Origin of the sequence: Pseudomonas sp. R28(2017) (assembly GCF_002112505.1) — a bacterium.
In the GTDB taxonomy this organism is placed as follows: Bacteria; Pseudomonadota; Gammaproteobacteria; order Pseudomonadales; family Pseudomonadaceae; genus Aquipseudomonas.
On the sequence record NZ_NEHW01000005.1, the window covers coordinates 287,123 to 343,908 of the forward strand.

At 64.2% G+C, this 56,786-nt stretch carries 48 protein-coding genes, 4 tRNA genes and 1 pseudogene (2 of these 53 running past the window's edge); 18 read left to right on the top strand and 35 right to left on the bottom strand.

Annotated elements, in window-relative coordinates; translation table 11 throughout:
• Positions 1–443 carry the 5' end (the start) of an NAD(P)H-quinone oxidoreductase gene (locus tag CAF78_RS11435; RefSeq protein ID WP_085675396.1) on the bottom strand. It extends 520 nt beyond the left edge of the window, so 443 of the gene's 963 nt are visible here — the first part of the coding sequence; it begins with the start codon at positions 441–443; its stop codon lies beyond the left edge, outside the window.
• Positions 444–586: 143 nt separating this feature from the next.
• Between CAF78_RS11435 and CAF78_RS11440 the strand changes: the two genes are divergently transcribed.
• The gene (locus CAF78_RS11440; RefSeq protein WP_177408524.1) at positions 587–2,668 is read left to right on the top strand and encodes a carboxy terminal-processing peptidase; all 2,082 of its coding nucleotides are present in this window, start codon (positions 587–589) and stop codon (positions 2,666–2,668) included.
• A gap of 65 nt (positions 2,669–2,733) precedes the next feature.
• Here the strand turns inward: CAF78_RS11440 and CAF78_RS11445 are convergent, their stop codons facing one another.
• Genes CAF78_RS11445 through CAF78_RS11455 form a run of 3 tightly spaced genes read right to left on the bottom strand, consistent with a single transcriptional unit; the run spans position 2,734 to position 6,605 of the window.
• Positions 2,734–3,564 carry a hypothetical protein gene (locus CAF78_RS11445; protein WP_085675394.1) on the bottom strand — a complete coding sequence of 277 codons (831 nt, stop codon included), beginning with the start codon at positions 3,562–3,564 and terminating at the stop codon, positions 2,734–2,736.
• A complete protein-coding gene (locus tag CAF78_RS11450) occupies positions 3,565–5,118 on the bottom strand; it encodes a hypothetical protein (RefSeq protein WP_085675393.1) in 1,554 nt (517 codons plus the stop codon).
• Between the two features lie 14 nt (positions 5,119–5,132).
• The gene (locus CAF78_RS11455) at positions 5,133–6,605 is read right to left on the bottom strand and encodes an OmpA family protein (RefSeq protein WP_143515041.1); all 1,473 of its coding nucleotides are present in this window, start codon (positions 6,603–6,605) and stop codon (positions 5,133–5,135) included.
• A 264-nt stretch (positions 6,606–6,869) separates the two neighbouring features.
• Here CAF78_RS11455 and CAF78_RS11460 point away from each other — a divergent pair, with 264 nt between their 5' ends.
• Entirely contained in the window at positions 6,870–7,925 is a 1,056-nt protein-coding gene (locus tag CAF78_RS11460) for an EAL domain-containing protein (protein WP_085675391.1), read from the top strand.
• On the opposite strand, the gene CAF78_RS11465 is transcribed toward CAF78_RS11460, so the two are convergent.
• The 6 genes from CAF78_RS11465 to CAF78_RS11490 form a co-directional block, all read right to left on the bottom strand.
• On the bottom strand, positions 7,907–8,275 hold the full coding sequence (locus CAF78_RS11465; RefSeq protein WP_027918137.1) for a hypothetical protein: 369 nt from the start codon (positions 8,273–8,275) through the stop codon (positions 7,907–7,909). The genes CAF78_RS11460 and CAF78_RS11465 overlap by 19 nt on opposite strands.
• A complete protein-coding gene (locus tag CAF78_RS11470) occupies positions 8,272–8,610 on the bottom strand; it encodes a helix-turn-helix transcriptional regulator (protein ID WP_085675390.1) in 339 nt (112 codons plus the stop codon). Before CAF78_RS11470 ends, CAF78_RS11465 begins: the two co-directional genes overlap by 4 nt.
• Positions 8,611–8,711: 101 nt before the next feature.
• Positions 8,712–9,152, bottom strand: a complete 441-nt coding sequence (locus CAF78_RS11475; RefSeq protein WP_085675389.1) for a YkvA family protein — start codon at positions 9,150–9,152, stop codon at positions 8,712–8,714.
• A 276-nt stretch (positions 9,153–9,428) separates the two neighbouring features.
• Positions 9,429–10,187, bottom strand: coding sequence for an FKBP-type peptidyl-prolyl cis-trans isomerase (locus tag CAF78_RS11480; protein WP_085675388.1), 759 nt, complete (start codon positions 10,185–10,187; stop codon positions 9,429–9,431).
• A gap of 217 nt (positions 10,188–10,404) precedes the next feature.
• Positions 10,405–11,337, bottom strand: a complete 933-nt coding sequence (pcaQ, locus tag CAF78_RS11485; protein ID WP_085675387.1) for a pca operon transcription factor PcaQ — start codon at positions 11,335–11,337, stop codon at positions 10,405–10,407.
• A 10-nt stretch (positions 11,338–11,347) separates the two neighbouring features.
• Positions 11,348–12,277 (bottom strand): AraC family transcriptional regulator, encoded by a 930-nt coding sequence (locus CAF78_RS11490; RefSeq protein ID WP_085675386.1) that lies wholly within the window; start codon positions 12,275–12,277, stop codon positions 11,348–11,350.
• A gap of 295 nt (positions 12,278–12,572) precedes the next feature.
• Here CAF78_RS11490 and CAF78_RS11495 point away from each other — a divergent pair, with 295 nt between their 5' ends.
• From CAF78_RS11495 to CAF78_RS11510, 4 genes are all read left to right on the top strand, one after another.
• Positions 12,573–13,913: an MFS transporter gene (locus CAF78_RS11495; RefSeq protein ID WP_085675385.1), complete on the top strand. Its 1,341-nt coding sequence runs from the start codon at positions 12,573–12,575 to the stop codon at positions 13,911–13,913.
• A gap of 92 nt (positions 13,914–14,005) precedes the next feature.
• On the top strand, positions 14,006–14,716 hold the full coding sequence (locus tag CAF78_RS11500) for a fumarylacetoacetate hydrolase family protein (RefSeq protein WP_085675384.1): 711 nt from the start codon (positions 14,006–14,008) through the stop codon (positions 14,714–14,716).
• A 17-nt stretch (positions 14,717–14,733) separates the two neighbouring features.
• Positions 14,734–15,492 (top strand): SDR family oxidoreductase, encoded by a 759-nt coding sequence (locus CAF78_RS11505; protein WP_085675383.1) that lies wholly within the window; start codon positions 14,734–14,736, stop codon positions 15,490–15,492.
• 24 nt (positions 15,493–15,516) lie between these two features.
• A complete protein-coding gene (locus CAF78_RS11510; protein WP_085675382.1) occupies positions 15,517–16,467 on the top strand; it encodes a 2-hydroxyacid dehydrogenase in 951 nt (316 codons plus the stop codon).
• A 118-nt stretch (positions 16,468–16,585) separates the two neighbouring features.
• Here the strand turns inward: CAF78_RS11510 and nirD are convergent, their stop codons facing one another.
• From nirD to CAF78_RS11525, 3 genes are all read right to left on the bottom strand, one after another.
• Positions 16,586–16,948 carry a nitrite reductase small subunit NirD gene (nirD, locus tag CAF78_RS11515; RefSeq protein ID WP_085675381.1) on the bottom strand — a complete coding sequence of 121 codons (363 nt, stop codon included), beginning with the start codon at positions 16,946–16,948 and terminating at the stop codon, positions 16,586–16,588.
• Entirely contained in the window at positions 16,948–19,497 is a 2,550-nt protein-coding gene (nirB, locus tag CAF78_RS11520; RefSeq protein WP_085675380.1) for a nitrite reductase large subunit NirB, read from the bottom strand. The genes nirD and nirB overlap by 1 nt, the downstream gene beginning before the upstream one ends.
• A 302-nt stretch (positions 19,498–19,799) precedes the next feature.
• Entirely contained in the window at positions 19,800–23,810 is a 4,011-nt protein-coding gene (locus tag CAF78_RS11525) for a bifunctional nitrate reductase/sulfite reductase flavoprotein subunit alpha (RefSeq protein WP_085675379.1), read from the bottom strand.
• Positions 23,811–24,148: 338 nt separating this feature from the next.
• Between CAF78_RS11525 and map the strand changes: the two genes are divergently transcribed.
• Positions 24,149–24,925: a type I methionyl aminopeptidase gene (gene map, locus CAF78_RS11530; RefSeq protein ID WP_085675378.1), complete on the top strand. Its 777-nt coding sequence runs from the start codon at positions 24,149–24,151 to the stop codon at positions 24,923–24,925.
• A gap of 80 nt (positions 24,926–25,005) precedes the next feature.
• On the opposite strand, the gene CAF78_RS11535 is transcribed toward map, so the two are convergent.
• The 4 genes from CAF78_RS11535 to CAF78_RS11550 all read right to left on the bottom strand — a co-directional run bounded on the left by CAF78_RS11535 (position 25,006) and on the right by CAF78_RS11550 (position 25,506).
• Positions 25,006–25,082: transfer RNA gene (locus CAF78_RS11535), tRNA-Asp, on the bottom strand.
• 13 nt (positions 25,083–25,095) lie between these two features.
• Positions 25,096–25,171: transfer RNA gene (locus CAF78_RS11540), tRNA-Val, on the bottom strand.
• A 169-nt stretch (positions 25,172–25,340) separates the two neighbouring features.
• Positions 25,341–25,417 (bottom strand) — tRNA-Asp (locus CAF78_RS11545).
• Between the two features lie 13 nt (positions 25,418–25,430).
• Positions 25,431–25,506 (bottom strand) — tRNA-Val (locus tag CAF78_RS11550).
• 216 nt (positions 25,507–25,722) lie between these two features.
• Between CAF78_RS11550 and rdgC the strand changes: the two genes are divergently transcribed.
• From rdgC to sugE, 3 genes are all read left to right on the top strand, one after another.
• Entirely contained in the window at positions 25,723–26,643 is a 921-nt protein-coding gene (gene rdgC / locus CAF78_RS11555) for a recombination-associated protein RdgC (RefSeq protein WP_085675377.1), read from the top strand.
• 200 nt (positions 26,644–26,843) lie between these two features.
• Complete coding sequence (locus CAF78_RS11560) at positions 26,844–27,809, top strand: bile acid:sodium symporter family protein (protein WP_085675376.1); 966 nt, start codon at positions 26,844–26,846, stop codon at positions 27,807–27,809.
• Between the two features lie 95 nt (positions 27,810–27,904).
• Complete coding sequence (gene sugE, locus CAF78_RS11565; RefSeq protein WP_085675375.1) at positions 27,905–28,222, top strand: quaternary ammonium compound efflux SMR transporter SugE; 318 nt, start codon at positions 27,905–27,907, stop codon at positions 28,220–28,222.
• Between the two features lie 10 nt (positions 28,223–28,232).
• On the opposite strand, the gene CAF78_RS11570 is transcribed toward sugE, so the two are convergent.
• Positions 28,233–30,110, bottom strand: a complete 1,878-nt coding sequence (locus CAF78_RS11570; protein WP_085675374.1) for a 1-acyl-sn-glycerol-3-phosphate acyltransferase — start codon at positions 30,108–30,110, stop codon at positions 28,233–28,235.
• Between the two features lie 266 nt (positions 30,111–30,376).
• Here CAF78_RS11570 and CAF78_RS29030 point away from each other — a divergent pair.
• Both CAF78_RS29030 and CAF78_RS29035 read left to right on the top strand, forming a co-directional pair.
• A pseudogene (locus CAF78_RS29030) lies at positions 30,377–31,441 on the top strand (methyl-accepting chemotaxis protein); the annotation flags it as partial.
• Positions 31,433–32,296, top strand: coding sequence for a methyl-accepting chemotaxis protein (locus CAF78_RS29035; protein WP_371263078.1), 864 nt, complete (start codon positions 31,433–31,435; stop codon positions 32,294–32,296). The pseudogene CAF78_RS29030 and the gene CAF78_RS29035, both read left to right, overlap by 9 nt.
• Positions 32,297–32,440: 144 nt before the next feature.
• Here CAF78_RS29035 and CAF78_RS11585 read toward each other — a convergent pair whose 3' ends face one another.
• From CAF78_RS11585 to CAF78_RS11595, 3 genes are all read right to left on the bottom strand, one after another.
• Positions 32,441–33,274: an amidohydrolase gene (locus CAF78_RS11585; RefSeq protein WP_085675371.1), complete on the bottom strand. Its 834-nt coding sequence runs from the start codon at positions 33,272–33,274 to the stop codon at positions 32,441–32,443.
• Positions 33,275–33,295: 21 nt separating this feature from the next.
• The gene (locus CAF78_RS11590; RefSeq protein ID WP_085675370.1) at positions 33,296–34,570 is read right to left on the bottom strand and encodes an MFS transporter; all 1,275 of its coding nucleotides are present in this window, start codon (positions 34,568–34,570) and stop codon (positions 33,296–33,298) included.
• A 140-nt stretch (positions 34,571–34,710) separates the two neighbouring features.
• Positions 34,711–35,442, bottom strand: coding sequence for a GntR family transcriptional regulator (locus CAF78_RS11595; protein ID WP_085675369.1), 732 nt, complete (start codon positions 35,440–35,442; stop codon positions 34,711–34,713).
• A 151-nt stretch (positions 35,443–35,593) separates the two neighbouring features.
• Here CAF78_RS11595 and CAF78_RS11600 point away from each other — a divergent pair, with 151 nt between their 5' ends.
• Both CAF78_RS11600 and CAF78_RS11605 read left to right on the top strand, forming a co-directional pair.
• Positions 35,594–36,772, top strand: coding sequence for an MFS transporter (locus CAF78_RS11600; protein ID WP_085675368.1), 1,179 nt, complete (start codon positions 35,594–35,596; stop codon positions 36,770–36,772).
• 205 nt (positions 36,773–36,977) lie between these two features.
• Positions 36,978–40,454, top strand: a complete 3,477-nt coding sequence (locus tag CAF78_RS11605; RefSeq protein WP_085675367.1) for a hybrid sensor histidine kinase/response regulator — start codon at positions 36,978–36,980, stop codon at positions 40,452–40,454.
• On the opposite strand, the gene rmuC is transcribed toward CAF78_RS11605, so the two are convergent.
• Both rmuC and CAF78_RS11615 read right to left on the bottom strand, forming a co-directional pair.
• The gene (gene rmuC / locus CAF78_RS11610; RefSeq protein ID WP_177408528.1) at positions 40,426–41,799 is read right to left on the bottom strand and encodes a DNA recombination protein RmuC; all 1,374 of its coding nucleotides are present in this window, start codon (positions 41,797–41,799) and stop codon (positions 40,426–40,428) included. The genes CAF78_RS11605 and rmuC overlap by 29 nt on opposite strands.
• A gap of 154 nt (positions 41,800–41,953) precedes the next feature.
• Positions 41,954–42,313 carry a sel1 repeat family protein gene (locus CAF78_RS11615; protein ID WP_085675365.1) on the bottom strand — a complete coding sequence of 120 codons (360 nt, stop codon included), beginning with the start codon at positions 42,311–42,313 and terminating at the stop codon, positions 41,954–41,956.
• A gap of 957 nt (positions 42,314–43,270) precedes the next feature.
• On the opposite strand from CAF78_RS11615, the gene CAF78_RS11620 reads away from it, so the two are divergent.
• The 3 genes from CAF78_RS11620 (at position 43,271) to CAF78_RS11630 (ending at position 45,638) form a co-directional block, all read left to right on the top strand.
• The gene (locus CAF78_RS11620; protein ID WP_012313162.1) at positions 43,271–43,495 is read left to right on the top strand and encodes a hypothetical protein; all 225 of its coding nucleotides are present in this window, start codon (positions 43,271–43,273) and stop codon (positions 43,493–43,495) included.
• A 248-nt stretch (positions 43,496–43,743) separates the two neighbouring features.
• On the top strand, positions 43,744–44,226 hold the full coding sequence (locus CAF78_RS11625) for a hypothetical protein (RefSeq protein WP_085675364.1): 483 nt from the start codon (positions 43,744–43,746) through the stop codon (positions 44,224–44,226).
• A gap of 146 nt (positions 44,227–44,372) precedes the next feature.
• On the top strand, positions 44,373–45,638 hold the full coding sequence (locus CAF78_RS11630) for an OmpP1/FadL family transporter (protein WP_085675363.1): 1,266 nt from the start codon (positions 44,373–44,375) through the stop codon (positions 45,636–45,638).
• Positions 45,639–45,680: 42 nt separating this feature from the next.
• Here CAF78_RS11630 and CAF78_RS11635 read toward each other — a convergent pair whose 3' ends face one another.
• The gene (locus CAF78_RS11635) at positions 45,681–46,610 is read right to left on the bottom strand and encodes a LysR family transcriptional regulator (protein ID WP_085675362.1); all 930 of its coding nucleotides are present in this window, start codon (positions 46,608–46,610) and stop codon (positions 45,681–45,683) included.
• 113 nt (positions 46,611–46,723) lie between these two features.
• Here CAF78_RS11635 and CAF78_RS11640 point away from each other — a divergent pair, with 113 nt between their 5' ends.
• Positions 46,724–46,984, top strand: a complete 261-nt coding sequence (locus CAF78_RS11640; RefSeq protein ID WP_085675361.1) for a DUF2798 domain-containing protein — start codon at positions 46,724–46,726, stop codon at positions 46,982–46,984.
• A gap of 845 nt (positions 46,985–47,829) precedes the next feature.
• On the opposite strand, the gene CAF78_RS11645 is transcribed toward CAF78_RS11640, so the two are convergent.
• The 11 genes from CAF78_RS11645 to cobD form a co-directional block, all read right to left on the bottom strand.
• Entirely contained in the window at positions 47,830–48,381 is a 552-nt protein-coding gene (locus CAF78_RS11645) for a glutathione peroxidase (protein WP_085675360.1), read from the bottom strand.
• Between the two features lie 46 nt (positions 48,382–48,427).
• On the bottom strand, positions 48,428–48,550 hold the full coding sequence (locus CAF78_RS28735) for a hypothetical protein (RefSeq protein ID WP_256573870.1): 123 nt from the start codon (positions 48,548–48,550) through the stop codon (positions 48,428–48,430).
• Positions 48,547–49,749 carry an MFS transporter gene (locus CAF78_RS11650; RefSeq protein WP_085675359.1) on the bottom strand — a complete coding sequence of 401 codons (1,203 nt, stop codon included), beginning with the start codon at positions 49,747–49,749 and terminating at the stop codon, positions 48,547–48,549. The genes CAF78_RS28735 and CAF78_RS11650 overlap by 4 nt, the downstream gene beginning before the upstream one ends.
• A 63-nt stretch (positions 49,750–49,812) precedes the next feature.
• Positions 49,813–50,217: a MarR family winged helix-turn-helix transcriptional regulator gene (locus CAF78_RS11655; protein ID WP_085675358.1), complete on the bottom strand. Its 405-nt coding sequence runs from the start codon at positions 50,215–50,217 to the stop codon at positions 49,813–49,815.
• Between the two features lie 42 nt (positions 50,218–50,259).
• Complete coding sequence (locus CAF78_RS11660) at positions 50,260–51,372, bottom strand: glycoside hydrolase family 5 protein (protein ID WP_371856894.1); 1,113 nt, start codon at positions 51,370–51,372, stop codon at positions 50,260–50,262.
• Positions 51,373–51,581: 209 nt separating this feature from the next.
• On the bottom strand, positions 51,582–52,310 hold the full coding sequence (locus CAF78_RS11665; RefSeq protein ID WP_085675356.1) for an adenosylcobinamide-GDP ribazoletransferase: 729 nt from the start codon (positions 52,308–52,310) through the stop codon (positions 51,582–51,584).
• 1 nt (position 52,311) lies between these two features.
• Positions 52,312–52,869 carry an alpha-ribazole phosphatase family protein gene (gene cobC, locus CAF78_RS11670; protein WP_085675355.1) on the bottom strand — a complete coding sequence of 186 codons (558 nt, stop codon included), beginning with the start codon at positions 52,867–52,869 and terminating at the stop codon, positions 52,312–52,314.
• Positions 52,866–53,921, bottom strand: a complete 1,056-nt coding sequence (gene cobT / locus CAF78_RS11675; protein WP_085675354.1) for a nicotinate-nucleotide--dimethylbenzimidazole phosphoribosyltransferase — start codon at positions 53,919–53,921, stop codon at positions 52,866–52,868. Before cobT ends, cobC begins: the two co-directional genes overlap by 4 nt.
• Positions 53,918–54,439, bottom strand: a complete 522-nt coding sequence (gene cobU, locus CAF78_RS11680; RefSeq protein ID WP_085675353.1) for a bifunctional adenosylcobinamide kinase/adenosylcobinamide-phosphate guanylyltransferase — start codon at positions 54,437–54,439, stop codon at positions 53,918–53,920. Before cobU ends, cobT begins: the two co-directional genes overlap by 4 nt.
• 1 nt (position 54,440) lies before the next feature.
• Entirely contained in the window at positions 54,441–55,895 is a 1,455-nt protein-coding gene (locus CAF78_RS11685) for a cobyric acid synthase (RefSeq protein WP_085675352.1), read from the bottom strand.
• A protein-coding gene (gene cobD / locus CAF78_RS11690) for a threonine-phosphate decarboxylase CobD (protein ID WP_085675351.1) crosses the window boundary here: on the bottom strand, positions 55,892–56,786 show its 3' portion. 98 nt of this gene lie beyond the right edge of the window; 895 of the gene's 993 nt are visible here — the last part of the coding sequence; its start codon lies off the right edge, out of view; it ends in the stop codon at positions 55,892–55,894. The genes CAF78_RS11685 and cobD overlap by 4 nt, the downstream gene beginning before the upstream one ends.

Genomic DNA, 56,786 nt, shown 5'->3' on the forward strand with positions numbered 1-56,786 from the left:
CCCACCCCACTGGCGCCGGCATGCACCAACACCTTTTCACCGGCCTTCACCTTGCCCAGCTGGAAGATGTTCAACCACGCCGTGGCATACACCTCCGGCAGCGCCGCCGCTTCGTGCAGGCTCAAGCCCTCGGGTACCGGCAACACATGGCGGGCATCGACCACCACTTCTTCGGCCATGGCACCACTGGCCAGCAGCGCGCAGACGCGGTCGCCCACGCGCCAGTCCGCGCCGGCACCGACCTCCTCGATCACCCCCGCGCACTCCAGGCCCATGTACGGGCTGGCGCCTGGCGGTGGTGGATACAGGCCCTTCATCTGCAGCAGATCGGCACGGTTCAGCCCCGCTGCGGCCACTCGAATGCGCACTTGGCCCGCGTCACAGGCCGGGCGTTCGGCCTCGACCCAGGCCACATGTCCGTCAACGCCTTGCAATGCCTTCACAGTGCCTCCATAGTTGAATCACAGACTGAGCCTGAGGAGCGCGCTCCCCAGGCTTTTTGCAGTATTTGCCCGGCTCCGATGGAACCGGCGAACGGAAAAGACGGCCTACTATGCGTGATCAATTGCCTCCACGTCGAATCAGCATGAAGCATTTCCTCCCAAGCACCGCCCTGGCCCTCGTGATCGGCCTGGGCAGCCTCACGCTCGGCGGCAATGCGGCGGCCGCCAACAAGTGGGACAGCCTGCAGCCGGACCGTGACGAAATCGTCGCCAGCCTCAACGTGGTGGAGTTGCTCAAACGTCACCACTACAGCAAGCCGCCGCTCGATGATGCCCGCTCGGTGATCATCTACGACAGCTACATCAAGCTGCTCGACCCGGCCCGCAGCTACTTCACCGCAGCCGACATCGCCGAATTCGACAAGTGGAAGACGCAGTTCGACGACTTCCTCAAAAGCGGCAACCTCGACCCCGGCTTCACCATCTACAAACGCTACCTCGACCGCGTCAAGCAGCGCCTGGACTTCGCCCTGGGCGAACTGGCCAAGGGCGTCGACAAGATGGACTTCACCACCAAGGAAACCTTGCTGATCGACCGCAAGGATGCACCGTGGGAGAAGGACCAGGCCGCACTCGACGACCTGTGGCGCAAACGCGTCAAGGATGAGGTGCTGCGCCAGAAGATCGCCGGCAAAGAGCCCAAGCAGATCCAGGAAACCCTGACCAAGCGCTACAAGAACCAGCTGGCGCGCCTGGACCAGACCCGTGCCGAAGACATCTTCCAGGCCTACATCAACACCTTCGCCCAGTCCTACGACCCGCACACCAACTACCTGTCGCCGGACAACGCCGAGAACTTCGACATCAACATGAGCCTGTCGCTCGAAGGCATCGGCGCGGTGCTGCAGAGCGACAACGACCAGGTCAAGATCGTGCGCCTGGTGCCGGCTGGCCCGGCCGCCAAGACCAAGCAGGTGGCACCGGCCGACAAGATCATCGGCGTTGCCCAGGGCAACAAGGAAATGGTCGACGTGGTCGGCTGGCGCCTGGACGAAGTGGTCAAGCTGATCCGTGGCCCGAAAGGCTCGGTGGTACGCCTGGAAGTCATCCCGGCCAGCAATGCACCAAGCGACCAGACCAGCAAGATCGTCTCGATCACCCGCGAAGCCGTGAAGCTTGAAGAGCAGGCAGCGAAGAAGTCGGTGCTCAAGCTCAAGCAGGACGGGCGTGACTACAAGCTCGGCATCATCGAGATCCCGGCCTTCTACCTGGACTTCAAGGCCTACCGCGCTGGTGACCCTGAGTACAAGAGCACCACGCGCGACGTGAAGAAACTGCTCACCGAGCTGCAGAAGGAAAAAGTCGACGGCGTGGTCATCGACCTGCGCAACAACGGCGGCGGCTCCCTGCAGGAAGCCACCGAGCTGACCAGCCTGTTCATCGAGAAAGGCCCGACCGTGCTGGTACGCAACAGCGACGGCCGCGTCGACGTGCTCGAAGACGAAAACCCGGGCGCCTTCTACAAAGGCCCGCTGGCGCTGCTGGTCAACCGCCTGTCGGCCTCGGCCTCGGAGATCTTCGCCGGCGCCATGCAGGACTACCACCGTGCGCTGATCATCGGTGGCCAGACCTTCGGCAAAGGCACCGTGCAGACCATCCAGCCCCTCAACCATGGCGAGCTGAAGCTGACCCTGGCCAAGTTCTACCGGGTTTCCGGGCAGAGTACCCAGCACCAGGGCGTGCTTCCGGACATCGACTACCCGTCGATCATCGACACCAAGGAAATCGGCGAAAGCGCCCTGCCAGAGGCCATGCCGTGGGACACCATCCGCCCGGTGGTCAAGCCCGCGTCCGACCCGTTCAAGCCGTTCCTGGCGCAGCTCAAGGCCCAGCATGAAGCACGCAGCGACAAGGACGCGGAGTTCACCTACATCCGTGACCGCCTGGCCCTGACCAAGAAGCTGATGGACGAGAAGACCGTCAGCCTCAACGAGCAGGACCGCCGTGCCCGCCACGACGACGTCGAAGCCAAGCAGCTGGCGCTGGAGAACATCCGTCGCAAGGCCAAGGGTGAAGAGCCGCTCAAAGAGCTGAAGAAAGAGGACGAAGACGCCCTGCCGACCGAGGATGAGAACACCAAGCCGGAAGATGACGCCTATCTGTCGGAGACCGGGCGTATCCTGATCGACTACCTGAGCGCGAGCACCAAAGTCGCGAAAAAGTGACGATCAGCACACGCTGAATGAAAAAGGGGCGGACATTTGCATGTTCGCCCCTTTTTTTCACCCGTTCACTGCAGATCGACGTTGAGGCTCGGTGTGCCGAATGCCGCCAGCGATGCATTGGAGCCGGCGAAATAGCCGCTCCAGAACTGCTGCAACTGCTCCATGGTCTTGCCCGAGCGGTAGGCGTGCTTGACGTCCTGGGTTACCAGACCGGCGCCGGCGACGTAAACACGGGCCCCCTGCAGGTCGGCGAACAACTGACGCTCGCCAACACGCTTGAGTTCAGCCGCCGGGTTGAGGTCACGAATCCGGTTGTTGCCATAGAAGCTGCCAAAGTCGCTGTTCTCGAGCATGTCCGACAGTAGCAGGATCACGCGCTCGTCAGCCGGGCGAGCGGCCAGGTCGTTACCGATGTCGCGTAGCGAATGAAAAATCTCGCTGCGCGGAATGTCCTCGCTCGCTTCACGCAGAGTCTGGACGAACACCTGGCCAAATTTCTTGTGCAGGAACGCCTGCTGCTGTGCTACGCACTTGTCGAAGGTGCGCAGCGACTGCATGCCGACATCATCACGGACATTACCCGGCAGGGGCGTATTCAGCTCGCCGGCGAAACGCAACTGCATGTACTTGCCCGGCACGAATGCCGAAAAGCTGTACAGGCGCAGCTTGTCGCCTGGGCCAACGAAGCGGGTGACCTGGGCCCAGGCTGCTTTCTGAATGCTCTCGGGCATGGGGATGGTCTGGTCGACGATCACCGTCAGCTCACGCCCGCTTCCCGCCTGGCGGAACGCATCGATCCTGGCGTAGCCATAGCAGTCGGGAACGTCGTTGCGCTCGCTGGCCTGGGCCAGTGCAGGCAGACAGAGCAGTGCGGCGAGCAAGGTCTTGAGCTTCATTCAAACGCCTTCGAAGTCTTTCAACAGTTTTTGTTCGTCGCGCAGTGCCAGCACCGCAGCGAAGTCAAAGCCCTTGGCTTGACAGATGGTGCGCAACTGCTCGTCGCTGTAGCCCGTCAGGTCCTTGCTACGCAAGGCGTCCGGGACTGCGGCCGGCACGCTGGCAGGTGCCTCGGGCAAGACTTCGTGGCGCGCCGTAACAACCGCCTGCGGCTCGGCTTCGACGGGCGCACGCGGCTCCATCCTGGTCGGGCTGGCGACGGCCGCCTGCCGGGCATGGCTGTCTTCCTGGCGCAGGCGCACGAAGGCGTTGAAGTCGCGGTTCTGCGAGGCGTCAATGGCCACCGCAACGTCCGGGTTGGTGGTCGGGCGACGCGACAGTTTCATCTGCAGCTTGCGCAACTTGTGGTCGGCATGGGCGCTGATACGGATGCGCTGGTTTTCCATCCAGCGTTCGAGTTCGTCAGCGTTGTTGAAGGCATGCGAATACGCCCAGGCCTTCTTTGACTCCACGCCAGCGAAACCGAAGATCGAGGCCAACCACACGCTCACTGCCTGAATGGCGATATAGATGACCGACAGCACGACGAAAGTGATCAACGACGCACTGCGAATGGCATCCATCTTGTCGGTCAGGGTGTTGTCGCTGGCCTGCTGATTGAGTTTCGCCGAGTCATCGGGCAGCTCGAACGGGCTGGCTTCGCCCTCGACCTGCTGGGCGAAGATGTCCGGATTGCCGACCATCTCGGTTTCGATACTCTTGAGCTGGTAAGCACGAATGCCAAACGCCGCGCTGGCCATGATCAGCACGACCAGGGCACAACCGATGATCCATCCGCGCTTGGGCGTGACGGTGTGGTTGGTGTTCAGCCGTGCAAGGATACGGTTGTAGTCTTTTGCGCCGTTATCGCTGTAAGTGTCCTTGATGCGGATGCCCGGCAACTGCTTGAGTGCGCTACTGCCCCGCTCGGGGTCGCTCTCCCACCAGTGGCGAGCCTTGCTGACCAGGGCATTATGGTGAATGGCGCGGCCGGCCGCTTCAGCGAAGCCGGCAGAGATGATCGACAGCAGGAACGCCGCCATCCAGCCCAGGTAAGTCTGGTCGTTGCTCGAAAGGTTCTGGTTGATGAACGGCACCAGCACATAGGCGAAACCGACGGCTTCGAACAGGATCAGCAGGAAGGTCAGCACCAGCACCCAGAGCGGGCGCTCCCGGCGATCGCTTTCACCGATGGCGTCCAGATACGCTTCACACTTGTTGTAGTACTCGGCGTTCTTTTCACCGACGTCCTGGTAATAGTCGTAGTAGGCATCGCACAGCGTGGTTTCACTAAGCAGCCATTTGCGCTTGTCAGCAATGGTGCTGGCGCGGGCCAGGCGGGCGACTGTGCCGATCAGCGGCAGCCCGTGCCAGACACGCATGGCGGTGTACACCACCTGCTTCCAGTGCATGGTGCACAGAATGGCCGCAACCAGGGCCAGCATGACCCCGGCACTGATCAGCCGGTTGGCCACGACCAATGCCATCAACTCGTTGAAATTGAACGCTTGCATGTGTCTTCCCTGTTTCAGGTACGAACCGGCACAAACCGGGCAGTAAAGGTTTCGCCATCGCGGCGGGGGTAGAACAATGCGCCATCGGTGGCCGTGGCGCTGCCCTTGCTGAACACCACGTCCATGCAGGACACCGGCGCTTGCGGATCTTTGAGGAATACCCGGTACAGCACGCGGTCCTCACCTTCGTAGGTGTTGGCTACTGCATCGGCCTTGATCAGAGCCTTGCGATTGCCCTTGGCATAGTCGGTCACCACTTGGATGAACGGCTGGCGATCGACCGCCGCATCCACACGGAGGATCGACACTGGGGAAATGGTCACCAGGTGGCCATTGACCGTTTGCGCCCAGACGCGGTTGTTGTAGCCCGGCAGATAATCGGTGGTCGGGTGGCTGTCGAGTGCCTGGCCGCTGGCGAGGTTGAACACCTTGCCGCTTTCACGCGGCTGGTCGGCTTCGCAACTGCTCACCGGGATAGTGCTGGCATAGGCCGGAGAAACCAGTGTGAATCCGCCGCTTTTCGGCGTGATGGTCTGCCCCAGCGTCCACTGGCTGCTGGAAGCCGCCTGGCCACCGAAATCGACCAGCGATCCGCTGTGGGCAACCATTGCCGGTAGTTGCGGCGCATGGGCTGCAGCCTTCTCCTTCACGTTGGGCCTGGCAGGTGCGCTGGCAGCTGGCATTGTCCGCCGGGCAGGTGCCTTGACCACCATCGCTGTGCCGTGGGCTAGATACTTGGGATTGTTCTGCTCGGCATTCACGCGCTTGACCAGCGTGGCAGTGTCGTTGACCTCGACGAATTCGACGCGACGGTTCTTGCCACGTTGCATCGGGTCACTGTTGTCCGCAATCGGGCGTGAGGCCCCTGCCCCCTGGAAATACATGCGCTGGCGTGCAATACCCTGCTCGGCAAGGATGCTGGCCACCGCCCGCGCCCGCCGCTCGGAAAGCTGCTGGTTGAAACTCGCGCTGCCGGTGGCATCGGTGTGGCCAACCACCAGAATCGCCGTATTGCGTTCCCCGCCGAAGGCGCTGGCCAGCTTGCGCACCTGACGCTCGCCGTCGGGGCTGAGCTGGGCACTGCCGACAGCGAACATGCCCTCGTCCTGCACCTGGGCGACGAAACCTGCCTCCTGGGGAGCTGCACTGGCTGTGGCCGCCGGGGTGTTGAGGGTTTCAACGTCAAGTTGCAGGTGTTCTTCCTGAGCGAGGCTACGCAAACGGTCGATGCGGTCCTTGTAGGCCAGCGCCGCGCCACAACCGGCAGCCGCACCAATGACCGCGCCACCGATAACCGCACCATTACCCTTGTTGCTGAGCGCGCCCGCAGCCGCCCCTGCCAGGGCGCCGACCGTGCCGCCCAGCAGGCAGTTGGCCGTGCGGCTATGGGTATGGGAAAACTCTTCGATGCTGGCGCAACCACTGACGCCGACTGCAACGGCAAGGGCCAGCGCCGTGCTGCGCACTTTATATTTTGAAGCTGACAAACCCGTCTCCCGAGCAATCCACTGACTCAGGGCGCCCACCACGCAAAAGCGCTGGCTGACGTTCGTCCCTGAACGACAAATTCTGTAAAAATAAAGGCGCGGGGATTTCATCACAGCCATTGACGTCAATACAACGACGAATACGCCGTTTGCCCCACAATGATGGCAATTTAATACATCCTGTCATCAAATGGTCACTGCACTGTCGTGAAATGCACCAGCCAGGGGGCATGCGCCTGGTTTTTTCATCTTCAGGAATTCACCATGACCGTCGCCGAACAGCTCAGTGCCTTGAGCGCCATTCTGGCTCAGCGCAGCATTCACAGCCTGTTCCAGCCGATCGTCTGCCTCAGCGAACGGCGTGTATTCGGCCATGAGGCCTTGAGCCGCGGGCCCTCCAACAGCCCGCTGCATTCGCCATTGAACCTGTTTGCCATCGCCCGCCAGGCCGGTCACCTGACCGAACTGGAGGCCGCGTGCCGGGAAAGCGCGTGCCGACGCTTCAGCGAGCAGGGGCTCGACGGCAAGCTGTTTCTCAACATCTCGCCCGAATCGCTGCTGGAACCCCACTACCCTTCCGGGCGCACCCTCAAGCTGCTTGAGCACGTGGGGCTGGCCCCCAGCCGGGTGGTGATCGAACTGACCGAACAGACCCCTACCGACGACTTCCAGCTGCTGTCCAATGCCTTGCACCACTACCGTGACATGGGCTTCTCCATTGCCCTGGACGATTTGGGTGCGGGTTACTCGAGCCTGCGCCTGTGGTCGGAGCTGCGCCCGGAGTACGTCAAGATCGACCGCCACTTCATCGATGGCATCCACCGCGACCCGCTCAAGCGCGAGTTCGTCGGTTCCATCCTGCAGATTGCCCGGGCGTCGAAGGCGCAGGTGATTGCCGAAGGGATCGAGTTGCCGGAAGAGCTGGCGGTGTTGACCGAGATGGGCGTGGACCTGGTGCAAGGGTACCTGCTGGGGCGGCCGCAGGAATTGGGGGTGCGGGAAAATCAGCAGCTATTGGCACAGGTACTACCTGTAGCGCTGGTCGAGCAGCCAACGGTGGGGCTGAATGCCACACTTGGCCAAGTCATGGACTGGTTTGGCCGCTATGGTGATCTGCAGGAACTGGATGTACGGGATGCCGATGGCAATTTCTGCGGCGTGATCCATCGAAATGCACTGCCTGCACTGGCCTCTTCGCGGGCACGCCCGCTCCCACAGGCTGATCGCAGCTGCGAAATCTACGCTATTCCTGTGGGAGCGGGCGAGCCCGCGAAGAGGCCAGTGCGGCCCCGCAATAATGTTCAGGCTGTTTCGGGATAGCTGTACTCGAACACCCTGACCACCTCGGAGGCATGCCACGACGCCGCCTCCATGCCATCGACCGGCCCCGAGAAACGCCCCAGGCGCTCCACGCATTCGAAAAAGCCGGTGCGCGGCAAGCGGCTGGCACCCTGGCTGATAACCAGCGAGCTGCGCAGCGGCTGCTCGGCACGGGCATCGAGCACGGCCAGGTACTCCAGCGCGGCGGTCAGGGTCTGCATGGCCGGGCTGGGCAGCTGCAGGCGCTCGATCAGCGCACGGTAGGTGAGCAGGTGGCGTTGTCGGCGGGCCAGGTCAAGCTCGTCCAGCAGGTTTTGCCAATGCTGTCGGCTGATCCTGACCTGGCTCATGACGGCTCGCTCCAGCCGGCCACCCCCAGGTGCCAGGCCAGGGCTCGGCGGATGGCAGCATCCGGCTGGCGCTCGCCCGATTCGATCATGGCCAGGTAAGCCGGGCTGACCCCGACATTACGCGCCAACTGCTCAGGGGCGATGCCTTTGGCCTGGCGCAGCTGTGCCACTTCACTGAACGCTGGCAGGCTGACTGCCGGGGCACTCGGTTGCGCTGATTCGGCAACCACCTCGGCAGGTGCCTGCCCGGCTGCCTTGAGCAGCGCCTGATATTGCTCCCAGGGTACGACGGCGTACTCGGGCTGACCGTCCCGGCTAATGACCTGAATACCCATTACAACCCCCTTACGTAAGGATTACCGCATGTAATCCGTAGGCATAACGCTTATGCCAATTATATTACCAAGCGCGGGAGTGTGTGGGGACTTGCTCGTTTTCAGTGCGTATTGCGCTCCAGGCGCAGCGCTTCGGGGGTGTCGGGCAGGCGCTCGACCACTCGCAGGCGCTCGGGCGCCTGGCTGTCGCGCCAGGCCTTGAACCGCGCCAGCTCATCGGCCACGGTTTTCAGCACCCAGCCGAGCACGGCGATGTCATCGAGAAAGCCGACACCCAAGATCCAGTCAGGGATGGCGTCGACCGGGCTGACGAAATACAGCAGGCCCGCGACGATGGTCAACAAGGCCTTGGGGCTGATGGCACGGTACTCACCGCGCCACCAGGCCAGGCACAGCGACTGCAACAGCTTGACGTCGTCGCGCAACTGGCCGATACGAGGGCCTTTGCGGGCCACGGCGAACAGCAAGGCCGGCAGCCGGCCACGGCTGAGCAGGCGCTCGGCCAGGGGCAGGAAACGGGCGAAATTCCAGGGTGCGCTCATGGAGCCTCCAGCAGGGAAAGGTTATCCACATTTATTGTGGATAACCTTGTGAACAGGGCGAAGTTTGTGACGGCGGGCGCCCACAAGGCAAGGGCCCCGGTCAGATCGGGCGTTTTTTACACAGTCGTTTCAGATCCGCAAACGATTTGCGTCAGAAGCTTCCGGCTTCTTCACACTGCTCTTGCTCGGACAGTCGCCACTGCATGAGGTTCGCCGTACGATCCCCCACAAACGACAACGCCCCGTCAGGACGGGGCGTTGTGCAGGTACCAGGCGTTATTGCTTGGCGGGGGCTTCGGCAGGGGCGTCAGCTTCTGGCGCTTCGCCACCCTGCAGCTGGGCCGGGTCCTTGATGGCGATCAGTTCCAGGTCGAACACCAGGACCGAGTTGGCCGGGATCAGCGGGCTCGGGCTCTGGGCACCGTAGGCCAGCTCAGCCGGGATGAACAGCTTGTACTTTTCGCCAACGTGCATCAGCTGCAGGCCTTCGACCCAGCCTGGGATCACACCGCTGACGGGCAGGTCGATCGGGCTGCCGCGCTCGACCGAGCTGTCGAACACCTTGCCATCGATCAGCTTGCCTTCGTAGTGAACGGTGACCACGTCGGTCGGCTTCGGCTGCGGGCCGTCGGCCTTCTTCACGACTTCGTACTGCAGGCCCGAGGCGGTGGTGACCACGCCAGGCTTCTTGGCGTTCTCTTCAAGGAATTTCTTGCCGGCGCTGGCGGCTTCTTCGCTGGCCTTGGCCAGGCGTTCTTCGGCGCGCTTCTGCAGCGCGGTGAAGGCTTCAACCAGCTCTTCGTCCTTGATGCGCTGCTCCTTCTTGCCGACGGCGTCTTCGATGCCGAGGGCGACCGCTTTCGAATCAAGGTCTTCCATGCCTTCCTGAGCCAGGCTCTTGCCCATGTTCAGGCCGATACCGTAGGAGGCTTTCTGTGCCGGAGTCTTCAGCTCGGGGCTGCTGGCCTGTTGATCACAGCCAGCCAGTACCAGGCCTACCAGGGCAACCGCAGCCGCCAGACGATGCTGTTTCATGCTATTTCCTTGTTCATGCGCCATAAGGGCAATCAGGGTAAAGCCGCGAGCTTATCAGGCGGCCATCACCAATGGCTACCGGCATAAGAGCGGGTTTTCGTAAGGAAGTTCAGTAGGTAAAGGCTTCTTCATGGAAGCTTTACAGCCATTGGCCAGTATTGACCCTTTGTGCCGGGTTTTCCTGGTTTTTGTGGCTTTTTATTTCTGGCAGTTCTGATCAGGGATAGGCGCCGTCGCGGTACTGCTCGGCAAGCTCGCGCAGCACCTCGCACACCCACTGCCCCGGCATGCTCAGCGGCAACGCCGCATTCCGGCAGATGCCCACCGAGCCACCCGGCTCACGCACGCCAAGGTCAAGCTCGGCCAATTCCCCCCGCCGCAGGTCGAGCAGCACCGCATCCCGCGGCGCTACCCACAACGCGTTGCTACCCAGCAGATAACGCCGGCTCAACGCCAACGACAAGGTCTCCAGGCGCTGCGCCGGCATCTGGATGCCGCACTGCACGAACAGGCTGTCGGCATGCTGGCGGATGGTGGTGCCCGGTGGTGGCAGCACCAGCGGATACTGCCCGACCCGCTGCCGCTCCACGGGTGCACTGGCCAGCAAGGGATGGCCAGGGCGCACGACCAGGGCCATGGACTCGCTGTACAGATGCTCGAACGACAGCCCCTGAATCTGTGGGCTGTCGGTCATGCGCCCGACCACCAGCTCCAGCTCGCCCAGGTGCAGTTGCCCAAGCAGCTGCGCACTCACCCCGGTCACCACACTGATCACCAAGGCCTCGTGACGCTGATGCAGGCGGCACAGCACCTCAGGCATCAGCAGCCCCTCGACCGTCGACAACACGCCAATACGCACCTGCGACGGCGCCCGCGCTTCACCGCGCAGGCTGCTCACGCCATCGCGCAGCGCCTGTACGCTGGGCCCGGCGTAGCGCATGAAGCGCGTGCCGGCCGGGGTCAGCTCGACGCCCTGGCGACTGCGCTCGAACAGGCGCGCTTCGAGCAGGTCTTCGAGCTCCTTGAGGGTCTTGGAAATCGCCGGCTGGCTGATCGCCAGGATATCGGCAGCCCTGGCCAGGCTGCCCTGCCGGGCAATCTCCAGGAAACACAGCAGGTGGCGGTACTTGATGCGGGTGTCGAGGTTCATGCCGGCAAGCTTACCGCATCGCCACCTGCGGCGTATCCGGGTCGCGCTGCTGGCGGCGGAACTGCCCGGGTGGCAGGCCATGCATCTGCCGGAAGCGCCGGGAGAAGTAGGCTTCATCGGCAAAGCCACAGAGCCGCGCCACCTCCCCCACCGGGCGGCTGCCATTGAGCAGGTAGTTGCGCGCCGTGTGCATGCGCCGCTCCAGCACCAGCTCGCTGAAGGTCTTGCCGATTTCCTTGCGCAGCCAGTGAGTCAGGTAGGTCGGTGACAGGTAGGTGGCGGCGGCGACTTTCTGCAGGTTCAGGTCGGGGTCGTCGATATGCCGGCGCAGGTACTCGCTCATGCGGCCCAGCGCGGCGCGGCGGCTGAGCTGGGCGGCGTTGCTGTCGGCCAGTTCGCGCAGCGGCTCGGCGTACAGGCCGCAGACCTGGCCGATCAGCTGCAGCAGCAGGCCCTTGAGCATTTCGCGGCTGCCGAACCGGCGGTTGGCATCCAGCGCGCGCATGCGCTCGAGGATCTGCCGCACTTCGGCGAAGTCGGCCTCATCGAGGCAGAAGTCGAGGTGCTCCTGGAAGCGGAACGGTGACAGTTCCGGCGCTTGCAGGATCGACACCTCTTCCAGGTCCATCGGGTCGCAGGCCAGGTGCGGCAGCAGGAACGTCTGCGAGAAGTTGATCACCACGAAGTCGCTGTCGGCCGGGTGCGGAATCACATGCACCCGGTGCGGCAGGATGAAGGCCAGGGTGTTGCGCCTGAACGGGCGCTGCACGCTGCCGATGTGCTGCACCGTGTCGCCTCCGAAGTTGACCTGGATCTGGAAGTACTCGTGACGGTGCGGCGCGGTCTCGGCGGGGCGGCCGCGCTGGTCGCGGATGTAGAAATCCATCAGCTCGCTGCGCTGCTGCATGACGTAGGTCGGGACCTCGCGCTTGGGGGGCATGGGCAATCTCCAGGTTGCGGGGGGCTTGTAGTTGTACGATGTCTAAACTCAGCAATTTAACCCCTTCTGCAAAAACCTGCGCAATAGCAAATCCACGCAGCCCGCTGAAAACGCGACATCCAGCAGGGATTCCGAGCAAAACCCTGCCTGTGGATTTTCTTGGACAGCTCAGCCCTGGCCCACCCGCTGTGAAAAAACGGTCTAAAACCGCCGTTGCATTCCACTCGTTGTACGACCACCTTAGAAAAGGGACTGCAGCCCAACCTCTACCAACAACAACAAACGAGGTCGACTCATGTCGAGCACGCCTACCCCCCGCGCCGCGTCGTCGTACGCGCTGGACGCGGCCCCTGCCCAGCGCCTGCCCACCCGCCGCCGCTGGTTCATGCTGTCGCTGCTGCTGGTGGCGACCATCATCAACTACGTCGACCGGGTGAACATTTCCATCGCAGCGCCGTTCATGGCCAAGGACCTGGGCCTGGACAAGGTCGAGATGGGCCTGATCTTCTCCGCCTTCGCCTGGACCTACGCCCTGGCCCTGGTGCCTGCCGGTTTCATCGCCGACCGTTTCGGCTCGCGCCTGACCTATGGCGTATCGCTGATCAGCTGGTCGGCGGTCACCGTGGCCCAGGGCCTGGCCAGCGGCTTCGCCTCGCTGTTCGGCCTGCGCCTGGCGGTCGGTGCCATGGAGGCCCCGGCCTTTCCGGCCAACAGCCGTGCGGTCACGGTGTGGTTCCCCGCCCGCGAGCGCGGCATGGCCAGCAGCATCTACGTGTGCGGCCAGTACCTGGGCACCGCGCTGTTCACCGGCGCGCTGCTGTGGCTGGCGACCACCTATGACTGGCGCCATGTGTTCTACAGCACCGGCCTGGTGGGCATCCTGTTCGGCGTGGTGTGGCTGTGGCTGTACCGCGACCCGCTGAACTGCAAGAAGGTCAGCAAGGAAGAACTGGCCTACATCGAAGGCGGCGGCGGGCTGGTGAAAAGCAGCCAGGAACGTACCCGTTTCGACTGGCGCCAGGTGGCTGAGCTGTTCCGTTATCGCCAGGTCTGGGCGATCTGCCTGGGCAAGTTCGCCAGCACCTCGGCGCTGTACTTCTTCCTCACCTGGTTCCCCACCTACCTGATCGAGGAGCGCCAGCTGACGCTGATCAAGGTCGGCATCTTCGCCGTCATGCCGTTCATTGGTGCCACGGTCGGCATTCTCCTCGCGGGGATCGTCTCCGACCTGCTGATCCGCAAGGGCTACTCGCTGTCGTTCGCCCGCAAGCTGCCACTGGTGGTGGGCTCGATGCTGGGCATGTCGATCGTGCTGGTGAACTTCACCGACTCCAATGTGCTGTGCATCGCCATCCTCACCCTGGCGTTCTTCGCCCAGGGCATCGCCTCGGCGTCGTGGGCGGCGGTGTCGGAAGTGGCGCCCAAGCAGCTGATCGGCCTGACCGGCGGGGTCACCAGCCTGGCGGCGAACATCGGCGGCATCGTCACGCCGATCGTGATTGGCGCGATCGTGCATGCCAGCGGCTCGTTTGCCATGGCGTTCTGGTTCATCGGCGGGGTGGCGTTGATGGGCACCCTGTCTTACTCGCTGCTGCTCGGGAAGCTGTATCGCATCGAGCTTAAAACTGCGGCATGAGCCCCGATTAGTCCAAGCCGCCCCTGCTTTCGTCCAACTTTGCCGGCCAGCCTCTGGCTTACGCTGGCCACTCCAGTACGGAGGATCCACCCATGACCTACCTGTTCAACCCGCCAGCCATCGTCAGCCTGCCGATCCGCGGCAGCGCTGCGCGCTTCCCGGTCGGCCGGGTGTTCTGCCTGGGCCGCAACTACCCATGGCCAGAGTCCTACGGCCCGGCACCGCAGGAACCTGTGTTCTTCATGAAGCCGGCGAGCAACGTGGTCGAGGCGCAGGGCGAGCTGCCCTACCCGCCGCAGACCGATGAGTTCTGCCACGAAATCGAAATGGTAGCCGCCATCGCCAAGGGCGGTGCCGACATTGCCCCGGAGCATGCCCTGGAACACCTGTTCGGCTTTGCCGCCGGCCTCGATATGACCCGCCGCGACCACCAGCGCAAGGCCAAGGCCGAGGGCCTGCCCTGGGAAGGCGCCAAGGTATTCGAGGCCTCCGCTCCGATGACCGCCATCGTTCCCGCCAGCGAGTGCGCCTGGCCGCTGGATGCGTCGCTGTGGCTGCAGGTCAACGGCCAGGAGCGCCAGCGTGCGCACCTGAGCCAGCAGACCTGGGCCCTGGCCGAAGTGATCAGCCGCCTTTCCCGCCAACTGCCGCTGCGCCCCGGCGACCTGATCATGACCGGCAGCCCGCCCGGCGTGGCGCCGCTGAACCCGGGCGACACGATCCACGCGGGCATCGATGGCATCGGCGAACTGCAACTGCGCGTCGGCCCCCGCCCTGCCGGGCAAGCCGCCAACGCCGCCTGAACCTACTGGAGCCCCACATGAGCCAAAACAAGAAAATCGCCCTGGTCACCGGCGCTGGCAGCGGCATAGGCCGCGCCGTCGCCCTCGCCCTGCTGGAGGATGGCTTCAGCCTGGTCCTCGCCGGGCGCCGCGCAGAACCGCTGCAGGCGGTGGTTGAACAGGCACAGGCAGCGGGCGGTGAAGCCCTGGCCGTGCCAACCGACGTGCGCGACGAGCAGAGCGTCGCGCAGCTGTTCGCCACCATCGAGGAGGTGCATGGCCGCCTCGACGTGATCTTCAACAATGCCGGCATCAACGCCCCCGCCGTACCGGTCGACGAGCTGCCGCTGGAGCACTGGCGCAACGTCATCGCCACCAACGTCGACGGCGTGTTCCTGTGCGCCCGCGCCGCCTTCGGCCTGATGCGCCGCCAGCAGCCGCAGGGCGGGCGGATCATCAACAACGGCTCGATCTCGGCGCACACCCCGCGACCGTTCACCGCCCCCTACACCGCCAGCAAGCACGCGGTGCTGGGCCTGACCAAGGCCTTGGCGCTGGATGGCCGGCCGTACAACATCGTCTGCAGCCAGGTGGACATCGGCAACGCCCTGACCGAGTTGTCCGAGCGCATGACCCGTGGCGTGCGCCAGGCCAATGGCGAGATCGCCGCCGAACCGATGCTCGACGTGCGCCATGTGGCCGACGCGGTGCGCTACATCGCCGCGCTGCCGCTGGACGCCAACGTACTGAACATGACCGTGATGGCCAGCAACATGCCGTTCGTTGGCCGTGGCTGATCCCTGTTTCTGATGGAGTGACCGATGAAACCTGAAGTCCTGCAACTGAGCCCGATCCTCATCCCGCAAATCCGCGAGCGCCTGGAACAGCTGTTCACCGTGCACCGCTATTACGAACAGGCCGACAAGGACGCCTTTGTCAGCCAGCATGCCAGCAACATTCGCGGCGTGATCACCGGCGGCCACACCGGCATCAGCCAGGCGCTGATGGCGCGCTTGCCCAACCTTGAAGTGGTCGCGGTCAATGGCGTCGGCACCGACGCAGTGGACCTGGCCTATGCCCGTGATCGTGGCATTCAGGTCACCGCCACCATCGGCGCCCTCACCGAGGATGTCGCTGATCTGGCCATCGGCCTGCTGATCGGCTTGTGCCGGGGCATTTGCACTGGTGACCGCTTCGTCCGCGCAGGCCACTGGGCCACCAGCGCCACACCGCTGGCACCGCTGCCGCTGGCCCGCCAGGTGTCGGGCATGCGCGTGGGCATCGTCGGCATGGGCCGGGTCGGCCGCGCGGTGGCGCAACGGGCGGCGGCGTTCGGCTGCCCGATTCGCTACACCGACCTGCAGGCGCTGGATGTGCCCTATGGTTTCGAGGCGGATCTGGTGCAGTTGGCCCAGGGCAGCGATGCGCTGATCCTGGCGGCCGCAGCCGACAAAGGCGAAGCGCTGGTCAACCGCGAGGTCCTGCGGGCATTGGGGGCTGAGGGGTACCTGATCAACATCGCGCGCGGCAAGCTGGTGGATGAACCGGCGTTGATTGCGGCACTGGAGGCCGGCGAGATCGCGGGAGCGGCGCTGGATGTGTTTGCCGATGAACCACGGGCACCCGAAGCCTTGTTCGAGCGTGAGGACGTGGTGCTGCAGCCGCATCGCGCCAGTGCCACGGTGCAGACCCGCACGCGCATGGGCGAGATGGTGGTGGCCAGCCTGGTGGATGTGTTTGCCGGGCGTAAGCCGCAAGGTTTGGTGATCTAAGCAGCCTGTCCCGACCTATTCGCGGGCATGCCCGCTCCCACAGGAATCGCACAATGCTCGAGGCCTGTACAGTACCTGTGGGAGCGGGCGTGCCCGCGAATGGGTCGGCACGGGAGCGTCAGGCCACCGACAGCTCCACCGCCTGACCATTCATCCGCACCGGCCACACCCGCAACCGCTGCCCGGCATCTTCCAGGCACTCGCCGCTTTGCAGGCTGAAGTGCTGCTTGTACAACGGCGCCGCCACCACCAGCTCCCCCTGCAAGCTACCGACCAGCCCGCGCCCGATGATATTGGCCCCGGACCGCGGATCGCGGTTGTCCACCGCATACAGGCTCTGCTCCAGCCCAGGCAGGTAGAACAACGCCACCTGCACACCGTCAAGCCACACCACCACGCCAGAGTCGGCCACCAGGTCATGGGCCTGGCACACCGGCTGCCAGTTCTCTTGGGTTTTCACAGCAGCATTGGATAGGTTCATCAGACAGCCTCCTCGACGGTTGGGATCAGGTGCAGCGGTGCAGCCGGCCGGCGCTGTTCGCGTTCGCGCACGAAGTGCACGTCCGGGTCGGCGCGCCGGTCGTTGACGAAGGTACGGAAGCGCTTGAGCTTCTCGGGGTCGTTGAGGGCGTTGGCCCATTCGCATTCGTACTGGTCGACCACATGCTGCATCTGCGCCTCCAGCTCGGCCGCCAGGCCCAGGCTGTCGTCGAGAATCACCTGCCTGAGGTAATCCAGGCCGCCTTCCAGGCTTTCGCGCCAGACCGAAGTGCGCTGCAGCTTGTCGGCCGTGCGGATGTAGAACATCAGCACGCGGTCGATCAGGCGCACCAGGGTTTCGTCATCCAGGTCGGTGGCGAACAGCTCGGCGTGGCGCGGGCGCATGCCGCCGTTGCCGCAGATGTACAGGTTCCAGCCCTTGTCGGTGGCAATCACGCCGATGTCCTTGCTCTGCGCCTCGGCGCATTCGCGGGTGCAGCCGGAAACGGCGAACTTGAGCTTGTGCGGGCTGCGCAGGCCCTTGTAGCGGTCCTCCAGGCGCAGCGCCATGGCGACGCTGTCCTGCACACCGTAACGGCACCAGGTGCTGCCCACGCACGACTTCACCGTACGGGTCGACTTGCCATAGGCGTGGCCGGTTTCGAAGCCGGCGTCGATCAGCTCGCCCCAGATCAGCGGCAGCTCGTGCAGCTGGGCGCCGAACAGGTCGATGCGCTGGCCGCCGGTGATCTTGGTGTAGAGGTCGTACTTTTTCGCCACCTGGCCGATCACGATCAGCTTGTCGGGGGTGATCTCGCCGCCAGGGATGCGTGGCACCACCGAATAGGTGCCGTTCTTCTGCATGTTGGCCATGAAGGTGTCGTTGGTGTCCTGCAGCGGCACCAGCGCCGGGTCCATGATCGGCTGGTTCCAGCACGAGGCGAGGATCGAGCCCACCGCCGGCTTGCAGATGTCGCAACCGACATGGCCCTTGCCGTGGCGTTCGAGCAGTTCGCTGAAGGTGCGGATTCCCTCGACCCGCACCAGCCCGTATAGCTCCTGCCGGGTGTAGGCGAAGTGTTCGCACAGGCTCTTGTCGACGGTGACGCCACGGGCGGTGAGTTCGTGTTCGAAGACCTGCTTGAGCAACGCCGCGCAACCACCGCAGCCGGTGGCCGCCTTGGTGCAGCCCTTGACTGCGGCGAGGTCGCCGCAACCACTGTCGATGGCCGCGCACACCGCGCCTTTGCTGACGTTGTGGCACGAGCAGATGGTCGCGCTGTCGGGCAGTGCGTCGGCACCGAGGGCCGGTGCGCCACCGCCCTGCGGCAGGATCAACGCGGCCGGGTCGGCCGGCAGGGCGATACCGTTCTGGGCGTACTGCAGCAGGGTGTCGTAGTAGCTGTTGTCGCCCACCAGCACGGCACCGAGCACGTGCTTGCCGCTGGCATCCACCACCAGCCGGCGGTAGGCGCTGTTGGCCTCGTCGATGAAGCGGTAGCTGCGCGAACCCGGCGTGGCGCCGTGGGCATCGCCGATGGAGCCGACATCCACGCCCAGCAGCTTGAGCTTGGTCGACATGTCGGCCCCGGTGAATTCGCTGGCGGCTTCGCCCATCAGCAGCGCCGCCAGGTTGCGCGCCATGCTGTAGCCGGGGGCGACCAGGCCGTACACGCTGCCGTTCCACGAGGCGCATTCACCGATGGCGAAGATGCGCGGGTCGCTGCTGCGGCAATGGTTGTCGATCACCACGCCGCCGCGTGCCGCGATTTCCAGGCCGCTGGCACGGCCCAGGGCGTCCTGTGGGCGGATACCGGCGGAGAACACGATCAGGTCGGTTTCCAGGTGTTCGCCGCCGTCGAAATTCATGCGGTAGCGGTAGGCTTCACCGTCACTGATCGACTGAGTGGCGCGCGACAGGTGCACACCCACCCCTAGCGCTTCGATCTGCGCCTTGAGCGCGGCGCCGCCCTCGCCGTCCAGTTGCACCGGCATCAGCCGCGGGGCGAACTCCACCACGTGCGCCTCCAGGCCAAGGGACTTCAGCGCGTTGGCTGCTTCCAGGCCGAGCAGGCCGCCACCGACCACCACGCCGCGGCGCGCTTCACCGGCGGCGGCACGAATGGCATCGAGGTCATCGAGGGTGCGGTAGACCAGGCGGGCGTTGCCGCTGGAACCCTCGATCGGAGGCACGAAAGGGTACGAACCGGTGGCCAGCACCAAGTGGTCGTAGCCATAGCGGCCCTCGGCGGTCACCACTTCACAGCGCTCACGGTCGATGGCCAGCACCGCTTCACCCAAGTGCAGGTGCACACCGCTGTTGCCGTAAAAATCTTGCCCGCACAGGGCCAAGGTCTCGGCACAGCTGCCGCCGAAGTATTCCGACAGGTGCACGCGGTCGTAGGCACGCTGGCGTTCTTCGCCGAACACGTGCAGCTCGAAGCGCTCGAGGGCGCCGCGTTCGACCAGTTGCTCGACGCAATGGTGGCCGACCATGCCGTTGCCGACGATGACCAGTCGCTCTCGTTGCCCGCTCGCTGTTGCCTTCATAAGCCGATCCTCGATCAAAAAAAAAGCGCCTGGAGCCGAAGCTCCAGGCGCCTTTGCCTGTATTCATCACGGTGGGTGGCCCGGGTTGATCGCCGTTGATCAGTGGGCTTTGTTGTATCAGGGATAAAGCAGAGACTGTGCCAATCCTGTTTCCTGTGACGGCCTCTTCGCGGGCAAGCCCGCTCCCACAGGGCCTCCACTACATTTGCGATGCATCAAACCTGTGGGAGCGGGCTTGCCCGCGAAGAGGCCGGTAAAGCCGATGCACTTTCCAAGTGCAGCGCTCACCATCCTGGGGCGCCTCAATACACATCACGCCGATACCGCCTGGCTTTGTTCAATGCCTCGACATAGGCATCGGCATCCACGCCACCATGCACCGCAATGACCTCACGCAACGCCGCATCCACATCCTTGGCCATGCGCTGGGCATCGCCACAGACATAGAAATACGCCCCCGCCTCCAGCCATTGCCACAGCTGCGCGCCCTGCTCGAGCATGCGCTGCTGCACATAGATCTTCTCGGCCTGGTCCCGCGAAAACGCCGTGTCCAGGCGCAGATGCCCGCTCGCTTGCCAGGCCTGAAGCTGCTCTTGATAGTAGAAATCCGTGGCCGCATGCTGCTCGCCGAAGAACAGCCAGTTTTTACCTTTTGCACCGCACACCTCGCGCTCTTCGAGGAAGGCACGAAACGGCGCGATGCCCGTGCCGGGCCCAACCATGATCACCGGCAGGTTGTCGTCCTCGGGCAGGCGAAAATGCTTCGATACCTGCGGGAAGATCGCCACCTTCAGCGCCTGCGCGCGGTCAGCCAGAAACGTTGAACAAACCCCCTTGCGCTCGCCAAAGCGCACGGTGGAAACGGTCAGGTGCACCTGATCCGGATGCGCCAACGGGCTTGAACTGATCGAATACAGCCGCGGCTGCAACGGCTTGAGCAACTCGAGCCAGGTCGCCAATGGTAACTGCTGCGGGAACGCACGCAGCACATCGACCAGCTGGCGCCCCCACAGCCAGCCCTGCAGTTCGGCCTTGCACGCGGGTTGCAGCAGGCGCTGCAGGTCCGTGGCATGGGTGCTGAATACCTGAAGTTGCTGCGCGGTGACCTTGGCGATGTCCAGATGCGCCTCCAGGGCCTCGGCCAGTGGCATCGCCGGCTGCCCCTTCAATTCCACCAACGCCTGGCCATCGAGGTGCATCAGCGTCAGCAGTTCCTCGACCAGCGCCGGGCAGTTGCGCGGCCATACGCCCAAGGCATCACCGGCGGCGTAGGTGAAGCCGCTGCCAGACAGGTCGAACACCAGCTGGCGGGTTTCCTTGCTCGCACCCGGGCCGTTGAGCAGTTGATTGGCGACCAGCGCCGCCGACCACGGCTGCTGCTTGCTGAAGCCCGCCACTGACGCAGGCTCACTGACCGGTGCCACCAAGGCCTCGCGGCCGAGCTGCGGCAGCAAAGCGTCGAGCCAGGCGGCGAAGGCGTCATCGAAATCCGGTTCGCAGTCGACCCGCTGCAGCAAGCGGCGCCCGCCCAGTTCGGCCAGGCGCTGGTCGAGCTTGCGGCCAAAGCCGCAGAACTGGTCGTAGCTGGAGTCGCCCAGGGCCAGCACGGCGTAAGGCAGCTGCGCGCAGCAGGCGCCCTGCTCGCCTTGCAGCGCCTGCCAGAACGCCGTGGCGCAGTCGGGCGCGTCACCGTCACCGAAGGTGCTGGTGATCAGCACCACACTGGCGGCGCCTTGCAGCTGGCTGGGGCTTACCGCCTCCATGCAGCTGAGCTGCACCTCAAGGCCGGCACCCCGCAGGCGCTCGGCACAACGTTCGGCAAGTGCCTCGCCGTTGCCGGTCTGCGAAGCCCACAGCACCTGGTGGCGCGGCACGGCGATGGCCGGTGTGGCGGCTGGCTGCGCGAACAAACCAGCCAGCAAGCCATCGACGAACAACCGCCGGGATGCGGCCAACGGCGCGCTAGCCGGCAGGCTGGGCACGCCTTCGGCACGCGCCTGGTCGAGGCCGAGCAAAAAGCCCTGCAGGTAATGACGCTCGTCATCGGCCAGCACGGGGGCTGGCAGGGTGTCCAGGCCAAGCAGGCGGGACAAGGTCGCGGTCGGCATGCGCGCAGGCTCCGGAATAGGGGTGTTCAGCTCGAGGGCATCGATACGCTCGCCCGCGACCCGCTCCAGGGCCACGGCGCAATGTTTGAATGCCGGCTGCAGCGACAACGGGTCGACCGCATCACAAGTCACGGCATTGATCGCCAGTTGCTCGCCAATCACATCGTTCCAGTGGAACGGGGCGAAGCAGTTGCCGGGCATGACCCGGTCGCTGATGCGCGCCGGCAACACGGCCTGGCCGCGACGCGAGCGAATGGCGACCTGGTCCTTGTCGGCGATGCCCAGGCGGGCGGCGTCCTCGGGGTGGATTTCAACGAAGGGGCCTGGCTCCAGCTTGTTCAGCGCCGGCACCTTGCCGGTCTTGGTCAGGGTGTGCCACTGGTGCTGCACGCGGCCGGTGTTGAGCACCAGCGGGTAGTCGGCGTCGGGCAGCTCGGGCGCCGGCAGCCAGGGCCGGGCGAAGAAGCGCGCCTTGCCACTGGCGGTGGGGAATGCCAGGGCAGGCGCATGGCCCTCGGCATCGCGCAACAGGTGCTGGCTGCTGCCGCCGTTGAGGTAACGCAGCGGGCTGCGGTCATCTTCGCGGCCCGGCGCGCAGGGCCACTGCCGTGGACTGTGGCGCAACTGCTGATAGCCGATGCCACGCAGGTCGTAGCCGGTGGCCGGGTTCCAGAAGCGCCGGATCTCGTCGTACACCGCCTCGGCATCGGGGTAATCGAAGGCCTCGGCGTAGCCCATGGCACAGGCGACCCGGGCGATGATCTGCCAGTCCGCCAGGCTTTGGCCGGGCGCCTGGACCGCACGCTGCATCAGCGTCAGGTTGCGCTCGCTGTTGATCATCACGCCTTCGCCTTCGGCCCACAGCGCGGCGGGCAGGAGGATATCGGCGTAGCGGTTGGTTTCGGTGTCGAGGAAGGCATCCTGGGTGATCACCAGCTCGGCCTGGCGCAGGCCGTCGATCACCTGCTGGCGGTTGGCGACGCTGGCCACCGGGTTGCTGCAGATCACCCAGCAGGCTTTCACCTCGCCGGCCTTCATCTGCTCGAACAGCGCGATCGTGCCCTCACCACCTTCGCTGCGCAGGCTGCCCGGTGGCAGGCGCCATTGCGCCTCGACGAAGGCGCGGTCCGCCGCCACCAGCGCCGAACGCTGGCCCGGCAGGCCCGGGCCCATGTAGCCCATCTCGCGGCCGCCCATGGCGTTGGGCTGGCCGGTCAGCGAAAACGGCCCGCTGCCCGGGCGGCAGATGGCGCCGGTGGCCAGGTGCAGGTTGCACAGGGCGTTGCTGTGCCAGGTGCCGTGCACGCTCTGGTTGAGGCCCATGGTCCAGCAGCTCATCCACTCCCCGGCGGTGCCGATCCATTCTGCTGCCTGGCAGATGTCGGCCTCGCTCAAGCCGGTGATGGCAGCCACGCGCGCCGGGGTGTAATCGTCGAGGAAAGCCGGCAGCTCGTCCCAGCCTTCGGTGTGACGGGCGATGAAGCCTGGGTCGGTATGGCCGTTGTGGTGCAGCAGGTGCAACAGGCCGTTGAGCAGGGCCATGTCAGTGCCGGGGCGCACCTGCAGGAACAGGTCGGCCTTGTCGGCGGTGGCGGTGCGCCGCGGATCGACAACGATCAGCCGGGCGCCGGCCTTGACCCGGTCGAGCAGGCGCAGGAACAGGATCGGGTGGCAGTCGGCCATGTTCGCGCCAATGACCAGGAACAGCTCGGCGCGGTCGAAATCCTGGTAGCTGCCGGGCGGGCCGTCGGCGCCGAGCGACAGTTTGTAGCCGCTGCCGGCGCTGGCCATGCACAGCCGCGAATTGGACTCGATGTGGCGGGTGCGGATAAAGCCCTTGGCCAGTTTGTTGGCCAGGTACTGGGCCTCCAGTGACATCTGCCCGGACACATACAGCGCCACCGCGTCCGCGCCGTGCTGGTCGATGATGCCGCGCAAGCGCTCGCCGGCCTGGGCGATGGCCTGATCCATGCTGCTGCGCGCCGGCTGCTGGCTGCGTTGCTGGCGCACGTAGGCGTCTTCCATGCGCCCGGCGGCGGTCAGTGGCAGGTGGGCGGTGAGGCCCTTGGTGCACAGGCGGCCGAAATTGCTCGGGTGCTGCTTGTCGCCGCTGATCTTGCCGACCTTGCCGTCGGCAACGCTCATGACGATGCCGCAACCGACGCCACAGTAGGGGCAAACGCTGCGTACTTCGCGGGTGGTCATGGGCGGTTTCCCCTTTCAAGAACGCAAAAAGGCGCCGGCTGCCCGGGCCTGCAAAGCAAGCGGGGCAACACGGCGCCTTTGTCGTGAGTTGATTGGGCTGTCGACGTTGATAGCCCTGGATAGCAGTCAGCCAGCAATTAGTGGGCCAGCTGTGCCGGCCTCTTCGCGGGCACGCCCACTCCCACAGGATCGCTACAGGTTTGAAGACTGTGCAGTACCTGTGGGAGCGGGCTTGCCCGCGAAGAGGCCGGTACAGGCAGCGCACCACGCGGTGGCAAGCAGACTATCCATGGCGCTATGCTGGGGCAATTTCCAGCAAGAGCTACAGCCTGCATTCCATGTCCAAGGTGATCCTCAAGACCCCCGCCCAAATCGCACTGATGCGCAACGCCGGCCAGCTGTTGGCCCAGGTGTTCGCCGACCTCGACCACTTCATCCGCCCCGGCATCACCACGATGCAGATCAACGACCGCGCCGAGGCCTTCATCGTCGACACCCTCAAGGCCCGCCCGGCCAGCAAGGGCCAGTACGGTTTCCCCTACTCGCTCAATACCTCGGTGGACCATGTGGTCTGCCACGGCATCCCCAAGGTCGATGAAGTGCTGAAGGAAGGCTCGATCATCAACGTCGACATCACCCTCGAACAGGGCGGCTACATTGCCGACTCGTCGAAGATGTACAGCATCGGGCCAATCAGCGATGACGCGCAGCGGTTGGTCGACACCACCTACGACGCGCTGTGGAAAGGCATCGCGCAGGTACGCCCCGGGGCGACGCTGGGGGATATCGGCCATGCCATCCAGGCCCATGCCGAGGCGGCTGGCTACAGCGTGGTACGCGAGTATTGCGGCCATGGCATCGGCCAGCAGATGCACGAAGGGCCCGAGGTGTTGCACTTTGGCGCGCGCGGCATGGGCATGAAGTTGCAGCCCGGGATGGTGTTCACCATCGAACCGATGATCAACCAGGGCGGACGCGGGACGCGGACGCTGAAGGACGGCTGGACGGTGATTACCCGGGACCACTGCCTGTCGGCGCAGTGGGAGCATACGGTGGCGGTGACCGAGGATGGGGTTGAGGTGCTGACGTTGCGCGAGGAAGAGCGCAACCGCTAAGACACAGAAACAAAAAAAGCGACCCTAAGGTCGCTTTTTTTGTGGCTTCCGGGTGTTCAGTGGGCCCTGGAAGCGGAATATGGCGCAGCGGACGGGACTCGAACCCGCGACCCCCGGCGTGACAGGCCGGTATTCTAACCGACTGAACTACCGCTGCGCTATTCAACGAGTGGTGGGTGATGACGGGATCGAACCGCCGACCCTCTGCTTGTAAGGCAGATGCTCTCCCGGCTGAGCTAATCACCCATTCGTCTCGGTGAGGCGCGCATTCTACGGACGATCCAGCACCCTGGCAAGCCATTGATGCAACTTTTCCGCAAAAATTTTCACGGCGAATTTCAGGCACAAAAAAAGCGACCCTAAGGTCGCTTTCTTTGTTACTTCCGGGTGTTCAGTGGGCCCTGGAAGTGGAATATGGCGCAGCGGACGGGACTCGAACCCGCGACCCCCGGCGTGACAGGCCGGTATTCTAACCGACTGAACTACCGCTGCGCTATACATCGAGTGGTGGGTGATGACGGGATCGAACCGCCGACCCTCTGCTTGTAAGGCAGATGCTCTCCCGGCTGAGCTAATCACCCTTCGTCTCGGTGTGGCGCGCATTCTACGGAGGGCCCGCTACCCTGGCAAGCACTTTTTCAACTTTTTTCAAAAAAAATACCAGGTCTTTCAACGACCTAGCGCAGATGGAGGTTTTCTTGCCTTATATGACCCTGGTGGCCCTCTGACAGGGTTGGCCTGGGACCACTGCTCGGAGAATAATGCCCGCCTTATGCATTAAGGAGAGATTCCCCCTCATGTGGTTCAAGAACCTGCTGTCCTACCGCCTGACCCAGGAAGTACCGTTCGAGCCTGAAGCGCTGGAAGCTGCGCTGGCCACCAAGCCGGCCCGCCCCTGCTCCAGCCAGGAGCTGACCACCTACGGTTTCATCGCGCCGTTCGGCAAGGGCGAAGACGCTCCCCTGGTGCACGTCAGCGGCGAGTTCCTGCTGATTGCCGCACGCAAGGAAGAACGCATCCTGCCCAGCAGCGTGGTCAACGATGCGGTGAAGGAAAAGGTCGAAGAGATCGAGACCGAGCAAATGCGCAAGGTCTACAAAAAAGAACGCGACCAGATCAAGGACGAGATCATCCAGGCCTTCCTGCCACGTGCGTTCATCCGCCGTTCGATGATCTTCGCCGCCATCGCCCCGCGCCTGGGCATGATCCTGGTCAACTCGGCCAGCGCCAAGCGCGCTGAAGACCTGCTGTCGACCCTGCGCGAAGTGATGGGCTCGCTGCCGGTGCGCCCGGCCACGGTGAAGATCGCACCGACCGCGACCATGACCGACTGGGTCAAGTCGCAACAGGCTGCCGAGGGCTTCTATGTGCTGGACGAGTGCGAGCTGCGTGACACCGCCGAAGACGGCGGCATCGTGCGCTGCAAGCGCCAGGACCTGACCAGCGAGGAAATCCAGCTGCACCTGAGCACCGGCAAGGTGGTCACCCAGTTGGCCCTGGCCTGGCAGGACAAGCTGTCGTTCGTGCTCGACGACAAGATGGTGATCAAGCGCCTGAAGTTCGAAGAGCTGCTGCAGGAGCAGGCCGAACAGGACGGTGGCGATGAAGCCGCGCAGCAGTTCGATGCCAGCTTCCAGCTGATGATGATGACCTTTGCCGAGTTCCTGCCGGCGCTGTTCGAAGTGCTCGGTGGCGAAGAGATTCCGCAAGGGGTCTGATGTGGTTTGAAGTACCGGTGCTCGCCTGATGTTCAACTGCAGGCGGTACCGGCCTCTTCGCGGGCACGCCCGCTCCCACAGGGATCACCACAGACTTGAATACTGTGGCGTACCTGTGGGAGCGGGCTTGTCGAGGCGTCCAACCGCCGCTAAGAGGCCAGTGAAATTCATATAGCTATAAATAGAAAAGGAATTGCCCCATGCGTGCCCTCGCCGCCCTCAGCCGCTTCGTCGGCAACACCTTCGCCCTGTGGGTGCTGGTGTTCGCCGTGCTGGCCTTCCTGATGCCCCAGTGGTTCATCGCCCTAAAGGTCGCCATCGTGCCGCTGCTGGGCCTGGTGATGTTCGGCATGGGCCTGACCCTCAAACTCGACGACTTCGCCGCCCTCGCCCGCCAGCCCTGGCGTGTGGCCCTCGGCGTGGTCGCGCACTTCGTGATCATGCCAGGCATGGCCTGGCTGCTGTGCCAGTTGTTCCACCTGCCGGCGGAAATCGCCGTGGGTGTGATCCTGGTCGGTTGCTGCCCGAGCGGCACGGCGTCGAACGTGATGGTCTGGCTGTCCAAGGGCGACCTGGCGTTGGCGGTGGCGATCGCCGCGGTCACCACCCTGCTCGCCCCGCTGCTGACCCCGGCGTTGATCTGGTTCCTCGCTTCTGCCTGGCTGCCGGTGTCCTTCATGGACATGTTCTGGTCGATCCTGCAACTGGTGATGCTGCCGATCGTGCTCGGCGTGCTGGCGCAACGCTTGCTGGGTGCACGGGTGCAGACGGCGGTGCAGGTACTGCCGCTGGTGTCGGTGGTGAGCATCGTGATGATCGTCTGCGCGGTGGTGGCGGCCAGCCAGGCCAAGATCGCCGAATCCGGCCTGCTGATCATGGCGGTGGTGGTGCTGCACAACACTTTCGGCTATCTGCTGGGCTACCTCACCGGCCGCCTCTGCAAGCTGCCGCTGGCCCAGCGCAAGTCGCTGGCGCTGGAGGTCGGCATGCAGAACTCGGGGCTGGGGGCGGCGCTGGCGGCGGCGCATTTCTCGCCACTGGCGGCGGTGCCGAGCGCGCTGTTCAGCGTCTGGCACAACATCTCCGGGGCGCTGCTGTCGACCTGGTTCCGCCGGCTGGAGGACCCATCGGCCGCCATGGAAGAGGTTGAGCCGGCCAGCCATTGATGTGTACCCTGATGACCACAGTGAGGACGACCTCACGACGCACCGCGTGACCATCCCGGGGACGGCCCCATCATTCGCAACGATGGAGACGCATCATGTCCTGGATCATCCTGTTCTTCGCCGGCCTGTTCGAGGTCGGCTGGGCCGTCGGTTTGAAGTACACCGACGGCTTCAGCAAACCCCTCCCTACCGCGCTCACCGTCGCCGCCATGGCCATCAGCCTGGGCCTGCTGGGCCTGGCCATGAAAGAACTGCCGCTGGGCACCGCCTATGCCATCTGGACCGGCGTTGGTGCCGTCGGCACGGTGATCGCCGGGATCATCCTGTTCGGCGAGTCGATGGCCCTGGTGCGGCTGGTCAGCGTGGCGCTGATCGTGACCGGCCTGGTCGGCCTGAAAGTCAGCGCCAGCTGATACCCCGCCCTTAGCGCAGGCCGCCGCGCAAGCGGCTGACCTGCTCACGCAAGGCATCTGGCTGCGCCGCCTCCACCGGGATGGCGGCGCCTGCCACGATGGTCACCTTCGACCACAGGCGCTTGAAGAAGCCCTTGGCCGGGTCACGGCTGAAGAAGCTCCCCCACAAGCCCTGCAGCGCCAGGGGAATCACCGGTACCGGGGTTTCTTCGAGGATGCGGCTGACGCCCCCCTTGAACACATCGATCTCCCCGTCGCCGGTCAGCTTGCCTTCCGGGAAGATGCACACCAGTTCACCGTCCGCCAGGTATTCGGCGATGCGGGCGAAGGCGCGCTCGTAGGTGGCCTGGTCTTCGTTGCGCCCGGCAATCGGAATGGCGCCCGCCGTGCGGAACACGAAGTTGAGCACCGGCAGGCTGTAGATCTTGTAGTACATGACGAAGCGGATCGGCCGGCGGATCGCTCCGCCCAGCAGCAGCGCGTCGACGAACGACACGTGGTTGCACACCAGCAACGCCGCGCCCTCATCCGGGATGCGTTCGAGATCGCGATGCTGCACACGGTACATCGAATGGCTGAGCAGCCAGATCAGGAAGCGCATGGTGAACTCGGGCACGATCCTGAAGATGTAGGCATTGACCAGCACGTTGAGCAGCGACACCACCAGGAACAGCTGCGGGATGCTCAGCTTGAACACACTCAGCAGAACAATGGTGAAGATCGCCGAGACCACCATGAACAGGGCGTTGAGGATGTTGTTGGAGGCGATCACCCGGGCCCGCTGGTCCTCGGCGGTGCGCGCCTGGATCAGGGCGTACAGCGGCACGATGTAGAAGCCACCAAACACACCCAGGCCGACGATCGACAGCAGGATCCACCAGGCCTGGTGCATGCCCAGCAGCGCCAGCCAGTCGTGCGGTGCAGCGCCAGCCGGCACATCGCCGGAATGCCACCACCAGAGCAGGCCGAACAAGGTCAGGCCGAACGAGCCGAACGGCACCAGGCCGATTTCCACCTTGCGCCCACTGAGGCGTTCGCACAGCAGCGAACCGAGGGCGATGCCCACCGAGAACAGGGTCAACACCAGGGTCACTGCGGTCTCGTCACCGTGCAGCCACTCTTGGGCGTAGGTCGGAATCTGCGTCAGGTAGATGGCGCCGACGAACCAGAACCACGAGTTGCCGACGATCGAGCGCGATACGGCCGGGGTCTGCCCCAGGCCCATGCGCAGGATCACCCACGACTGCTTGAAGATGTTCCAGTCCAGCGCCATCTGCGGCGAAGCAGCCGCAGCCCGCGGGATCCAGCGGCTGGCCAGGTAGCCCAGCACGGCGGTGCCGACCACGCCACCGGCCACCACCGTGGCGTAGCTGTCGGTGGCCATCATCACCCCGGCACCGATGGTGCCGACCAGGATGGCGAGGAAGGTGCCCATCTCCACCAGGCCGTTACCGCCCACCAGCTCTTCTTCGCGCAGGGCCTGAGGCAGGATCGAGTACTTCACCGGGCCGAACAGTGCCGAGTGGGTGCCCATGCCGAACAGGGCCAGCAGCATCAGCGTGAGGTGGTTGGTAACGAAACCGATGGCGCCGACCGCCATGATGGCGATTTCGGCCAGCTTGATCGCGCGGATCAGCGCGTCCTTGGCGAACTTTTCGCCAAACTGCCCGCCCAGTGCCGAGAACAGGAAGAACGGCAGGATGAACAGCAACGCACAGAGGTTGACCCAGATCGAACGGTCACCGTCGCCCAGGCTGAGCTTGAACAGGATCGCCAGGATCAGCGATTGCTTGAACAGGTTGTCGTTGAAGGCACCCAGCAACTGGGTGACGAAGAACGGCAGGAAACGCCGCTTGCCGAGCAAGTTGAATTGCGAGGGGTGACTCATCGTCCTTGTTCCTGAGTGTCTTTTGTCATTGGAGGCCCGTGGAGCGCTGCAAGCCACAAATCTGCATGGGAAAGCCCTGGACTGGCAAGCGACACCGGGCGACTCGGGAACCAGCGCACAGTTTGATATCACCGTGACACTAATTTCATGAAAAGCACTGTTCAGATTTTGTTACACACGCCGATAATTCATATAGATGACTATATCTGACAGAAGGAACAGACCTCAGGTCTCCTCCAACGCATAAGAAAAGGAGCTCGGCAGTAATGTTTATCTGGTTCGGCGACCTCAAGATCGCCCACAAACTCTTCCTCGGTTTCGGCCTGGTGCTGTGCCTGACCCTGGTGCAATCGCTGATCAGCTGGGATGGCCTGGGCAGCCTGGTGCGGCGCAGCGAAGTGGTCAGCGATGTTTCGCGCCTCAACGACGCCCTGGGCGACTTGCGCGAAGCGCGTTTGCGTCACGCCATGGCCAATGGTGCGCCCGCCGAAAGCAAACAGCTGCAGGCCGCCCTGGAGGCATTCAAGCCAACCCTGGCAAAGCTGCGTGAAGTGATGATCAGGGCGCAGACCCATGCCCTGATAAATACTGCCGACCAGGCACTGCAGGGCTACAGCGGCAACCAGGCCGCCAGTTTCCGTGCCTATGAAAAGATGCGCGCGGCGCAGAAGGAAATGGGCGTGCTGGCCACCCAGTCGTTCGCCAGCATCGAGCAGATCCGCAGCCAGGTACGTGCCTTGCCCGACGCCGAGCAGCGTTTTGTGCGCAGCGAGGCGATCAACCAGATCCGCGAAAACCTGATTCTGCTGCGTTATCACGTTCGCGGTTACACGGGTAACACCAACGCCGAGACCGAACAGCTGATGAACAGCCAGATCGCCACCACGGTGAACGATCTGCCTGGGCTGGTCGCTCGCTTCAATGGCAACTTCCCGCAGCAGTTCCAGCAATTGCAACAGCAGGTACAGGCTTATGCCGCTGCTGTCGAAGCGTTCCGTGGCGAGGTCAGCAAGCTGGTCGGTTACCGCGCGGCCATGGCCAAGGACATCGAAACCCTCAACGAGGTCATTGGCCAACTGCTCGATGACCAGGCCGTGCTGGTCGCCAAGGACAGCCATTTCGCCCGTACCCTGCAGATTGCCACCACCCTCCTCGCCTTGCTGATCGGGGCACTGGCTGCCGTGGTGATTGCCCGGCAGATCAGCCAGCCGCTGCGCCAGGCGCTGAGCGCAATGGAGCAGGTGGCCGCCGGTGACCTCAGCGAACAACCGAGCAGCCGCCGCCGCGACGAAGTCGGCCAATTGCAGAACGCCCTGCAGGGCATGACCCGCAACCTGCGCGAGCTGATAGCCCAGGTGCGCGATGGAATATCGCAGATTGCCAGCGCCACCGAGGAGCTTTCGGCGATTACCGAACAGACCAGCGCCGGCGCCAACAACCAGAAGGTGGAAACCGACCAGGTGGCCACGGCCATGCAGGAAATGGCCGCCACCGTGCACGAGGTGGCGCGCAATGCCGGTGAAGCCTCCGAGGCTGCCAGCGCCACCGACGAGGAAGCCCGTGAAGGTGACAGCGTGGTCAACCGCGCCGTGGTGCAGATCAGCCGCCTGGCCAGCCAGGTGGATGCCACTGGCGAGGCCATGGGCGCGCTGCGCAGCGAAAGCCAGCGCATCGGCAAGGTCATGGACGTGATCAAGGCCGTGGCCGAACAGACCAACCTACTGGCGCTCAATGCCGCCATCGAAGCGGCGCGGGCTGGTGAAGCCGGCCGTGGTTTTGCCGTGGTGGCCGATGAAGTGCGCAGCCTGGCACAGCGTACCCAGGCATCGACCCTGGAGATCGAGTCGGCGATCGGCAGCCTTGAGGAAGGTACCCGTTCGGTGAGCGAGCTGATGGAGCAAAGCCAGAGCCTGACTGAAAGCAGCGTGGCGCTGGTGCGTGAGGCCGGGGTAGCGCTGGAGGGAATTACCCAACGTGTGTCGGGGATCCAGTTGATGAACCAGCAGATTGCCGCGGCTTCGGAGCAGCAGAGTGCGGTAGCGGAAGAAATCAGCCGCAGCGTGGTGACGGTGCGGGACATTTCCGAACAGACTGCCGAAGCCAGTCAGCAGACTTCGGCGTCCAGCGTGGAACTGGCGCGGTTGGGTGGGCAATTGCAGCAGATGATCAGCCGGTTCCGGTTCTGATCAATAAAGAGCCCCGCTGCCTGTGAAGCCTATGCCGGCCTCTTCGCGGGCATGCCCGCTCCCACAGGTACTGCGCAGTCTTCAAGGCTGTGGTGATCCTGTGGGAGCGGGCGCGCCCGCGAAGAGGCCGGCACAGGCGCCACATCACTCGAAGCCGAACAGCACCCGCGCGGTATCCACCAACAGCGCCCGGCGCAATTCAGCCGAGCAGCCCAGGGCATCGAACTGCTCGACAACCCGGGTAAAGCTCACCGCAGACTCATGCTGGGTATGCGGCCAGTCACTGCCCCACATCAGCCGTTCGGCCCCATAGTGGGCTTCAAGCGCACACAGCGCCTGACGGGCAAACGCCAGGTTCTGCTCCGGCGTCCCTTCAAGCCGGTAGATACCCGACACCTTGACCCAAACCTTGCCCTTGCCCCCCAGCGTCAGCAACTCGGCAAAGCCTGGCTGCCCCAAGCCCAGGCGGGCATCGGGCCGACCGAAATGGTCAACCACAATGTTCAGACCATAAGGCTCCAATGCCCGCACCAGTGCCGGAATGTCCGCCACATGACGGTGCAGTTCCAGGTGCCAGCCCTGCTCGCCGATGCGCTCCAGCAACGGCCGCCATTCGGCACCTGTCAGGTCTGGCAGGTGCTGGCCCATGAGGTTCAGGCGTACGCCCCTGACCCCAAGCCGGTCCATCGCCTGCAACGTCTCGCGCTCAACGTCCCGGTCAAGCATCACCACCCCGCGCAGTTGCGCCGGCACCGTCTGCAGGGCACTGAGCAGGTAGCGGTTGTCGGTGCCCAGAAAACTGGGCTGCACCAGTACGCCATGGCTGAAACCATGCGCCAGCAACTGGCCCAGGTAATCGCCCAGCGGCGCATCGTAGCTGGGCGCGTAACGCCGCTCGCTGGCCAGGTTCAGCCCACGGCTGAACACGTGGGCATGGCTGTCGATGGCGGTCAGGTGTGAAGCAGGAACGTCGGGCATGGTTTTCACAGAACAGTCAGGTTACTTGGCGACAGCGCCAGCCATTGCCGGCGCGGGTGTGGCCTCGAGGTTGCGGCCACGGGTTTCCGGCAGGCACAGCGCGGCGAGCATGGCCACGCCGTAAGCGATGCCGGCATCGATACCGATCGCGCTACCCAGCGACATGGACTCGCTCATGTGGCCGACCAGGAACGGGAACACCGCCGACAGCACGCGGCCGAAGTTGTAGCAGAAGCCAACCCCGGCACCGCGCACGTCAGCCGGGTACAGCTCGTTGAAGAACGCCCCCAGGCTGGCCGGGATACCAGCGGCGAAGAAGCCCAGCGGGAAGCCGAGGAACAGCATCTGGGTGTTGCTCAGCGGGAAGAACACATAGGCCTGCACGGTCAGCACGCAGCACAGGGCGAACAGCAGGATGTTCTTGCGCCGGCCGATGCGGTCGATCAGCAGGCCACTGACCACGCAACCACACCAGAAGGCGAAGATGATCACCGCCAGGTAACCACCGGAGTTGAGTACCGAAAGGTTGCGTTCGGTCTTGAGGAAGGTCGGCAGCCAGGTCATCACCGCGTGGTAACCCCCGTGGGCGCCCAGGCCCAGCAGGCCGCCGAGCAGGGTCACGCGCAGCAGTTCGGGGCGGAAGATGCCGGCCATGGACGTGAAGAAGCTGCCGGGGATGGCCTTGTCTTTTTGCAGGCGCTGGAAGCTGTCCGGCTCCGGCACGTTGCGGCGCACCCAGATGATCAGCAGCGATGGCAGCAGGCCGACGAAGAACATCACCCGCCAGGCGTATTCTGCCGGTACCAGCGAGTAGATCAGGGTGAACAGCCCCACCGCCAGGCCCCAGCCCACGGCCCAGGCACTCTGCACGGTGCCCATGACCTTGCCGCGGTATTTCGGGTTGATGGTCTCGGCCATCAGCACCGCACCGGCCGCCCACTCGCCACCGATGCCGAAGCCCTGCATGGCCTTGACGAACAGCAGTGGGTAGAAGCCGGTGACGAACGCCGAGAGGAAGGTGAAGAAGGAGAACCAGAGGATCATCCATTGCAGGGTCCGCACGCGGCCATAACGGTCCGACAGGGTGCCGCCGAGCCAGCCGCCGATCGCCGAAGTCACCAGGGTCAGGCCGCTGATCAGGCCGGCATCGCCCTTGGTCAGGGAGAACGCGGCGATCAGCGCGGGAATGGCCAGGCCGAACATCTGCACTTCCAGCGCATCGAGCGACCAGCCACCGAAACAGGCCCAGAACGTATTGCGTTCCCGTGAAGTGATCTGGCGGTACCAACTGAACATGATTGTTATCCTTCTTAGTCGTGTGTGTTGCGGCCAGGCGTGCCGAAGCGCTTGGCACGCTGGCGACCGGGCAGGCGAAGCCACTGCGCCGTGGCAGAACGGCGCAGACGGGTGAAAGGCGAAACGGCCGGGTTAACGGCTCAGCGAATGTCGACGCGGTAGCGGAAGTGCTGCGCGTGGCCGCGCGAGCGGCGCCATTCCAGAGGTTTGCCGGCGTAATCACGGGCCAGGCGCTCGATCACCACCACCGGGCTGTCGGCCGGCAGTTGCAACAAGCGCCCATGGGCCGCATCCACCGCTTCGGCGGTCAGGGTCTCTTCGGCGTAGGCGACCACCTGGCCGCACAGTTCCTCGTAGATCGGGTACAGCAACGGGCCTTTGCTTTGCAGCTCGACGTCGAGCAGCGGCTGGAAGGTCTGGCGCGGCAGCCAGATCTCTTCGGCGAGCACCGGTTGGGCGCCGAGCAGGCGGGTACGAACGATGCGAATGACCTCGGCCTCGGCGGCCAGGCCCAGGGCTTGGGCAACGGCCGAGGGTGCCGGTACCGGCTCGATGGAAAGGATGCGGCTTTCTGGCATCACCCGCTCGCCGGTGGCGGTCTCGAAGCGGAAGAAGCGGAACAGCGAAGACTGGAACTGCGGGCGGCGGATGAAGGTGCCTCGGCCCTGCTGGCGCTCCAGCACACCTTCGGCGACCAGCACATCGACGGCCTTGCGCACGGTGCCGACGGACATGTCGAACTCGGTGGCCAGCGCCGCTTCGGTCGGAATGGCCTCGCCCGGACGCCAGCGGTTGTTGGCGATCTGCTCGATCAGGTGATCGCGCAGCTGTTGATAGCGTGGCAGTCGAGCATCACCGGACAGTGGGTGCATGGGTCGGCTCTCGTCTTGTTATGTAAACATATATATGAATTTTTTCGAGAGTATTCCCGGTGGCTGGCGGGCTGTCAATCCTCCGCTGGTCGCCGCTGCCGGCCTCACTTATGCTCAGGCATCGGAAAACACCCACAACAAGGACGTGGAAATGCTCGCCGCCCTCAAAGGCTACCCCACCAGCGTCCGCCTGCTGCTGGCCACCACCTTCACCCTCACTGTCGCTCGGGCCATCACCCTGCCCTACCTGGTGGTCTACCTGGCCGACAACTTCCAGCTGTCGGTCGGCCAGATCGGCCTGCTGATCGGTGGCGCGCTGATCGTTGCCTCGCTGCTGAGCCTGTACGGCGGGCACCTGGTCGACACCGTGCGCAATCACACCTTGGTCAGCGCCAGCACGCTGGTCTTTGCCCTGGCCTTCGTGGCCGCCATCGCCGGCCGATCGGCGTTGTTGTTTTTCCTTTGCCTGGTGCTGATCAACCTGGCCCTGGCGGTGGTCGACATCGCCGCCAAGGCCGGCTTCTGCGCGCTGCTGCCGGTGGAGCAACGGGCCGAGGTGTTCGCCATCAAGTACACCCTGAGCAACGTCGGCTATGCCGTCGGCCCGCTGCTCGGCGTGGCCATGCTGGAGCTGGACGATCACCTGCCTTTCATTGCCTCGGCGCTGACTGGCCTGGGCATGTGCCTGGCTTACTGGCGACTTGGCGACCGTGGGTTACAGGCCAGCGCCCAGGAGCAGCCAAGTGCCGGGTTCGCCCAGGTGGCGCTGGGGCTGGCGCGTGATCGTCGGCTGGTGTGCTTCACCTTGGGTGGCGTACTGAGTGCGGTGGTGTTCGGCCAGTTCACCGCCTACCTGTCGCAGTACCTGGTGGTGACCAGCAGCGCCAGCGAGGCAGCGCGGCTGGTCGGCTACCTGGTGACCACCAACGCGGTCACGGTGATCGCCCTGCAGTACCTGATCGGCCGGCGCATCGGCCGCCAGCAGCTGATGCCCTGGCTGCTGGCCGGCATGGCGCTGTTCATTGCCGGATTGCTGGGCTTTGCCATGGCCGGATCGGTAATGGCCTGGTGCCTGGCGATGCTGGTGTTCACCCTTGGGGAGATCATCGTCATACCCGCCGAGTACATGTTCATCGACCTGATTGCCCCGGAGCACCTGCGTGGGGTGTATTACGGGGCGCAGAACCTGTCCAACCTCGGTGCGGCGCTGGGTCCGGTGTTGGTGGGGTTCGCTCTGGGGCGGTGGTGGCCGGGGGTGATCTTCTACCTGCTGGTGATGTCGGTGATACTGGCAGGGGTGTTCTACTGGCTGGGAACCCGCAAAGGTTGATGTTGCCTGTGCCGACCTCTTCGCGGGCACCTCAAGGCTTGCAATGAACCTGTGGGAGCGGGCGTGCCCGCGAAGAGGCCGGCACAGGACGAAGCGGTACCTGCGACGACGCGCCGCTGCGACCATCGTCGGCGCTGACGAACCGCCGCCCGCGTGCCAGACTGATTGATCGGGACCGCGTTATCCTTTTTGCTCCGGAGTTTTCATGTCGTTGTCCAGCGGGCTGATCGCCGTGGTCGCCCTGGCCTATATGGCCGTCATGTTCGCCATCGCCTTTTACGGCGACCGCCGCAGCACGCCGTTGCCGCCGCGTCTGCGTGCGTGGGTGTACAGCCTGTCGCTGGCGGTGTACTGCACCAGCTGGACGTTCTTCGGCGCGGTCGGCCAGGCCGCCGAACAGCTCTGGGCGTTCCTGCCGATCTACCTCGGGCCGATCCTGCTGCTGATCTTCGCGCCGTGGGTGCTGCAGAAGATGGTGCTGATCAGCAAGCAGCAGAACATCACCTCGATCGCCGACTTCATCGCTGCGCGCTACGGCAAGTCGCAGTCCCTGGCGGTGGTGGTGGCGCTGATCTGCCTGGTCGGCGTGCTGCCTTACATCGCCCTGCAGCTCAAAGGCATCGTGCTCGGCGTCAACCTGCTGATCGGCGCCAACGCCGACGCCACCGGCACCCGCGTGCAGGACACCGCGCTGGTGGTGTCGCTGGTGCTGGCGCTGTTCGCCATCGTCTTCGGCACGCGCAGCCTGGACGTCACCGAGCACCACCGTGGCATGGTCCTGGCCATCGCCTTCGAGTCACTGATCAAGCTGCTGGCGTTCCTTGCCGTGGGCGTGTTCGTGGTGTTCAACCTGTACGATGGCTTCGACGACCTGTTGACCCAGGCGCGCCAGTCGGTGCAGCTGGACAGCTACTGGCAGGAGACCATCAACTGGCCGTCGATGGTGGTGCAGACCGCCGTGGCGATGATGGCGATCATCTGCCTGCCACGGCAGTTCCACGTCACCGTGGTGGAAAACATCGAACCCCAGGACATGCGCCTGGCGCGCTGGGTATTCCCGCTGTACCTGGCCCTGGCCGCACTGTTCGTGGTGCCGATCGCCCTGGCCGGGCAGATGCTGCTGCCCGGCACGGTAATTTCCGATTCCTTCGTCATCAGCCTGCCGCTGGCCGAAGCGCACCCGAGCCTGGCCCTGCTGGCCTTCATCGGCGGTGCTTCGGCCGCTACCGGCATGGTCATCGTAGAGGCCGTGGCGTTGTCGACCATGGTCTCCAACGACATGCTGCTGCCCTGGCTACTGCGCCGCACCAACGCCGAGCGGCCGTTCGAGGCATTCCGCCACTGGATGCTGTCGGTGCGCCGGGTGACCATCGTGGTGATCCTGCTGCTGGCCTATGTCAGCTACCGCCTGCTCGGCTCCACCGCGAGCCTGGCGACCATCGGCCAGATTGCCTTCGCCGCCGTCACCCAGCTGACCCCGGCCATGCTCGGCGCGCTGTACTGGAAGCAGGCCAACCGCCGTGGCGTGTTCGCCGGCCTGGCGGCGGGCATCTTCCTGTGGTTCTACACCCTGGTGCTGCCGATCATCGCCCACAGCCTGGGCCTGTCACTGGGGCTGTTCCCCGGCCTGGCCTGGCTGCACGGCAACCCGCTCGACCTGCCGATCAGCCCCCTGACCCAGGGCGTGGTGCTGTCATTGGCGGGCAACTTCACCTTGTTCGTTTGGGTGTCGATGCTGTCGCGTACCCGCGTGTCGGAACACTGGCAGGCCGGGCGCTTCATCGGCCAGCAGACCAGCGCCCGGCCCAGCAGCAAACCGCTGCTGGCGGTACAGATCGATGACCTGCTCAACCTGGCCTCGCGCTTCGTCGGCGAGGAACGTGCGCGGCAGAGCTTCATCCGCTTCGCCTACCGCCAGGGCAAGGGCTTCAACCCCAACCAGAACGCCGACGGCGACTGGATCGAACACACCGAGCGCCTGCTCGCCGGCGTGCTGGGCAGCTCTTCGACCCGCGCCGTGGTCAAGGCGGCCATCGAAGGCCGCGACATGCAGCTCGAAGACGTGGTGCGCATCGCCGACGAAGCCAGCGAGGTGCTGCAGTTCAACCGCGCCCTGCTGCAGGGCGCCATCGAGAACATCAACCAGGGCATCAGCGTGGTCGACCAGAACCTGCACCTGGTGGCCTGGAACCGCCGTTACCTGGAGCTGTTCAACTACCCCGACGGGCTGATCAGCGTCGGCCGGCCGATCGCCGACATCATCCGCTACAACGCCGAGCGCGGCCTGTGCGGCCCGGGCGAGGCACAAGTTCATGTGGCGCGGCGCCTGCACTGGATGCGCCAGGGGCGCGCGCACTCTTCCGAACGGCTGTTCCCCAATGGCCGGGTGATCGAGTTGATCGGCAACCCGATGCCCGGTGGCGGCTTCGTCATGAGCTTCACCGACATCACCCCGTTCCGCGAAGCCGAACAGGCGCTGCGCGACGCCAACGAGGGGCTGGAGCAGCGCGTGGCCGAACGGACCCATGAGTTGTCGCAGCTCAACCAGGCACTCTCGGAAGCCAAGAGCCAGGCCGAAGCGGTCAGCAAGTCCAAAACCCGCTTCCTCGCGGCGGTCAGCCATGACCTGATGCAGCCGCTGAACGCGGCACGGCTGTTCTCCGCCGCCCTGTCGCAACAGGCCGAAGGCATGAACGAAGAGGCCCAGCAGCTGGTGCAGCACATGGACAGCTCGCTGCGCTCGGCCGAGGAGCTGATCAGTGACCTGCTGGACATCTCGCGCCTGGAAAACGGCAAGATCACCCCCGACGCCAAACCGTTCGCCCTCAACGAACTGTTCGACACCCTCGGTGCCGAGTTCAAGGTGCTGGCGGCCGAAAAGGGCCTGGAGTTCCGCCTGCGCGGCAGCCGCCTGCGGGTCGACAGCGACATGAAGCTGCTGCGCCGGGTGTTGCAGAACTTCCTCACCAATGCCCTGCGCTACGGCAAGAGCCCGATCCTGCTGGGGGTACGCCGCCAGGGCGAGCACCTGTGGCTGGAGGTATGGGACCGTGGCCCGGGCATTGCCGACGACAAGCTGCAGGTGATTTTCCAGGAGTTCAAGCGCCTGGACAGCCACCAGACCCGCGCCGAAAAAGGCCTGGGCCTGGGCCTGGCGATCGCCGACGGCCTGTGCCGGGTGCTCGGCCACACGCTGGAAGTACGCTCGTGGCCCGGCAAAGGCACAGTGTTCCGGGTCAAGGTACCGATTGCCCACCAGGCGGTGGCGGCGCCGAGCGCCCCGGTGGAAGCTGCGAGCCAGCCACTGGCCGGCTTGCAGGTGCTGTGCGTGGACAACGAAGACAGCATCCTGATCGGCATGAACAGCCTGCTCAGCCGCTGGGGCTGCCAGGTGTGGACCGCACGCAACCGCGCCGAATGCGAAGCACTGCTGGCCAAGGGCATGCGCCCGCACCTGGCGCTGGTGGACTTCCACCTGGACGACGGCGAAACCGGCACCGGACTGATGGGCTGGCTACGTGCGCGCCTGGGCGAGCCGGTGCCCGGCGTGGTGATCAGTGCCGACGGCAGCAAGGAAACCTTGGCCACCGTGCATGCCGCGGGCCTGGACTACCTGGCCAAACCGGTGAAGCCGGCAGCCTTGCGCGCGCTGCTCAATCGCCATCTGAGCCTGGTTCAGTAACGGCTTCGTCAGCCAGTGCTTCGTCCGCGAGTGCCCGCTCCAGCAGCTCGGCCGGCAGGCTCTTGCTGGCGCGGGCGCCGAGCAGCTTGAGCTGCTCGCTGCGGCTGACCAGGTTGCCGCGCCCTTCGCACAGTTTGTTGCGCGCTGCGGCGTAGGCCTTGTCGACCTGTTGCAGGCGGTTGCCCAGTTCGTCCAGGTCCTGAATGAACAGCACGAACTTGTCGTACAGCCACCCGGCGCGCTCGGCGATCTCACGGGCGTTCTGGCCCTGGCGCTCCTGCTTCCACAGGCTGTCGATGACCCGCAGGGTGGCCAGCAAGGTGGTCGGGCTGACGATCACGATCTGCCGGTCGAACGCTTCCTGGAACAGGTTGGGTTCGGCCTGCAAGGCCGCCGAGAAGGCCGCCTCGATGGGCACGAACAGCAGTACGAAATCCAGGCTGTGCAGGCCTTCGAGGCGGTTGTAGTCCTTGCTCGACAGGCCTTTGACGTGGTTGCGCAGCGATTGCACGTGCTGCTTGAGTGAGGCTTCGTCGTTGCTGCCGACAAATTGCTGGTACGCGGTGAGGCTGACCTTGGCATCGACCACCACCTGCTTGTCACCGGGCAGCATGATCAGCACGTCAGGCTGGAAGCGCTCGCCATCGGCGCTCTTCAGGCTGACCTGGGTCTGGTACTCGCGGCCTTTCTCCAGGCCGGCATGCTCCAGCACCCGCTCCAGAATCAACTCGCCCCAGTTGCCCTGGGTCTTCTGGCCCTTGAGTGCCTGGGTGAGGTTGGTGGCTTCGTCGGACAGGCGCAGGTTGAGCTGCTGCAGGCGCTCCAGCTCCTTGCCCAGTGAGAAGCGCTCGCGGGCTTCCTGCTGGTAGCTTTCCTCGACGCGCTTTTCGAAGGCCTGGATACGCTCCTTGAGCGGGTCGAGCAACTGGCCCAGGTGCTGCTGGCTGGTCTGGGCGAAGCGCTGCTCGCGCTCGTCGAAGATTTTCGTGGCCAGGTCGGCGAACTGGGCGCGCAGGGTGTCGCGGGCCTCCTGGAGGTCTTCCAGGCGCTGCTGATGGCTGTCCTGTTGCTCTCGCAGTTCGGCCTCCAGGCGCGCAGCCTGGGCCTCAAGACGGCGCAGTTCGGCTTCGCGCGTGGCGCGCTCGAGGTGCCAGGCGTGGGCGGCATCTCGGGCATTGTCGCGGTCGATCTGCAGCAGCTCCAGTTCACGGCCCTGGGCGGCCAGCTGGGTCTGCTTGAGGGTGTTGGCTTCGCTGAGGTCGCTCACCTCGTCGCGGCTGGCATCCAGTTGCGCCTGCAGGCCGGTCAGGGCCAGTTGCGCACTGCCCAGACGCTCTTCGAGCAGGGCCTGCTCGCCCTGACGCGCGCCCTGGCGGCGCTGCACCTGCATGACCCAACCCAGGCAAGGCAAGGCCCCTGCCACCAAGCCCAGCAGAATGCTGGTCAGATCCACTGCCATGCTTACCCCGATCACAGTATTGCGAATTGAGTGCAGCTTATCAGTCTGCCGGGGCGGGCGCCTGTTCCGACGCATCGGCCTGGAACAGCCGCGCATACTCCAGCTGCGCGCGCCGGTCCCCGGCCCGCGCCGCCTGACGCAGTAGCTCATGGCCAATGCGACGGTCGCGGGCATTGCCGCATTCGCGGCAGAGCATCTGCCCCAACCGGCTCTGCGCCACCACCACGCCTTCGCGCGCAGGCTGCTTGAGCAGGTGCCCGGCGATGTGCTTGACCTGTTGCTTGTCACCCAGGCGCGGGTTGTCGAGCAGCCAGAGGGCCACTTTCAGGGAAAAGCGTTTGGGCGAGGAGGCTGACGAGGCAACAGCGGGGCTGGCGAGGGGTTTACCGCGAAACTTCATGACCGATCAGGGATGGCAACTCGAAAGGCGCGCCACTCTACTCCTTTTTTTCGTGCATGACCTGTCGATTTCTGGAGGATTGAAATTTTTTTTCGATGATTTTTTCTTGACGTTTTCGAGTGGGTGACTGGCTGGTCGGCCGGTGCCTGTCGATTGTCGGACAGTTCTCTGATTTGCTGGCACGCCCGTCCTAGAGCAAGCGCTCGGGACAATCCACAGTTCCTGTGGATAACTCGGTGGACAACCCCTTCAATGAGCCCGCAAACCCCCGTGAAATGGGGCCTACAGTCAAACTGACGATTTTTTCACCAGCAAAAATTAGTGTTTTTTTTCATTGACTTAACGTGCCAGTCAAGTCATTGGCGAGCCTGAACGGGGCTGTTGCCGAGCTGTTACAAGTCATGCCACGAATGTGAACAAGTGCACCGAAAGCCTGCGTTTGGATGCACGAAATTGGCACATCGGGCCGGTTGGAGGCCAGTTGCCCCCTCTTCACATCGTGCGAAAGACACGCCATACTGCGCGGCTCGCCTGAAGAAACGTGCAACGCTTGCAATGGCCGCACATTTTCGGTAAGGTGCGCTCCGTTAGTACCCAAGCTGAAAGTCAATTCTGGCCACAAGCGTCCTTGCAGCCCACTCGCTCTCCCGAACGACCGCTGCTGAAACCAGGACCGGCCCACTCGATGATTCCCTCGCCAGCCCAGCGCTGTTCAAGCACGAATCAACCGGAAGATTGATCAGGATTCCACCCCGATGGCCTAGAACCTTGGCCCCGGCGTGCTGCCTGCCTTCTGAAGTACCTACCAGTCAGCCCAAGCGCCCACACATTGATTGCGCTCTCTCTGGCTGCCCTGTTCCAGTCAGGTTCGTTCGTCCCTTAATAAAGGCGTCACTGGAACGTTTCTATCATGCACGGATCATAACCCCCGTGTTTAAAGCAGGAACATCCAACAATATGCAAACTCATCATCAAATTCAGGCTGCCATTGGCACCCTCTCCCAGGCCTTCTCGCCGTTGAAGTGTCTGATCACCGCCCCACGCAAGGGCAACTTCAGTTTCACCCTGGTGGACGAACACGGCGTCGCCTGCCACACCGAACGCCTGTACCCCGAGCAGTACAGCCGCTCGGAACCGCTGCAGGCCGTGATCGCCCGCACCCGCCAATCGCTCACCGCGTGAGTGGCGAATACCGTGGCATTCAAGGCCTGAATGGCACCGGCCGCGAGCTGCCTGATCGTTCTTGGCCTAATTGCCGCAGGGCATATAGCGCCGTGAAGCAGGCAGCAATCGATTTAAAAACAGCCCTTTACACCACGATTATCACACTACACTTCAACTCGAGCGGCCCTTGCCGCTTCCGGCGGGCCTGACCAATCACCAGCTGCCAAGCTCCAGCGCCCGTCGGCCCTTTACTGCTCGAGGGCATCATGGGTATCGCGGCGAATGAATTGTGTCAGTATGTGATCCGACCAACGCTGGTCTATCTGAATCGTCACTGCGCCAGCGCCGAGGCCCTTCTGCTGGGTATCGCGGCCAGCCAATCGGCACTCGGTTCAGCCTTGCACGACCGCCGTGGCCACGGCCTGTACCGCATTGGCGAAAGCCGTCACCAGGCTGTCTGGGACCACTTCCTTGCCCGTGACCCGGAGCTGGCCAGCCTGGTACGTGGCCTGGCCAGCCAGCACGCCTTCCTCGGCGGGCCGCACCTGGAACTCACGGTGAACCTGCGCTACTCCACCGCCATCGCCTGGATGCTCATCGAAGAGCAATCCACACCGCTGCCAGCGGCAGACGACCTGCTCGGCCTGGCACGCATCTGGCGGCAGATTTTCCACCCCCAAGGTCGCCTGCGCGACTTCACTCAGGCCTGGCAACTGTGCGTTGAGCAGAAATTGCCACAGGCATCTTAAGAAGCGTCCTACACCATTACCGGAAAAAAGGGAATTTTGGTCGGATTGTCCTACAAAACCGCTCTATCTCCTGTGATTCAGGCTATAGCGCGGCGCGTGATTTGTTGGTAGCTTTTCGCCCCGGAGATCCCAAGGAGTTTCTAATAATGAAAAAAGCAATGCTCAAAACCTCCCTCGGCGTAGCCGTTGCCCTGGCATCCAGCCAACTGTTCGCTGCCGGCTTCGCCCTCAACGAGCAAAGCATCAGCGGCATGGGGACGGGTTTCGCGGGTCGTTCTTCCGCTGCCGATGATGCCAGCACGGTTTATGGCAACCCTGCCGGCATGTCCCGCCTGAAGCGCCAGCAAGTGACCGTAGGGGGCGCAGCAGTCATCGCCAAGACCGACATCTCGGGCCCGGGCAGCAGCCCGCTGCCAGGAGAAACCGACGGTGACATGGTGCCAACGGTAGGGGTACCGATGGGCTACTACGTCAAGCCGCTCGATGAGCACTGGAGCGTCGGCTTCGGTGTCTACGTACCGTTCGGCCTGGTAACCGACTACGGCAGCGGCGACGCCGCACGCTACTGGGGCAAGAAGAGCCACGTCGAGGTCATCACCTTCCAGCCAACCGTCAGCTACGCCTTCAACGACGTGGTTTCGATCGGTTTCGGCCCGACCATCAACAAAATCAAGGGCGAGCTGGGGTCGAACACCATCAACCCGCGTTCTCCTGGCGTCAATGACGGCGAAGTGAAGATCAAGGGCGACGACACTGCCGTCGGCTACAACATCGGTATCCTGGTTCAGGCCACTGATCGCACCCGCCTCGGCCTGACCTACCATTCGATGGTCGACTACAAGCTCGAAGGCAATACCAAGATCAACAACGCCCTGATCGGGCCGTTCAGCGGCAGCAAGTTCGACGCGACGCTGAAGATCAAGACCCCTGAGTCGGTGGACTTCTCGGTCACCCACGAACTGGATGACCACTGGACCTTGTACGCAGGCAGCACCTGGACCCGCTGGAGCCGCCTTAAGGACATCACCGTCAACAACGAAGTCCCGGCACCGCTGGCAGCCCAGTTCGGCACCATCAGCGAGGAGCAGAACTGGCACGACACCTGGGCGCACGCCATTGGCGCGTCCTACAAGGTCAACAAGGAGTGGGTGCTGCGTACCGGCTTCTCCGTCGACCAGTCGCCAACCAACAACACCGACCGCTCGCCACGCATCCCTACGGGTGATCGCAAGGCAATCAGCATCGGTGCCGGTTACAGCCCAACCGACGACATGACCATCGACGTGGCCTATTCCTACCTGTGGGAAGAGGACACCAAGGTCAACCTGGCAAGCCCGACCAAGGGTCGTTACCAGGCCAAGTACGAGAACAGCGCTCACGGTATCGGTGCTTCGCTCACCTACCGTTTCTGATTCGTATCTGCTCTGTGAGAAACCGCCCTCGTGGCGGTTTTTTCATGCCCGCACTTGCCAGGCATCGCCCAAGGCATCGCGCAGGTAGCCCATGAATGCGCGCACTTTCGCGGTCATGGCGAAACGGTCTGCCACGCACAGGTAGATATCCATCGGCTCGGTCTGTGCATAGGCCTGGCCGCGGTCGCTGCATTCGAACAGCGGCACCAGCGCCCCCGAGGCCAGATGCGGCCTGACGATGAACTCGGCCAAGCGGGTGATTCCACCGTCGTTGAGGGCCATCTGGGTCAGCGCGTCGATGTCGTCACTGATCAATACAGTGCCAAATTCCGCCTCGAAGCGCATGCCGTCGCGCACGAACCCCCAACGCAGGAATCGGCCGTCCACCGGGTAACGGAAAACCAGGCAGCGATGATCACGCAACACTTCGGGCGTGGTCGGCCGGCCACTGCTGGCGAGGTAACCCGGTGACGCGCAGCAGATGAACGGGATACGGGCGATGTGCCGCGCCAGCAGTTGGTCTTCCAGTTGCGGGGTGATGCGCAAGCTGACGTCCACGTCTTCGCGGGCGTGATTGACCTTGCGATCAGTCGTTACCAATTCTATCGAAAGCAGCGGATAGCGGGCACTGAAGGCCGGGATCAGCGGTGCCAGCACGTGGCGACCGAACGCGGACGTCGAGGCGATGCACAGCCGCCCCTGGGGTTCACTGTCGGGCGTGGTGATCGCTTGTTCGGCAAGGGCCAGGTCGCGCTCGATGTGCCTGACCCGTTCATAGTACTGGGTACCGGCAGGCGTGAGTGCCATGCTGCGGGTGGTGCGGCTGAGCAGACGCACCTGCAGATGCCCTTCAAGCCGCGCCAGGTTCTGGCTGACCGCCGCCGGGCTGAGACCGAGGTTGCGGGCGCCAGCGGCGATGCTGCCGGCTTCGACCACCTTGATGAAGCTGCGGATGGCGTTGAGCAGATCCATGGCGAGCTCTTCGATTCGTAATAATCTCTTTATAAAGAACTCAATCGAGCGGGTCTACAGCCGCTGCCGGGGCATTGCTAACCTGCGCCCTCAGCCAACCGTCAGGAGATCGCATGAGCAATCTGTCCCACACGCGCAGCCGGCGCAAACTTCGCCCGAGCGCTACGCCGTACGTGTTCGCGTTCTACATGTCTTCGATCATGGCACTGCTGATGTGCTTCGTGATCACAGCGGCGAATGCCGGAGTGAACCCGGAATACCTGAGCAATGTGCTGAAGGCCTACCAGCTGGCGATGCCAGTGGCATTCGTGTGCGTACTGATGGTGAGGCCGGTAGTGCTGAAACTGGTAGCAATCACAGTGCACCCACACTGACCGCCCTGCCTGGCTCTTGCTCTGATTTTGCTTTTGCTTTTGCTTTTGCTTTTGCTTTTGCTTTGCTTTTGCTTTGCTTCTAAGCGCGCGGTAGTTCAGGCGACGCAGAGTGCGACTTCAGGAGGCCGAACGCAGGCGTCTGGAGGGCCAGGGTGCGTAGCACCCCTTCGGCGTAGCCGAAGGCGCGAGATGTAGACTTGCGCAGCAAGTCGTAGGCCGCGCGGGCCCGGAAGGCGCCGGAGTGAGGGGACCCCGGAGCGCAGCGCAGGGGCCGGATGATGGGAGCCGGGGTTTTTGGTTACTTTTTGCCCAGTCAAAAAGTAACCCGCCGTAAGGGCGGAAAGGTGACTGTGCGTCGTCATCGCAAATGAATGCGCTCGTAATAATCAAAACTACCGCATTCGAGCTTTTGGCTTTTGGCTTTTGGCTTTTGGCTTTTGGCTTTTAAAAGTGGGCTTTCAGATCAGGTTTACATTCATTCGCCATGGAGGCGCTGAATCACCTTTTCGCCTTTACGGCGACCTACTTTTTGACTGGGCAAAAAGTAGGCAAAAACCCCCGCTCCCATCATCCGGCCCCTACGCTGCGCTCCGGGGTCCCCTCACTCCGGCGCCTTCCGGGCCCGCGCGGCCTACGACTTGCTGCGCAAGTCTACATCTCGCGCCTTCGGCTGCGCCGAAGGGGTGCTGCGCACCCTGGCCCTCCAGACGCCTGCGTTCGGCCTCCTGAAGTCGCACTCTGCGTCGCCTGGACTACCGCGCACTTAGAAGCAAAAGCAGAGCAAAAGCGAAAAGCGAAAAGCGAAAAGCGAAAAGCGAAAAGCGAAAAGCGAAAAGCCGGCGTTACTATGGGTGTGAAGCTATCGCTTTCTCGATCGCGGCCCTGAAGGCGGGATCATCGGGCTTGGTCAGGCTCGAGAAGTTGCCGATCACCTTGCCCTTGCGATCCACCACGTACTTGTAGAAATTCCACTTCGGCGCGCTGCTCTGCTTCGCCAGCTCGGCGAACAGCGGTATCGCATCCTTGCCGCGCACCGCCTGGGTCTTGGTCATGGTGAAGGTCACACCGTAGTTGGCGTAGCAGACCTTGGCCGTCTTTTCGCTATCGGCGTCTTCCTGCTTGAAGTCGTTGGACGGCACACCGAGCATTTCCAGCCCCTGCTCGTGGTACTCCTTGTAGGTCGCTTCCAGCCCCTCGAACTGCGGCGCGAAACCGCAATAGCTGGCCGTGTTGACCACCACCAGCGGTTTACCGGCAAAGCGCTCGCACAAGTCGACCTGCTCCTTGCCACGCAACTCGGGCAAGCTGCCCTGCAACACCGCCGGGCAATCGGCAGCCCAGCTGGAACTGGCGGCCAGTAGCGCCAGCAACGGCATCGTCAACCAATGAGCACGCATCGTTCATACCTCCTGCAAGACAATCCTTGAACTTGCAGGGTAGCGCTTAACAAACGCTCATGCCCAGCTGCATCAATGCCAACCCGCCCCGCTGCCAGCCCCACCATACCAATGCCAGCAACACCGCCACGGCCGCCAGCAACAGCCCGCGGACCAGGTAGCGGTTCATGCCGCTTGCGCCTGCAAACGGGCGACCGGGCGTTCACGTACCGGCCAGTTGAGCGCAGCAGCCAGCAGGCTGAGCAGAATCGAAATCTGCCAGACCAGGTCATAGTTGCCGGTCTGGTCGTACACCACGCCACCCAACCAGCCACCCAGGAATGCGCCCAGCTGGTGGAACAGGAAGACGATGCCACCCAGCATCGATAGGTTGCGCACGCCAAATACCGTGGCCACGGTGCCGTTGGTCAAAGGGACGGTGGAAAGCCACAGCAGGCCCATGGCAATACCAAACAGGTAGGCACTGACCTGAGTCACCGGCGCCCACAGGAACAGGGCGATCACCACTGCCCGCAGCAAATACAGCGCGGTGAGCAGGCGCGGCTTGGACATTCGCCCACCCAGCCAGCCAGCGGTGTAGGTACCGACGATGTTGAACAACCCGACCAGCGCCAGCACCGTCGTGCCGGTGGTCGCGGGCAGATGCTGGTCGACCAGGTAAGCCGGCAGATGCACGCCAATGAATACCACCTGGAAGCCGCAGACGAAGAAGCCCAGGGCAAGCAACCAGAAGCCGGAGTGCGAGCACGCCTCGCGCAGGGCCTGCCCCAGCGTCTGCTCCACCCCATGACTGGGCAGCGGACGATCACGCAGCAGGCCGACAAAGGGCACGATCAGCGCCACCAGCAAGCCAAGCACCAACAGCGCCGAGGACCACCCCAGCCATTCGATCAGGCCGAGGGTACCGGGGAGCATGGCGAATTGGCCGAAGGAGCCGGCGGCGCTGGCGATGCCCATGGCCATGCTGCGTTTTTCCGCCGGGACGGCACGGCCGACCACACCGAGGATGACCGAGAACGAGGTGCCAGACAGACCGATCCCGATCAACAGGCCGGCGCTGAGCGACAGCGACCAGGCCGAGTCGGCGGTACTCATCAGCAGCAGGCCAGCGGCATAGAGTATGCCGCCGATGATCACCACCCGCGCCGCGCCAAGGCGGTCGGCCAGCGCGCCGGCAAACGGCTGCGCCAGCCCCCAGATCAGGTTCTGCAGGGCAATGGCGAAGGCGAACACTTCACGGCCCCAGCCAAAATCGGCGCTCATCGGCGCCAGGAACAAGCCGAAACCGTGCCGCACACCCAGGGATAGCGCCAGGATCAACGCTGCCCCCACAAGTACCCACCCGCTGGTTCGCCACACCGAAGTCATTGTCGTTATCTCCAGCACATCGCAAGGTTGTACGGGTATATACCCGCTTTTAGTCGTAATGAATCAGGCAAGCCGCTCCAGCAAGCGCACAAGCTCGTCACGCTGCCCTTGGCCCAGCTGCTCGACCAGCGTCAACTGCGCCTGCTCCCAGGCGGGATGGGCCGCTTGCAAACGTGCCGCGCCCGCCTCGGTCAGCAATACCACGCGGTTGCGCTGATCGTCGCCGTCGGCCAGGGCCACCAGGCCTTCGGCTTCCAGCACCCGCAAGTTGCGGCCCAAGGTGCTGCGCTCCAGGCCCATGGCCTCGGCCAGCGAGGTGATACTGGGGCGATCGAGCCGCTGCAGGTGGCGCAACAGGGAAAACTGAGCGACGTTGATGCCGAAGCCGGCAAGGGCCTCGTCATAATGCCGGCTCACCCCTCGGGCGGCACGACGCAGGTGGGTGCAGATGCATTCACTGGTCAACATGATTACGTGTATATACCCGCACCCATGTTGTTGCAAGAGATTTCAATCCGCCAGGCGACGCCGAATCGGCTCGAATTCCGCGGTGGCCTCGCGTGCAAGCGGGTCGGGCGCACCTTGCTCGATTGCCTGCCAGTAACGCCATGGCACCTTGGCCGACCCCAGTTCGTAGTCCATGCCATCCCAGTTGTCTTCACGGAAGCTGTAGAACGCCCAGTGCAGGCGATGACGATCCATCACCGAAAGCACATCCTCCAGGTATTCGCTGCAACCAGGCAGCCGGCGCATGCACCCGAATTCACCCACGACCAGCCGGGAATGCGGCAGCTTCATGCGTGCCATCCAGGCCAGCGGCAGGTTCAGATACTGCCGAACCCGTTCGGCATCCCACTGCTGTACCTCACCACCGAACAGCGCCGGGCCGGGGTAAGGGATGGGCTCCTTGCGCAGCAGGTTCGGCGCGCTGGTGGCCGAATAGGGCTCGTACATGTGCACGCTGTAAAGCACGCGGTCATCCTGCAATGGCGCCTGCCAGTAACCGAAGGCATCAGCGCTGGCGTACCAACCCGCATCGACCATGACTGGGGTCTTGGCATCCACTTCGCGAATCGCCGCTATCAATTGGGTGTAGAGCGCAGGCAGGTCACGCGCCCCGCCCCGCGCCGATGCGTACCATTGCTGCATGCGCTCAGCCGAAGCATGCTCAGGCAGGCCACCAGATTTCTCGGGGGCAGGCTCGTTGATCAGGTTATAGGCGGCGACGGCAGGGTGGTCTTTCAGCGCCTGGGCCAGGTCTCGCCAGAAGCGAGCCGCTTGCTGGGCATAGCCGTTGCCCTGCCACAGACGGTCATCGAACTGCCCCTGGTTGTTTTGCGACCAGCGCATGCCAGGTAGCGATAGCGGTGCAATGACCACCTTCAGCCCTGCCCTGTGCGCGCGATCAAGGGTATCGCGCAATTGCTTGAGATCGGCGGCGGGCAGCTGCTCGTAGCGGTCTGCGCTGCCCAACAGGAAATCACGCTGCGCGGGCTTCCACTTGTCATAGGACAGCCGCACCCAGCTCGCACCGTAGCCACGCAACGCATCGAAGTACGCCTGGTCCGGCGGCAAGCGGTTGAAGCTGTTGCCGCCATGGCGCGGGGTGCTCCAGAACTCGATCAGGTCGGCTGCCGTAACGGGGCTGGTGGTGGCCAGCAAGAGGGCCATCAGGAATGCTCGCATGCGCTATGCCTTGGCGGTGAAGGAGAAAGCACGAGCTTAGGCAAATGCGCGAACAGCGTCATTTGCCGAATATTTGCAGGAATTTACTGCCAATTGCCGACACGATTAAATCAAAAGAAAGCTCACCGCAGTTTGTAGGAGTATTCCTAAACCGCCAACCCCAACAGCACCGTCAGCTCAAGAATCTCAAGCATTGCCCCTGCCGTATCGCCCGTAGTCCCACCCAGACGCTTGCACATCAACCGGCGCAACCCGATGAACACCGCGAACGCCACCAACATCGGCAAGACCGCGCGCATGCCGCCCAGCAGCAAACACACCAGCACGCTGATGAGCAAAACCCACCTGGCCGCACGCCGCGGCAAGTGCTCGGCCAGCGCCTGCCCCAGGCCCCCGCGGCGCACATAAGGGGTAGCGAGAAACAACCCGAGCATCGCCGCTCGCCCTACCACCGGAGCCAGCAGCAATGCCATGCCCGCCTCCTGTTCGACCAGCACCCACAAGGCACAGAACTTCAGCAGCAACACCAGCACCAGGGTGACCACGGCAATCGGCCCGCTGCGCGGATCCTTCATGATCTGCAGCGTGCGCTCACGGTCACCGAAGCCGCCCAGCCAGGCATCGGCGCTGTCGGCCAGGCCATCCAGATGAAGCGCGCCGCTGAGCAGTACCCACAATGCCAGCAGCAAGGCTGCGTGCAACGGCGCCGGCACACTTTGCAGAAGGTGGCTGGCCCCCCACAGCAAGAGGCCGAACAGCACGCCCACCAGCGGGTAGCAAAGCAGCGAACGCCCCATTTCCCGAGGCGCCGGCATCCCCGGCAAACGCACCGGCAAGCTGCTGAGAAACTGCAAGGCAATCCAGAACGGCAGCATGTCAGAGCACCTCGCGCAGCGCGCCATGTTCATCCACCGCCAGGCGCATCAGCGCGCCATGGCCGACCTCGACCTGCAGCAACTGCTCCCTGGGCAGCCCACGGGCACGTGCCAGCAGCAGGCGCATGACGCCGCCATGGGTGACCAGCAGCACGCGCTGGCCGGCATGCTGCTGGCGCAAGCGGCCGATGGCGGCCAGCACGCGCTCGGCGAAGGCCGCGACAGGCTCCCCCGCAGGCGGTGTGTAGCTGTACGGGTCAGCCCAGAACCGCCCCAGCTCGTCAGCCTGCGTTTGCATGATCTGCACTGCGCTGCGCCCTTCCCACTCGCCGAAATGCAGCTCTTGCAGATCCGCTTCGAGCTGTACCGGCATGCCCAGCTGCGCGGCAAACCGCGCACAGCGCTGCAACGGCGAGCTGACCAGCACATCCCAGGGGCCGGCATCCGCCAGCGCGTCACGCATCTGGCCCCAGCCCTTGTCGGTCAAGGCATCGTCCAGGCTGCCGCGCAGGCCGCCGCCCAACTCGGTTTCACCGTGGCGCAGCAGGTCGAGGATCATGCCGGGCGATCCGCCACTGCAGCCTCGGCGAAGGTCGCCATCTGCCCGTGCAAGGCACAGGCCAGGCGCATCAGCGGCACCGCCAAGGCGGCTCCACTGCCCTCGCCCAGGCGCAGCCCCAAGGCCAGCAGCGGCTCGGCCTGCAACGCGGCGAGCAGGGTCTTGTGCCCAGGCTCCGCGCCCTGATGAGCGAACAGCAGCCAGTCACGGCTCTGTGGGTTGAGGCGCACCACCAGCAATGCGGCGACGCTGCAGATGAAGCCATCCACCAGCACCGCGATACCCTGCTGGGCACAGGCGAGGTAGGCACCGGTCAGCGCCGCGATCTCGAAGCCGCCGACACAAGCCAGCGCCTGCAGCGGCGCATCGGCGCGCAGGCCGTGCAGCACCAGGGCGCGCTCGATCACTTCGGCCTTGTGGCGGACACCTGCACTGTCCAGGCCGGTACCCGGCCCACTCAGCTCACGTGCCGGGCAGGCCAGCAAAGTACTGGCCAGGGCTGCGGCGGCGGAGGTGTTGCCGATGCCCATCTCGCCACCGATGAACAGCTGCGCCCCCTTGGCCGCCGCACGCAGGGCACTGTCACGACCGGCCTGCAAGGCCGCCTGCAGTTGCGCATCGGTCATGGCCGCCTGGCGGGCGAAGTTGGCGGTACCAGCGCCCAGGCGCAGGTGAAGCACCCCAGGCAGTTCCAGCTCAGGGTCGATGGTGCCCAGGTCGACCACTTCGAGGCTGGCCTGCAGTTGACGCGCCAGCACGCTGATCGCCGCGCCACCGCCAACGAAGTTACGCAGCATCTGCCCGGTGACCGCCTGCGGATAGGCCGAGATGCCCTCCTCGACCACACCGTGGTCGCCCGCGAAAATCGTGATGGCGACCTGATCCAGGGTTGGCCGCTCACACCCCTGCAACCCGGCCAGTTGCACGGCCAGGCCTTCGAGCTGGCCGAGCGAGCCGGCAGGTTTGGTCAGCTGCTGCTGACGGGCGCGGGCCTGGTCCATGGCGGCGTTGTCGAGAGGTTGGCAGGCATCACGCCACCAGGCTTGGTTCATAGAGCAGGTCCTTTGAGCATGAGAGGTAGGCCGGCCACGGTCAGCACCACACGCTGGCAGCGCTCGGCAACCGCCTGGTGCAACCCGCCGGCCAGGTCGACGTAACGGCGGGTCAACTCGCCCATGGGCACCACGCCCAGGCCGGTTTCGTTGCTGACCAGAATGATCGTGCCGGGCAATTGCTCCAGGCAGTCGAGCAGCGCGTCGCGCTCTGCGGCCAGGCGCTGCGGATCTTCGAGCATCAGCAGGTTGGTCAGCCACAAGGTCAGGCAATCGACCAGCAGGCAGCGGCCCTCGGCGGCTTCAGCGCGCAACACGTCGGCCAGCGCCAGGGGCTCCTCGATCAGCCCCCAGTCGGCTGGCCGACGCTCACGGTGCAAGCGCACGCGTTCGTTCATTTCGCCATCGAGCGGCTTGCTGGTGGCGATGTAGGTGACGGGCAGGTCGCTGTCGCTGGCCAGTTGTTCGGCCAGGCGGCTCTTGCCCGAACGGGCGCCGCCGAGGATCAGGTTGAGCATGTCAGGCGACTCCACACAGCGTTCGCAGGTACGCGGTATCCAGGTGCGTCTGCACCAGGTCAGCCAGGCGCTCGATATCACGTTCGCGCAGGGCTTCGTAATCGATGGTCTGCGCATGTTCCAGCCCCGCCCAGCGCAGCAACGCGGCGCAGGACTGGCTGCCCTCGAACAGGCCATGGAGGTAAGTGGCGAGGATCTGGCCATCGGCGCTGATCGCGCCATCGCAGCGGCCATTGGCGAGCTGCACGGCAGGCTGTTCCAGCGCAGGGCCTGTGGTAACGCCGGCATGAATTTCATAACCGGCGACCGGTGCGGCTTCCAGGCTCAGGGCGCCGGCAACGTTGCGCAGCTGCTTGTCGGCTTCGAGCACTGTCACGTAATCGAACAGGCCCAGCCCGGGGCTGGAACCGGCGGCGCCCTCGAGGCCGAGCGGGTCGTGCACTTCACGCCCCAGCATCTGCAGGCCACCGCAGATACCGATGAGCTTGCCGCCATAGCGCAGGTGCCGCTCGATGGCTTTGTCCCAGCCACGCTCGCGCAGTTGCGCGAGGTCGCCGCGCACGCTTTTCGAGCCGGGCAGAATGATCAGGTCGGCGGCCGGGATCGGCTGGCCTGGCCCGATGAACTGCAGGTCGACCTGCGGGTGCAGGCGCAGCGGGTCGAAATCGGTGTGGTTGCTGATGCGCGGCAGCACCGGGACGATCACCTTGAGCACGCGCTCCTGCTTGGCGCCCTGGCGAATGTCGATGCCATCTTCGGCTTCCAGGTGCAGGTCGGTGACATAGGGCAGCACACCCAACACGGGTTTGCCGGTGCGTTGCTGCAGCCAGTCCAGGCCCGGCTGCAGCAACGCGATGTCGCCGCGAAAACGGTTGATGACGAAGCCCTTGACCCGCGCCTGCTCGCTCGGCGAGAGCAGCTCGAGGGTGCCGACCAGGTGGGCGAATACCCCGCCACGGTTGATGTCGGCAACCAGGATCACCGGGCAGTCGACCGCCTCGGCAAAGCCCATGTTGGCGATGTCACCGGCGCGCAGGTTGATTTCGGCGGGCGAGCCCGCCCCTTCGACCATCACCACCGGGTAGGCCGCACTGAGGCGCTGGTGCGAGGCCAGTACCGCTTGCATGGCGATGGCCTTGTAGTCGTGATAGGCCACCGCGTTCATGCTGGTGACGGCGCGACCGTGAATGATCACCTGGGCGCCCGTATCGCTGTTGGGTTTGAGCAGGACCGGGTTCATGTCGGTGTGCGGCGCCAGTCGGCAGGCCTGGGCCTGCACCGCCTGGGCGCGGCCGATTTCGCCGCCGTCGGCGGTCACGGCGCTGTTGAGTGCCATGTTCTGGGGTTTGAACGGCACCACGCCGACGCCCTGACGCAACAACCAGCGGCACAAGGCGGTAACCAGTGTGCTCTTGCCGGCATCGGAGGTGGTGCCTTGCACCATGAGGGTGGTCATGCCGTTTCCTTCTGATAATCGGCCAGGGCCTGGGCCAGGCGCTGCTCGTCTGCGGCGTTTGCCGGCAAGCCAAGGCGCACGGCCGCAGGCTGCTCGAACAGGCGCACGAGGATGCCGCGGCGGGCGAGAAAGTCATGCAGGTGGGCTGCGCGCGCGTTGCGCACGTACTGGAACAGGTCGCAGCCGCCGCTAGGCGCCAGGCCACAACCCTGCAGCAGCGTAGCCAGGCGCTGACTGGCCAGGGCGCAGCGCTCGATCTGCGCCTGATGTGCGGCGTGGTCGGCAAAGCAGGCTTGCGCCAGCACCCGGGTCGGGCCACTGACTGTCCAGGGCCCGAGCAGCTCGGCAAGGCGCTGCAACAGCGGCAGCTCGGCCACTACGCAGCCCAGGCGCACGCCGGCCAGGCCAAAAAACTTGCCGAACGAACGCAGCACGATCAGGCCTGGGCGCTCGGCGCAAGCAGCCACACTGTGTTCAGGCGTGTTGTCCATGAACGCTTCGTCCACCACCAGCCAGCCACCGCGTTGCCCGAGGCGCGCATGCCAGGCCAGCAGCTGCTCAGGCGACACGAGCCGCCCGGTCGGGTTGTTCGGATTGACCAGCACCAGCACGTCGAGTTGATCGAGCTGCGCCTCGACCTGGCGCTCGTCCAGTTCGATCAGCTGGTGCCCCGCTCGCCGCCAGGCATGCGGATGCTCGGCATAACACGGCGTCAGTACACCAACGCGCCCAAGCGGGCGCAGCATGGGCAAGGCCTGGATCGCCGCCTGTGACCCCGCCACCGGCAACAGTTGCGGCACGCCGTAATAGCGCCGCGCGGCGTCTTCCAGACCGTCCTCGGCTTCCGGCAGCCGGGCCCAGGCGTCCAGTGGAATCGACGGAATCGGGTAT

Bases quoted from the DNA above. Each gene is read 5' to 3' on its own strand.
- CAF78_RS11440 (WP_177408524.1), top strand. From the start codon at position 587: ATGAAGCATTTCCTCCCAAGCACCGCCCTGGCCCTCGTGATCGGCCTG.
- CAF78_RS11445 (WP_085675394.1), bottom strand. From the start codon at position 3,564: ATGAAGCTCAAGACCTTGCTCGCCGCACTGCTCTGTCTGCCTGCACTG.
- CAF78_RS11450 (WP_085675393.1), bottom strand. From the start codon at position 5,118: ATGCAAGCGTTCAATTTCAACGAGTTGATGGCATTGGTCGTGGCCAAC.
- CAF78_RS11460 (WP_085675391.1), top strand. From the start codon at position 6,870: ATGACCGTCGCCGAACAGCTCAGTGCCTTGAGCGCCATTCTGGCTCAG.
- CAF78_RS11465 (WP_027918137.1), bottom strand. From the start codon at position 8,275: ATGAGCCAGGTCAGGATCAGCCGACAGCATTGGCAAAACCTGCTGGAC.
- CAF78_RS11470 (WP_085675390.1), bottom strand. From the start codon at position 8,610: ATGGGTATTCAGGTCATTAGCCGGGACGGTCAGCCCGAGTACGCCGTC.
- CAF78_RS11475 (WP_085675389.1), bottom strand. From the start codon at position 9,152: ATGAGCGCACCCTGGAATTTCGCCCGTTTCCTGCCCCTGGCCGAGCGC.
- CAF78_RS11480 (WP_085675388.1), bottom strand. From the start codon at position 10,187: ATGAAACAGCATCGTCTGGCGGCTGCGGTTGCCCTGGTAGGCCTGGTA.
- pcaQ (WP_085675387.1), bottom strand. From the start codon at position 11,337: ATGAACCTCGACACCCGCATCAAGTACCGCCACCTGCTGTGTTTCCTG.
- CAF78_RS11490 (WP_085675386.1), bottom strand. From the start codon at position 12,277: ATGCCCCCCAAGCGCGAGGTCCCGACCTACGTCATGCAGCAGCGCAGC.
- CAF78_RS11495 (WP_085675385.1), top strand. From the start codon at position 12,573: ATGTCGAGCACGCCTACCCCCCGCGCCGCGTCGTCGTACGCGCTGGAC.
- CAF78_RS11500 (WP_085675384.1), top strand. From the start codon at position 14,006: ATGACCTACCTGTTCAACCCGCCAGCCATCGTCAGCCTGCCGATCCGC.
- CAF78_RS11505 (WP_085675383.1), top strand. From the start codon at position 14,734: ATGAGCCAAAACAAGAAAATCGCCCTGGTCACCGGCGCTGGCAGCGGC.
- CAF78_RS11510 (WP_085675382.1), top strand. From the start codon at position 15,517: ATGAAACCTGAAGTCCTGCAACTGAGCCCGATCCTCATCCCGCAAATC.
- nirD (WP_085675381.1), bottom strand. From the start codon at position 16,948: ATGAACCTATCCAATGCTGCTGTGAAAACCCAAGAGAACTGGCAGCCG.
- nirB (WP_085675380.1), bottom strand. From the start codon at position 19,497: ATGAAGGCAACAGCGAGCGGGCAACGAGAGCGACTGGTCATCGTCGGC.
- CAF78_RS11525 (WP_085675379.1), bottom strand. From the start codon at position 23,810: ATGACCACCCGCGAAGTACGCAGCGTTTGCCCCTACTGTGGCGTCGGT.
- map (WP_085675378.1), top strand. From the start codon at position 24,149: ATGTCCAAGGTGATCCTCAAGACCCCCGCCCAAATCGCACTGATGCGC.
- rdgC (WP_085675377.1), top strand. From the start codon at position 25,723: ATGTGGTTCAAGAACCTGCTGTCCTACCGCCTGACCCAGGAAGTACCG.
- CAF78_RS11560 (WP_085675376.1), top strand. From the start codon at position 26,844: ATGCGTGCCCTCGCCGCCCTCAGCCGCTTCGTCGGCAACACCTTCGCC.
- sugE (WP_085675375.1), top strand. From the start codon at position 27,905: ATGTCCTGGATCATCCTGTTCTTCGCCGGCCTGTTCGAGGTCGGCTGG.
- CAF78_RS11570 (WP_085675374.1), bottom strand. From the start codon at position 30,110: ATGAGTCACCCCTCGCAATTCAACTTGCTCGGCAAGCGGCGTTTCCTG.
- CAF78_RS29035 (WP_371263078.1), top strand. From the start codon at position 31,433: ATGACCCGCAACCTGCGCGAGCTGATAGCCCAGGTGCGCGATGGAATA.
- CAF78_RS11585 (WP_085675371.1), bottom strand. From the start codon at position 33,274: ATGCCCGACGTTCCTGCTTCACACCTGACCGCCATCGACAGCCATGCC.
- CAF78_RS11590 (WP_085675370.1), bottom strand. From the start codon at position 34,570: ATGTTCAGTTGGTACCGCCAGATCACTTCACGGGAACGCAATACGTTC.
- CAF78_RS11595 (WP_085675369.1), bottom strand. From the start codon at position 35,442: ATGCACCCACTGTCCGGTGATGCTCGACTGCCACGCTATCAACAGCTG.
- CAF78_RS11600 (WP_085675368.1), top strand. From the start codon at position 35,594: ATGCTCGCCGCCCTCAAAGGCTACCCCACCAGCGTCCGCCTGCTGCTG.
- CAF78_RS11605 (WP_085675367.1), top strand. From the start codon at position 36,978: ATGTCGTTGTCCAGCGGGCTGATCGCCGTGGTCGCCCTGGCCTATATG.
- CAF78_RS11615 (WP_085675365.1), bottom strand. From the start codon at position 42,313: ATGAAGTTTCGCGGTAAACCCCTCGCCAGCCCCGCTGTTGCCTCGTCA.
- CAF78_RS11620 (WP_012313162.1), top strand. From the start codon at position 43,271: ATGCAAACTCATCATCAAATTCAGGCTGCCATTGGCACCCTCTCCCAG.
- CAF78_RS11625 (WP_085675364.1), top strand. From the start codon at position 43,744: ATGGGTATCGCGGCGAATGAATTGTGTCAGTATGTGATCCGACCAACG.
- CAF78_RS11630 (WP_085675363.1), top strand. From the start codon at position 44,373: ATGAAAAAAGCAATGCTCAAAACCTCCCTCGGCGTAGCCGTTGCCCTG.
- CAF78_RS11635 (WP_085675362.1), bottom strand. From the start codon at position 46,610: ATGGATCTGCTCAACGCCATCCGCAGCTTCATCAAGGTGGTCGAAGCC.
- CAF78_RS11640 (WP_085675361.1), top strand. From the start codon at position 46,724: ATGAGCAATCTGTCCCACACGCGCAGCCGGCGCAAACTTCGCCCGAGC.
- CAF78_RS11645 (WP_085675360.1), bottom strand. From the start codon at position 48,381: ATGCGTGCTCATTGGTTGACGATGCCGTTGCTGGCGCTACTGGCCGCC.
- CAF78_RS28735 (WP_256573870.1), bottom strand. From the start codon at position 48,550: ATGAACCGCTACCTGGTCCGCGGGCTGTTGCTGGCGGCCGTGGCGGTG.
- CAF78_RS11650 (WP_085675359.1), bottom strand. From the start codon at position 49,749: ATGACTTCGGTGTGGCGAACCAGCGGGTGGGTACTTGTGGGGGCAGCG.
- CAF78_RS11655 (WP_085675358.1), bottom strand. From the start codon at position 50,217: ATGTTGACCAGTGAATGCATCTGCACCCACCTGCGTCGTGCCGCCCGA.
- CAF78_RS11665 (WP_085675356.1), bottom strand. From the start codon at position 52,310: ATGCTGCCGTTCTGGATTGCCTTGCAGTTTCTCAGCAGCTTGCCGGTG.
- cobC (WP_085675355.1), bottom strand. From the start codon at position 52,869: ATGATCCTCGACCTGCTGCGCCACGGTGAAACCGAGTTGGGCGGCGGC.
- cobT (WP_085675354.1), bottom strand. From the start codon at position 53,921: ATGAACCAAGCCTGGTGGCGTGATGCCTGCCAACCTCTCGACAACGCC.
- cobU (WP_085675353.1), bottom strand. From the start codon at position 54,439: ATGCTCAACCTGATCCTCGGCGGCGCCCGTTCGGGCAAGAGCCGCCTG.
- CAF78_RS11685 (WP_085675352.1), bottom strand. From the start codon at position 55,895: ATGACCACCCTCATGGTGCAAGGCACCACCTCCGATGCCGGCAAGAGC.